Source organism: Novosphingobium sp. (assembly GCF_036803765.1).
Classification (GTDB): Bacteria; Pseudomonadota; Alphaproteobacteria; order Sphingomonadales; family Sphingomonadaceae; genus Novosphingobium.
On the sequence record NZ_DAIRTS010000026.1, the window covers coordinates 1 to 42,481 of the forward strand.

46 protein-coding genes are annotated in these 42,481 nt (G+C 65.6%); 32 read left to right on the plus strand and 14 right to left on the minus strand.

Features of this window, described 5'->3' with window-relative positions:
• The 7 genes from V7Q48_RS15115 to V7Q48_RS15145 form a co-directional block, all read left to right on the plus strand.
• A partial coding sequence (locus V7Q48_RS15115) for a phage tail assembly protein (RefSeq protein ID WP_333839155.1) occupies positions 1 to 293 on the plus strand: 293 nt, incomplete at its 5' end.
• A 23-nt stretch (positions 294 to 316) separates the two neighbouring features.
• Entirely contained in the window at positions 317 to 409 is a 93-nt protein-coding gene (locus V7Q48_RS15120) for a GpE family phage tail protein (protein ID WP_442947150.1), read from the plus strand.
• A gap of 28 nt (positions 410 to 437) precedes the next feature.
• Positions 438 to 2,573 carry a phage tail tape measure protein gene (locus V7Q48_RS15125; RefSeq protein WP_333839158.1) on the plus strand — a complete coding sequence of 712 codons (2,136 nt, stop codon included), beginning with the start codon at positions 438 to 440 and terminating at the stop codon, positions 2,571 to 2,573.
• A 13-nt stretch (positions 2,574 to 2,586) separates the two neighbouring features.
• Positions 2,587 to 2,964 carry a phage tail protein gene (locus V7Q48_RS15130; protein ID WP_333839161.1) on the plus strand — a complete coding sequence of 126 codons (378 nt, stop codon included), beginning with the start codon at positions 2,587 to 2,589 and terminating at the stop codon, positions 2,962 to 2,964.
• The gene (locus V7Q48_RS15135; RefSeq protein ID WP_333839163.1) at positions 2,961 to 3,992 is read left to right on the plus strand and encodes a contractile injection system protein, VgrG/Pvc8 family; all 1,032 of its coding nucleotides are present in this window, start codon (positions 2,961 to 2,963) and stop codon (positions 3,990 to 3,992) included. Before V7Q48_RS15130 ends, V7Q48_RS15135 begins: the two co-directional genes overlap by 4 nt.
• A 209-nt stretch (positions 3,993 to 4,201) precedes the next feature.
• Positions 4,202 to 5,044, plus strand: a complete 843-nt coding sequence (locus tag V7Q48_RS15140; RefSeq protein WP_333839166.1) for a hypothetical protein — start codon at positions 4,202 to 4,204, stop codon at positions 5,042 to 5,044.
• A 40-nt stretch (positions 5,045 to 5,084) separates the two neighbouring features.
• Positions 5,085 to 5,447 carry a hypothetical protein gene (locus V7Q48_RS15145; RefSeq protein WP_333839168.1) on the plus strand — a complete coding sequence of 121 codons (363 nt, stop codon included), beginning with the start codon at positions 5,085 to 5,087 and terminating at the stop codon, positions 5,445 to 5,447.
• Between the two features lie 40 nt (positions 5,448 to 5,487).
• Here V7Q48_RS15145 and V7Q48_RS15150 read toward each other — a convergent pair whose 3' ends face one another.
• Both V7Q48_RS15150 and V7Q48_RS15155 read right to left on the minus strand, forming a co-directional pair.
• Positions 5,488 to 6,432, minus strand: coding sequence for a hypothetical protein (locus V7Q48_RS15150; RefSeq protein WP_333839171.1), 945 nt, complete (start codon positions 6,430 to 6,432; stop codon positions 5,488 to 5,490).
• A 30-nt stretch (positions 6,433 to 6,462) separates the two neighbouring features.
• The gene (locus V7Q48_RS15155; protein WP_333839173.1) at positions 6,463 to 7,092 is read right to left on the minus strand and encodes an XRE family transcriptional regulator; all 630 of its coding nucleotides are present in this window, start codon (positions 7,090 to 7,092) and stop codon (positions 6,463 to 6,465) included.
• Between the two features lie 115 nt (positions 7,093 to 7,207).
• On the opposite strand from V7Q48_RS15155, the gene V7Q48_RS15160 reads away from it, so the two are divergent.
• The 9 genes from V7Q48_RS15160 (at position 7,208) to V7Q48_RS15200 (ending at position 9,846) form a co-directional block, all read left to right on the plus strand.
• Entirely contained in the window at positions 7,208 to 7,516 is a 309-nt protein-coding gene (locus V7Q48_RS15160) for a transcriptional regulator (protein WP_333839176.1), read from the plus strand.
• Complete coding sequence (locus V7Q48_RS15165) at positions 7,513 to 7,965, plus strand: hypothetical protein (RefSeq protein WP_333839179.1); 453 nt, start codon at positions 7,513 to 7,515, stop codon at positions 7,963 to 7,965. Before V7Q48_RS15160 ends, V7Q48_RS15165 begins: the two co-directional genes overlap by 4 nt.
• A 2-nt stretch (positions 7,966 to 7,967) precedes the next feature.
• Positions 7,968 to 8,315 (plus strand): ogr/Delta-like zinc finger family protein, encoded by a 348-nt coding sequence (locus V7Q48_RS15170; RefSeq protein ID WP_333839181.1) that lies wholly within the window; start codon positions 7,968 to 7,970, stop codon positions 8,313 to 8,315.
• Between the two features lie 92 nt (positions 8,316 to 8,407).
• Complete coding sequence (locus tag V7Q48_RS15175; protein WP_333839184.1) at positions 8,408 to 8,596, plus strand: hypothetical protein; 189 nt, start codon at positions 8,408 to 8,410, stop codon at positions 8,594 to 8,596.
• Positions 8,596 to 8,856, plus strand: a complete 261-nt coding sequence (locus tag V7Q48_RS15180; RefSeq protein WP_333839187.1) for a hypothetical protein — start codon at positions 8,596 to 8,598, stop codon at positions 8,854 to 8,856. The genes V7Q48_RS15175 and V7Q48_RS15180 overlap by 1 nt, the downstream gene beginning before the upstream one ends.
• Complete coding sequence (locus V7Q48_RS15185) at positions 8,846 to 9,052, plus strand: hypothetical protein (RefSeq protein WP_333839189.1); 207 nt, start codon at positions 8,846 to 8,848, stop codon at positions 9,050 to 9,052. Before V7Q48_RS15180 ends, V7Q48_RS15185 begins: the two co-directional genes overlap by 11 nt.
• Positions 9,053 to 9,056: 4 nt before the next feature.
• On the plus strand, positions 9,057 to 9,266 hold the full coding sequence (locus tag V7Q48_RS15190) for a hypothetical protein (protein ID WP_333839192.1): 210 nt from the start codon (positions 9,057 to 9,059) through the stop codon (positions 9,264 to 9,266).
• A complete protein-coding gene (locus V7Q48_RS15195; RefSeq protein WP_333839194.1) occupies positions 9,263 to 9,550 on the plus strand; it encodes a DUF2312 domain-containing protein in 288 nt (95 codons plus the stop codon). Before V7Q48_RS15190 ends, V7Q48_RS15195 begins: the two co-directional genes overlap by 4 nt.
• Positions 9,551 to 9,585: 35 nt before the next feature.
• Positions 9,586 to 9,846 (plus strand): helix-turn-helix transcriptional regulator, encoded by a 261-nt coding sequence (locus V7Q48_RS15200; protein ID WP_333839197.1) that lies wholly within the window; start codon positions 9,586 to 9,588, stop codon positions 9,844 to 9,846.
• Positions 9,847 to 9,965: 119 nt separating this feature from the next.
• On the opposite strand, the gene V7Q48_RS15205 is transcribed toward V7Q48_RS15200, so the two are convergent.
• Positions 9,966 to 10,340, minus strand: a complete 375-nt coding sequence (locus V7Q48_RS15205; protein WP_333839199.1) for a winged helix-turn-helix transcriptional regulator — start codon at positions 10,338 to 10,340, stop codon at positions 9,966 to 9,968.
• A 96-nt stretch (positions 10,341 to 10,436) separates the two neighbouring features.
• Between V7Q48_RS15205 and V7Q48_RS15210 the strand changes: the two genes are divergently transcribed.
• The 5 genes from V7Q48_RS15210 (at position 10,437) to V7Q48_RS15230 (ending at position 16,265) form a co-directional block, all read left to right on the plus strand.
• Positions 10,437 to 11,162, plus strand: coding sequence for an SDR family NAD(P)-dependent oxidoreductase (locus tag V7Q48_RS15210; RefSeq protein ID WP_333839202.1), 726 nt, complete (start codon positions 10,437 to 10,439; stop codon positions 11,160 to 11,162).
• 177 nt (positions 11,163 to 11,339) lie between these two features.
• The gene (locus tag V7Q48_RS15215) at positions 11,340 to 13,022 is read left to right on the plus strand and encodes an ABC transporter transmembrane domain-containing protein (RefSeq protein ID WP_333839205.1); all 1,683 of its coding nucleotides are present in this window, start codon (positions 11,340 to 11,342) and stop codon (positions 13,020 to 13,022) included.
• Positions 13,019 to 14,092: an efflux RND transporter periplasmic adaptor subunit gene (locus V7Q48_RS15220; RefSeq protein ID WP_333839207.1), complete on the plus strand. Its 1,074-nt coding sequence runs from the start codon at positions 13,019 to 13,021 to the stop codon at positions 14,090 to 14,092. Before V7Q48_RS15215 ends, V7Q48_RS15220 begins: the two co-directional genes overlap by 4 nt.
• Before the next feature lie 62 nt (positions 14,093 to 14,154).
• Positions 14,155 to 15,573, plus strand: a complete 1,419-nt coding sequence (locus V7Q48_RS15225) for a TolC family protein (protein ID WP_333839278.1) — start codon at positions 14,155 to 14,157, stop codon at positions 15,571 to 15,573.
• 128 nt (positions 15,574 to 15,701) lie between these two features.
• Entirely contained in the window at positions 15,702 to 16,265 is a 564-nt protein-coding gene (locus tag V7Q48_RS15230; RefSeq protein WP_333839212.1) for a carboxymuconolactone decarboxylase family protein, read from the plus strand.
• Between the two features lie 24 nt (positions 16,266 to 16,289).
• Here the strand turns inward: V7Q48_RS15230 and V7Q48_RS15235 are convergent, their stop codons facing one another.
• Both V7Q48_RS15235 and V7Q48_RS15240 read right to left on the minus strand, forming a co-directional pair.
• Positions 16,290 to 16,961: a response regulator transcription factor gene (locus tag V7Q48_RS15235; protein ID WP_333839214.1), complete on the minus strand. Its 672-nt coding sequence runs from the start codon at positions 16,959 to 16,961 to the stop codon at positions 16,290 to 16,292.
• A gap of 116 nt (positions 16,962 to 17,077) precedes the next feature.
• A complete protein-coding gene (locus tag V7Q48_RS15240) occupies positions 17,078 to 18,184 on the minus strand; it encodes an NADH:flavin oxidoreductase/NADH oxidase (protein WP_333839217.1) in 1,107 nt (368 codons plus the stop codon).
• A gap of 192 nt (positions 18,185 to 18,376) precedes the next feature.
• Here V7Q48_RS15240 and V7Q48_RS15245 point away from each other — a divergent pair, with 192 nt between their 5' ends.
• Together V7Q48_RS15245 and folD are read left to right on the plus strand one after the other, a co-directional pair.
• Complete coding sequence (locus V7Q48_RS15245) at positions 18,377 to 20,011, plus strand: NAD(P)/FAD-dependent oxidoreductase (RefSeq protein WP_333839234.1); 1,635 nt, start codon at positions 18,377 to 18,379, stop codon at positions 20,009 to 20,011.
• A gap of 557 nt (positions 20,012 to 20,568) precedes the next feature.
• Positions 20,569 to 21,435, plus strand: a complete 867-nt coding sequence (folD, locus tag V7Q48_RS15250; protein WP_333839236.1) for a bifunctional methylenetetrahydrofolate dehydrogenase/methenyltetrahydrofolate cyclohydrolase FolD — start codon at positions 20,569 to 20,571, stop codon at positions 21,433 to 21,435.
• 81 nt (positions 21,436 to 21,516) lie between these two features.
• Here folD and V7Q48_RS15255 read toward each other — a convergent pair whose 3' ends face one another.
• Positions 21,517 to 22,803 carry an MFS transporter gene (locus V7Q48_RS15255; RefSeq protein ID WP_333839280.1) on the minus strand — a complete coding sequence of 429 codons (1,287 nt, stop codon included), beginning with the start codon at positions 22,801 to 22,803 and terminating at the stop codon, positions 21,517 to 21,519.
• Positions 22,804 to 23,006: 203 nt separating this feature from the next.
• On the opposite strand from V7Q48_RS15255, the gene cyoA reads away from it, so the two are divergent.
• The 8 genes from cyoA (at position 23,007) to putA (ending at position 33,773) form a co-directional block, all read left to right on the plus strand.
• Positions 23,007 to 24,209, plus strand: a complete 1,203-nt coding sequence (gene cyoA, locus V7Q48_RS15260; RefSeq protein ID WP_333839238.1) for a ubiquinol oxidase subunit II — start codon at positions 23,007 to 23,009, stop codon at positions 24,207 to 24,209.
• Between the two features lie 74 nt (positions 24,210 to 24,283).
• A complete protein-coding gene (gene cyoB / locus V7Q48_RS15265) occupies positions 24,284 to 26,329 on the plus strand; it encodes a cytochrome o ubiquinol oxidase subunit I (RefSeq protein WP_333839240.1) in 2,046 nt (681 codons plus the stop codon).
• The gene (gene cyoC / locus V7Q48_RS15270; protein WP_333839242.1) at positions 26,326 to 26,979 is read left to right on the plus strand and encodes a cytochrome o ubiquinol oxidase subunit III; all 654 of its coding nucleotides are present in this window, start codon (positions 26,326 to 26,328) and stop codon (positions 26,977 to 26,979) included. Before cyoB ends, cyoC begins: the two co-directional genes overlap by 4 nt.
• Positions 26,976 to 27,386 carry a cytochrome o ubiquinol oxidase subunit IV gene (gene cyoD, locus V7Q48_RS15275; protein WP_333839244.1) on the plus strand — a complete coding sequence of 137 codons (411 nt, stop codon included), beginning with the start codon at positions 26,976 to 26,978 and terminating at the stop codon, positions 27,384 to 27,386. Before cyoC ends, cyoD begins: the two co-directional genes overlap by 4 nt.
• A 3-nt stretch (positions 27,387 to 27,389) precedes the next feature.
• On the plus strand, positions 27,390 to 28,130 hold the full coding sequence (locus V7Q48_RS15280; protein ID WP_333839246.1) for an SURF1 family protein: 741 nt from the start codon (positions 27,390 to 27,392) through the stop codon (positions 28,128 to 28,130).
• Positions 28,127 to 29,485, plus strand: coding sequence for an ATP-binding protein (locus V7Q48_RS15285; RefSeq protein WP_333839248.1), 1,359 nt, complete (start codon positions 28,127 to 28,129; stop codon positions 29,483 to 29,485). Before V7Q48_RS15280 ends, V7Q48_RS15285 begins: the two co-directional genes overlap by 4 nt.
• Positions 29,475 to 30,044, plus strand: a complete 570-nt coding sequence (locus V7Q48_RS15290) for a response regulator transcription factor (RefSeq protein WP_333839250.1) — start codon at positions 29,475 to 29,477, stop codon at positions 30,042 to 30,044. The genes V7Q48_RS15285 and V7Q48_RS15290 overlap by 11 nt, the downstream gene beginning before the upstream one ends.
• A gap of 99 nt (positions 30,045 to 30,143) precedes the next feature.
• Entirely contained in the window at positions 30,144 to 33,773 is a 3,630-nt protein-coding gene (gene putA, locus V7Q48_RS15295) for a bifunctional proline dehydrogenase/L-glutamate gamma-semialdehyde dehydrogenase PutA (RefSeq protein WP_333839252.1), read from the plus strand.
• Between the two features lie 9 nt (positions 33,774 to 33,782).
• Here the strand turns inward: putA and V7Q48_RS15300 are convergent, their stop codons facing one another.
• Together V7Q48_RS15300 and V7Q48_RS15305 are read right to left on the minus strand one after the other, a co-directional pair.
• Positions 33,783 to 34,280 (minus strand): hypothetical protein, encoded by a 498-nt coding sequence (locus tag V7Q48_RS15300; RefSeq protein ID WP_333839254.1) that lies wholly within the window; start codon positions 34,278 to 34,280, stop codon positions 33,783 to 33,785.
• A 157-nt stretch (positions 34,281 to 34,437) separates the two neighbouring features.
• Entirely contained in the window at positions 34,438 to 35,550 is a 1,113-nt protein-coding gene (locus tag V7Q48_RS15305) for an S-(hydroxymethyl)glutathione dehydrogenase/class III alcohol dehydrogenase (protein ID WP_333839256.1), read from the minus strand.
• Between the two features lie 98 nt (positions 35,551 to 35,648).
• Here V7Q48_RS15305 and V7Q48_RS15310 point away from each other — a divergent pair, with 98 nt between their 5' ends.
• Entirely contained in the window at positions 35,649 to 36,569 is a 921-nt protein-coding gene (locus V7Q48_RS15310) for a LysR family transcriptional regulator (RefSeq protein WP_333839258.1), read from the plus strand.
• Here V7Q48_RS15310 and V7Q48_RS15315 read toward each other — a convergent pair.
• The 6 genes from V7Q48_RS15315 to V7Q48_RS15340 all read right to left on the minus strand — a co-directional run.
• Positions 36,532 to 37,806, minus strand: coding sequence for an MFS transporter (locus V7Q48_RS15315; RefSeq protein WP_333839261.1), 1,275 nt, complete (start codon positions 37,804 to 37,806; stop codon positions 36,532 to 36,534). The genes V7Q48_RS15310 and V7Q48_RS15315 overlap by 38 nt on opposite strands.
• Entirely contained in the window at positions 37,803 to 38,870 is a 1,068-nt protein-coding gene (locus tag V7Q48_RS15320) for a ThuA domain-containing protein (protein WP_333839263.1), read from the minus strand. Before V7Q48_RS15320 ends, V7Q48_RS15315 begins: the two co-directional genes overlap by 4 nt.
• Before the next feature lie 157 nt (positions 38,871 to 39,027).
• A complete protein-coding gene (locus tag V7Q48_RS15325) occupies positions 39,028 to 40,035 on the minus strand; it encodes an alcohol dehydrogenase catalytic domain-containing protein (RefSeq protein ID WP_333839265.1) in 1,008 nt (335 codons plus the stop codon).
• Positions 40,035 to 40,874, minus strand: coding sequence for an SDR family NAD(P)-dependent oxidoreductase (locus tag V7Q48_RS15330; protein WP_333839267.1), 840 nt, complete (start codon positions 40,872 to 40,874; stop codon positions 40,035 to 40,037). The genes V7Q48_RS15325 and V7Q48_RS15330 overlap by 1 nt, the downstream gene beginning before the upstream one ends.
• Before the next feature lie 27 nt (positions 40,875 to 40,901).
• A complete protein-coding gene (locus tag V7Q48_RS15335; RefSeq protein ID WP_333839270.1) occupies positions 40,902 to 41,975 on the minus strand; it encodes an aromatic ring-hydroxylating dioxygenase subunit alpha in 1,074 nt (357 codons plus the stop codon).
• A 4-nt stretch (positions 41,976 to 41,979) separates the two neighbouring features.
• Positions 41,980 to 42,481: 2,4'-dihydroxyacetophenone dioxygenase family protein (locus V7Q48_RS15340; RefSeq protein ID WP_333839273.1), on the minus strand; the 502-nt coding region annotated here is incomplete at its 5' end.

The following is a 42,481-nucleotide window of genomic DNA, read 5'->3' on the forward strand; positions in this document are numbered from 1 at the left end:
CCGTTACCGTGGCCTTCAGCGCCCCCATCCAGCGCGATGGCGGCCCGATCGACAGCGTCACCGTGCGCAAGCCCAAGGGCGGGGACCTGCGCGGCACCAAACTGACCGAATTGATGGCCGCCGATGTCGATGCCGTCGCGAAGCTGATCCCGCGCATCACCAGCCCTTCGATCCAGCATCACGAGTTCTTCGGCCTCGATGCCGATGACCTCGCCGAGCTGATCGGCACGGTGGTCGGTTTTTTTCTGAACCGGGCGCAGCGCGAGGTGCTGCAGACGATGACCGGCACCTGACCGTCGAGGCGCTGATCGCGGACATCGCCGCCGTCTTCCACTGGCCGCTGTCCGATCTCTCCAAAATGGATCTTTCCGAGCTGATCGACTGGCGCCGCCGCGCGGTCACCGCGTAGAACCGCATGCACAACCCGGAGTGAGCCCGTGGCCGACAACAAGCTGTCCCTGATCGTGTCGTTTATCGGCAACGACAAGCTGTCGGGGGCGCTCCGCAACATCATTGGCCTCGGCAAAAGCGGCGACCAGGCGCTCAAGGGCCTGGGCCGTAAGGCGGGCCGGCTGCGCGGGGCGATGAAGGACGTCGAGCGCGAACTGGCCTCCGCCACCGGCAACGTCACGCCGCTGATCGACCGCCAGCGCGATCTCGCTGCCGAGCTCGATCGCGTGAATGCCCGCATCGCCGAGCAGCGCCGGCTCAATGAACGCAGCGCGCGCACCGCCGCCATCGCCGGGCGCGGGCGCGAGCTGCGCAGCGCCGGCGCCGAGAACGTCGTCGGCGGTGTCGCCATGGCCGCGCCGCTGGTGCTGGCCGCCAAGTCCGCGATGGATTTCTCCTCGGGCATGGTCGACATCGCCCAGAAGGCCAACCTCACTGCGGCGCAGACCGACGCCATGGCACAAGGGATCCTGCGCGCGGCCGACGCTGCGCACCAGATGCCCGAGGCCATGCGCTCGGGCGTCGATGCGCTCTCGGGCTTCGGCATCGATCCGCGCGACGCCATTAAAATGATCGGCCCGATCGGCCAGCTCGGCACCGCGATGAAGGTAGACATCGCCGATGGCGCTGCCGCCGCCTCGGCCAATCTGCAGAACCTCAAGGTGGGCCTCTCAGACACCGGCAAGGCGCTCGACATCATGGCCGCCGGCGGCAACGTCGGCGCCTTCGAGGTCAAGGACATGGCCCGCTACTTCCCCAGCCTCACAGCGCAAGCGCAGGCGCTCGGGCAGTCGGGCCTCGGCGCCGTGGCGGACCTCACCGCCGCGCTCGAGATCGCGCGCCGCGGCGCGGGTACCAGCGAGGAGGCCGCGACCAACGTCGCCAACCTCCTCGCCAAGGTCAATTCGCCCACCGTGCAGAACGCCTTCAAGAAGAACTTCGGCGTCGACCTCCCCGCCGCACTCAAGGCCGCCTATGCCAAGGGCAAGACGCCGATGGAGGCGCTGGCCGAGATCACGCAGAAGGCCACCGGTGGCGACCTGTCGAAGCTGGGCCTCGTGGTCGAGGACATGCAGGCGCAATCGGCGCTGCGCACGCTGATCCTCAACATGGAGGACTATCGCAAGATCCGCAGTGATCTCGGCAAATCGAGCGGCACGGTCGAGGCCGCATTCCGCCAGCGCGAGGCGCAGGACGCGTCGATCGCATGGGAAAGCTTCAAGGGCACCGCCAGCTCGCTCGCCATCACGCTGGGCGCCACGCTTCTGCCGGCCGTCAGCCAGGTGCTGGGTCAGATCGGCGCGGGCGTCTCCGCCGTCTCGCGCTGGGCGCAGGCAAACCCGGAGTTGGCCAAGGGCATCATGACGCTGGTTACCGGCTTCATCGCCGGCAAGATCGCCTTGGGCGCGCTGCAATATGGCTTCGGCTCGATCCTCTCGACCATCGCCGGGGTGCGCAACGCCTTTGCCATGGTGCAGACCGCTTTCGCCGTGGTTGGCCCGGTGATCGCCGCGATCGGGCTGTGGCCCATCGTCATCGGCGCCGCGCTCGCTGCCATGGCTTACCTCGTCTACACCAACTGGGACCGCATCAAGGGCTGGTTCACGGCCGGGTGGCAGGCGATCCAGACCCTGCTCGGCGCCGCGCCGGGCTGGCTCAAGTCGCTGGGCGGCATGATGATGGAGGGGCTGCTCGCCATGCTCGATCCCTCGCGCCTGGTCGTGCGGCTGCTGCAGGTCGCGCGCGCCGGCGTGACCGCGTTCAAGAACTACTTCGGGATCAAGAGCCCTTCGCGCCTGATGATGGAGATGGGCGGCCACATCGCCACCGGCCTGGGGCATGGCATCGACGGCAGCGCCGCCCGCCCCATGCGCGCGATGGATCGCATGGCCGCGCGCGTCGCCGGCGCGGGCGCCCTGTCGCTCGCCAGCCCCAGCTTCGCCCCCGCCGGCGGCGCCTCGCGAACCGGCGCCGGTGGCGCGCAAGCTGCCGCCGCAGCCGCGCCCATCACCATCCATATCCACCAGCAACCCGGCGAGAGCGCCGAGGCGCTGGCCGATCGCGTCATGCGCCTGCTCGAACGGCGCGACGATCGCCGCGCCAGCTACGCCGACGACTTCTGAAGGCCCCTCCCCCATGCTCTTTGCCCTCGGCATGTTTGTGTTCGACAGCCAGACCATGCTGCCCGACCGGATCGAGCGCGACCGCGCCTGGCGCCATGCGCGCGACGATCGCTTCCTCGCCCCCGCCGCCTCGCAATACGTCGGCCCCGGCGACGACAAGGTCACGATCTCTGGCGTGCTGGTCCCAGAGCTGGCCGGCAGCGCCTCGGCGATCGAGACGCTGGCCGAGATGGCCAACGAGGGCGAGGCCTACCAGCTGATGGACGGTACCGGCACCCTGCTCGGCTGCTACACCATCGAGCGCGTCGCCAACGGCGGCTCGAACCTCCTCGACACAGGCCAGGCCCGCAAGATCGACTTCGTGCTCGAGCTGATGCGGGTGGCGCCATGATCGATCCCGCCGGCACCGCGCCTTACGTCCAGCCCCGCGCCGCCTGGCGCGTCACCCTCGATGGCGAGGATCTGACCGCCACCCTCGCCCCGCGGCTGATCTCCCTGCGCCTCAGCGAGAAGCTGGGCGAGGAAGCCGACACGCTCGAGATCGTCGTCCACGACACCGACGGCCTATTCGAGCCGCCCCGCCAGGGCGCGCGCATCGCCGTCCAGCTGGGCTGGGAGCGCGGCACCGGCGTCCCGCTCGGACTGGTCGACAAGGGCAGCTTCGTGGTCGACGAACTGACCTGGAGCGGCCCGCCCGACCGCGCAACGATCACCGCGCACAGCGCCGACTTCAAGGGCAGCTACCGCACCCGCAAGACCCGCGACTGGCACGGGCAGACGCTGGGGGCGATCATAGCGCAGATCGCGGCCGGCAACGGCTTGCGGCCCGCCTGCCATCCCGATCTGGCTGGGCTTGCCGTGGCCGCCGCCGAGCAGCACAACAAGAGCGACATGCAGCTGGTGCGTGATCTGGGCCGGCACTTCGATGCGACGGCGACGGTCAAGGGCGGCACGCTGATCTTCGCGCCGCGCGGGGCTGCCACGACCGCCGGCGGCAAGGCCATGTCCAGCGTGACCATCACGCGGCAGCAGGTCAGCAGCGTGACCTGGCGCCGCGCAGCGCGCGAGAAGGCCCCGAACGGTGTCGAGGCGCAGTGGCATGATCAGGATGAGGGTAAGCGCAAGACGGTGACGGCCGGCGGCAGCAATCGGCGCCGGCTCAAGCGTGTCTATCCCGACGAGGCATCAGCTCGCGCAGCGGCAGAAGCGGAGACTGGTCGCCTCGGTAGAGCGTCTGCGACCCTGGAGCTTTCGCTGCCCTATGGTGATGCGCGCATGGTACCCGGCATGCGGGTCGAAGTCTCGGGGTTTCGGGAACACATTGACAAGGCGGATTGGCGGTCGACTGCCGTCGACCACGAGCACGGTGCGATCGGGTTTGCATGCCGCATCAGGCTAGATGCAGAAGGCGGACAGTAGCGCGGCGCTAGAGAGTGCTGGAAAATTACGCCAAAATGGGGGAATTAGTAAAACACCCCAGATAACCCAAAGATCTTTACCTTTCCGATCAGGACAGGTTCGCGCTCTGTCCTCGACCGTTGACCTAAACCGTTGATTCCGCCTAGTCGTTAACCGACTCGGGGGGGCAGGTAATGACCAGTCGCGCGTTTACGCTATTTCACTTCAGCATGATCCCGATTGTGCAGGGGACGTTGACCATGCGCCGGGATTTGGATCGGCAGGAATGGCTCCGTTACGCTCTCCAGGATGTGTTTGAATTTGAACATCGTGGGGGGTCAACGTTGCATTGGGTTCCGCAAGGAGCAGCCGATGAGTGCATGCTCGGCCTTATCCAAAAAACAAAGATACACCAGTTACATGAGCCGCCAGAAAAGGGTGGCCAAGAAATCACAAGGGAAGAGTGGCAGGGCGCCTATGTAATGATCGACCCAACACACCATGACGAGGGCCAACGTATCGCCGTTGAAAATGACGTGGTGGGTAAGCCCAATGCTCTATTAAAGTCACTTGCTCAACACCTAAACCTTCGTGAAGATGCTCCGTACCAAATCGAAATCGAGCCTATCTGGGATGCTTCACGGTTCTGGGCTTTTTCGAATGCTCATAACAACATGATGCAAAAAATTGAGTTTGACTTCGTCGTTCCCAACATGTGGTCGACTGAAACCGATCTGGATCACGATCTGCGCGACACCGGCGAGAAAACCGGAGCAGAGCGAGTGAGTGTCGCGTTCCGTTCGCAACACGGTGTATCCACTAATAATTCTAAGGTTCGTCAAGGTGTTAAGTACGCTGAACGTGGTGCCGGAACATTGTCCGCACGAGCGATGGATGGAACTCCTTTCCGCTCGACAAAGACGATGCTTATTTCTAAGATTCCTGCGGTGAAAGCCGGGGCCGAGGCCATGGCAGCCTACTTCGCCGGGTTGAAAAGGACCATTTTGCAACGTGGCAAAGGCTCTGCCCTGGACGATCCTGGCAGCGATTTTGGCGAGCCTGATAACGGTTAGCTATTTATGCCCGGACATTCTCGATGATCACAATAAATTCTTGGCTGATTTCGTCGGGAGTGACCTTCTCAGCGTCCTAGGATTTATCGTGGCTGTGACGTTAGCGTCGGCTGCAAGTGTACATTTTGAATTAAATAGGCTGGAGGATGCAACCGGCCTCCCTTTCAAAAGAACGCGCAAATCTTTGAAATATTCAGCTTATTCGTTAATTATAATATTCGCGATAGCTACATTAATTGTTATAGCAAAACCTGCCATGCAACAGAGTTCGTTTAATGAAGCAGCTTTTAATTCCATTGCAATATGCACTATTTTATTTAATCTGTCAGTGATGATGGATTTAACTAGAACAATATTTAAAATTCCTTCGTTGCGGAAAATTAATAACCAAACTGATGAGTAGAATATTGTTCTGACATCAGCCGCGCCAATAATGCACGAGTTCAAAGTAACTTGGGATAAAGCTTCTTCAGCAAATTAGCCGCGCGCGCATCTATTCCGGGTTCTATTCCATATGCCTTGCATACTGAATGCAATTCGCTAATCGCCTGCTCTTTCTGCGAATTGGACAATGCGCTATCGAGATCTACCCTAACAACGTCCAAATCACTCCCTAGGCTCATAATTTGTACATCTTTTACAAACCAGATTGACTTTATAGTATTGATAAAAGATTTTTCGACATTTTCTAGGGTAAAGAAAAAACTATCGTCTTTGAATATATCCCAATTCGAAATATCTAAATCATCCCGACTTCGATAGAACGACCTTGCCGGCATTCTATTTCTCTTATACAAATTCGACACCTTATCATCAATTTCGTTTAGACGATCTAAAACAGCCTTGTCGAACGACACCTCTCGAACCTCTGGTTGAATAACATCGACAACCACCGCGCCGAGAAATGGCTTATAATTCCCTTCCTGCGCATGCTGATAAATTTCAACCAACTCCGATTCAATGATGGAAAAGAAATTTTCCATGTCGATTATATTTAAGTCGTCGGGATATTTGCGAACTTCAAAATCCCTAATATCAAACGGGATAATCGAATTTTCATTCGCCACAACGATTGTTGGCTTTTTAGTGGCCAAGCGGAGCCCTAGTTCCAACATAACGTTTGGATTCAAATCGGAAATGTCGGCTATGACCATTTCCATATTAAAAATATTTGAGATTATTCTTTCTGAAATGCGGTCTTGGGACGAGTTCTTCCACACATCTGCTGGTATAAAACCCGCTTGCCTTACCACCCGATGAAGCAAATCTCGTACTCGACGCCAATATGCTTCAGAATGATTTGTAGTTTGTGAAATTGGCATGATTATGCCGCATTTGGCAGTTGCTATTCCAGATGTTTCAACATCTTGCGTCTGACTATTAGCCATCTCACTGATCTCTCGAATGATTGATGTAATCTACGCTTTGCGGAAAAAGGCTACAACGCGGCCGAGGACGTGCAATTCGCCATCGTATGCCGTGATCGGTGTGATGGCGGGATTGTCGGAGAGCAGCAGCCAGCCGCCGTCGTTGGTGGGGCGCAGGCGCTTTACCGAGCCGAACCCGCAATAGCTGACGGCCCAGATCTGGTCGGTCAGGCGTGGGGCGTTCTGGGTTGTGTCGATGAGCAGGAGGTCGTTGTCGTGTAGGGTCGGCGTCATGCTGTCGCCGGAGCCTTTGGCGATCAGCAGCTGCTCGGCGGGCGCGCGGGTATATAGGTCGAGCCATTCGCGGGGGAACAGGCGCTGGACCTCACCGACGGGCTGATCGAGGTACGAGGCGCCCATACCGATTGCCAGGTCGACCTCCCTGACGGCGACCATTCCCATTTCTTCGGCGACCACAGAAGCGGACGGCACTACCACCTGGCGCTGATCCATTTCGCTGGACTCGCCAACCAGATACTCGGGGGCCACGCCCAGCGCACGGGATAGCTCGAAGATATGAGCGGATTGGCGGGCTTCACCCCGCACCAGTTTGCCGATCATTGAAGAGCTTAAGCCAGCCCGGCGAGCCAGCTCGGATTGGCTCACGCTGGCAGCTGTCATTGCAGCGCGAAGTCGGTCAGGCTGTATCACTAGACCAACCTACAACTAAGGTTGCAACTCGCGAAGGTTCAATATGGTGGTTGACTGCCACCATAGTAGCGAGCATATGGCAACCATGGTTGCAAAGCTGACACCCTTCGAAGCATTGGAGGCTGCTATCGCAGCGGCAGGCTCTCAGTCTGAGCTGGCTCGGCGCTGTGGCGTATCGACCACGGCTGTATGGAAGTGGGCGCAGTCTTCGAAACGCCTTCCCGCCGAGCATGTCCTCACCGTTGAAGCAGCCACCGGCATTCCCCGTCACGTCCTGCGCCCCGACATCTACCCGGCAGACCTCGGCCCTTCGCCGCTCTGGACGGGTGTAGATCGCGGCGCGCATCGCGTCTCTTTCAATGGGTGCAGCACTTTGCAGGGGCGCGCAGCATGACCAAACGTCGCGATCCTCTCACCTTCCACCGCGCGCTCACGGTCATTGCCGGGCGCATCGGGTGGGACAAGTGCGCCATGATCGTCGGGCGCAGCGAGCGCCTGGTGCGCATGTGGTCCGATCCCGAGGCCGACAGCGAGATCTCGATCATCGACGCGCTGCGGCTCGACCAGGCGTTCATGGCCGCCGGCGGCGATCATGGCCCGCTACACCGCGTCTATAGCTTCCAGATCGAGCTGGAGGCGAACACCACCGATGTCGACATGACCCGCGCCGCCGCGGTCGCCGCCAAGGAAAGCGGCGAGGCCGTCGCCGCGCTGATCGATGCCGCGCTCAACCCCGGCAACCCGGAGGCTCTGCGCCGCGCGCGGCAGGAAGGCGAGGAGGCGCTGGCCGCGCTCACTGATGGTCTGGCCGCGCTCGGCCGCGTCGAGAGCGAGGCGCGTTGACCGTGGCCTCAGCCCCTGTCCCCTTCCCCGATTTTGACGACAAGATCGAGCGCGCCGGGCGCCTGCGTTGCCCGCACTGTAATTCGGTCGCGCGCTGTCGCACGAGCCGGCTCATCATGCCGACGCACCGCGACATCTACTACCGCTGCATCAACCTGTTCTGCGGCCACACCTGGAAGGCCGTGGAAAGCTACGAATACGGCATCGTGCCCAGCGCCATCCCCAACCCGCGCGTGACGCTGCCGCTGCGCACCGTCACGCGGCAGGACGCGATGGAGATCATGCGCCCGCGCGATGCCGCCCAGCCCGAACTGTTCGACGGCGCCAGCCCGCCCGAACTGCCCGGCTGAGCCGACCCTTCCAGACCGCCGCCCATTCCTGACTTCCCCGCCGCCGGGCCCGTTTCCGGCGACGGGTGCCCTTTGCCCGAAAGGATCGCCCGATGCGTCTTTCCGCCCCTGTCACCCTCGTCTGCGAATGCAGCACCGAGTTTCGTTCGGCCGATGGCCACATTCCCGCAGGCTGGACCACGCGCCACGGCAAATGCTGGTGCGCCGACTGCACCAGGGCCGGCATCCCCGTGCGCCAGCTGCTCCACGGCGGCACGCGCCAGCGCCGGAGGGCCGCCTGATGCCCCCGCGCCCCGCCCCTGCCCACTTCCCTTATGCCCATGGCTCGCTCGCGCAGAACGACACCCGCGACCCGCGCGCCTGGCACCTCGCCAACAAGGCCAAGTTCGATGCGTTGTACCCGATCCCGGACGAGCGCACCGGCCGCTGCGTCCACCCCAAGGACCGCGCCGCCGGCCTCGCCGCCGCGCGCCAGTGGCGCATCGACAACAAGGCGCGCTTCGATGCGCTTTACGGTCCGGAGAGCCGCGATGATGCGTGACCGCTCGACCGCCACGCAGAAGTGGCTGCTCGCCGCCGGCGCCGCCGTCGCCAACCTGCTGGTGTTCCGCGTGATCGCCCCGCCACTGGTCATGGCCCCGTCGGACGGCGTCCAGCTCGTCGGCGTGCTGCTCATGGTGGCCACCGCCGCGATGAACGCGATCGTGCTGACCACCCTCTTCGACGAACGGAGCTGACGCCATGCCCCTGCGCTCCAACCGCGCCGCGCGCCGCATGGCCCGCGAGCACATCCGCTACCAGCACGCCACGCGCCGCCTCGCGCAGCACGCCGACACCGCAGCCGATCTGGCCGACACCTCCGGCAAGGCGGGCCTGGTCATTGCGCTGCTCGGCTTCGCCTGGATGATCGCCCGCTGCGCGCCCACCCTCCTGCCGGGACTGTTCCCATGAGCGCCGCTGCCAGCGACCAATACTTCATCCCCGTCGACCTGCCCGAAGCGCACCGCGACGCCGACGATCGCCTGCGCCTCCTGATCGAGCGCATCGAATGCCTCGAGGAAGAGAAGAAGGGCATCAGCGACGACATCCGCGACGTCTACGGCGAGATGAAGGCCGCAGGCTACGACGCCAAGTGCGTCCGCCAGATCGTGCGCCTGCGCCGCATGAAGCCCGACGATCGCCGCGAGATGGAAGCCATCCTCGACGTCTACAAGAATGCGCTGGGGATCGATTGACCCGCGCTTGACCTCGCCCACAAAGGAACTGCCCCATGGTCCGCCGCGCCGCGAACCCGATCCCGCTTGAAGCCTTCGACATCCACGTTATCGCGCGCCCCGAACGACAGCTTCGCCGTGCCGAAGTCGAAATGATCACCGGCCTGTCAGCCAGCTCGATCTATCGCCTGCTCGATGCTGGACGGTTCCCCCGCCCGCTCCGAATCACCCCGCGCTGCGTACGCTGGCTCGAATCGGAAATCGCCGAATGGCAGGCGTCACAAGTCCGAACCGGGGTATCCAGCCTGGGGAATTGAGTGGGGTATCCCCCGCATTCATCCGCACAAAAACCGCAGAAAACTAGGATTAAACATGCGCTGTCCGACAGTCACCCCTTCCGCCACCCGATCCCAGCAGATCCTGCTGCACCGGGCCATCAGTCCATCATCTTTGCCGCGTCATAGCGCATCTGCGCCTGGTGCATCGCCGGCCCATGCGTCAGCGACCACGTGTAAAGTGCCGCGAACGGCTCTCGCAGCGAGGCGCCGAGGGCGGTGATGGCATATTCGACGCCGATGGGCTGGGTGGGCAGGACTTCGCGGCTGATCAGCCCGTTCCGCTCCAACCGTTTGAGCGCATCAGCGAGTGCCTTGTGCGTGATGCCATCGAGCCGTCGCCGCAAATCGTTGAATCGTGCGGGTTGCGTGCAGAGCACGCTCAGGATCAGCACAGACCACTTGTTGGCGATTTGCTCGAGGATCGGACGCGTCGCTGCGACATCAAGCGGCAGATCGAGGGCGGCGGCGGCCATGGGTATAGAACTCCATATCTACGCTCTATCAGGTGCGTTCTTGTGACCAGATATAAACAATATACTCAAGCGTCATCATTCATGATGTGAGGACGCATGAACAGGTTCACAGGAAAAATCGTGGTCGTTATCGGCGGGTATGATGGCATCGGAGGCGCGATTGCGGAGCGCTTTGCGGTCGAAGGCGGGACTGTCTTTACGACGAGCCGCCGGGCGGTCGAAGAAGACCGAACCCATGGGGCCGGTCAATTGCGGGCACGACGCGTCGATGCGTTGGACATTACCGCCATTCAAGGCTTTTTTGAAACGGTTCAGCATGAGGCGGGACGGATCGACGGTCTCGTGATCAGCGCGGGTCTGGCAGACTACGCCACGCTTGACATGGTCGATGCAGATCACTTCGATCGGGCGTTCGGCCTCAATGTGCGTGCGCTCGTCTTCGCCGCGAAGGCCGCGAGCGCGATGATGCCGGAAGGTGGCTCGGTCGTGCTGGTCGGTTCGATTGCTGGAGAGATCGGTACCAAGGGCTACGGCGTCTATGGAGCGACCAAGGCGGCGGTGCGCGCTCTCGCCCGTACATGGGCCAACGAACTCGCTCCGCGTGGCATCCGCGTCAACGTCGTGGCGCCGGGGCCGACGGATACGGCGATGATGTCGGCCGCATCCGAAGACATCCGGGCATCTTTGCAGCAAGTCATCCCGCTCAGCCGCCTGGGACGCCCGGAGGAAATTGCGGCGGCCGCGCTATTCCTGGCGAGCGAAGACGCGAGCTTCATCACCGGGGTGGAATTGCCGGTCGACGGGGGTATGGCCCAGGTCTGAAAGACTGACGTCGAGGGCAAGGCGAAGGGATGTATGCCCCTCTCCTTGCCTTCGGCGGTAAAGACGTCATGGTTTCATGACCGCCATGTAAGTAAATGTTGCAATGCAACGCCGCCGTCTTGAAGCTGTCCGAGGCGTCCCGTATCTGCGGGCACCACGGTACAGCGAGGACTTCCATTGGCAGGCGAGCGTTTCGGTCTGCGGCATGCGGCCGCTTGGCTTGGCGAGATAGTCGGGCCCGACAAGGGCTACGTCAACGTCGGCATCGTCTATACGTTGGCGATCACGCTGCTTTCGCTGGCAACGCCGATCTCGGTGCAGCTGCTGATCAACTCGGTGGCGCGAACGGCACTGGCGGCGCCGCTGTGGATCCTCTCGGGGGTGTTGCTGGTCCTGCTGCTGCTGGTCGCGTGCCTCAGCGCGCTGCGGCTCTACCTGCTGACCATGTTCGAGCGCCGCATCTTTGCGCGCGTGGTGGCCGAGGTTACGGTTCGCGCGGTTCATGCCCAGAACCCGTTCTTCGCCGACGAGAGCCGGGGCAGCCTGTTCAACCGCTTCTTTGACATGGTCATCGTCCAGAAGTCGGTGCCGAGCCTGGTGATCGGCGCGTTCACGATCATCCTGCAGGGCGCGGTCGGCCTGGTGGTGACGAGTTTCTATCACCCGTTCTTCCTCGCCTTCAACATCGTGCTGGTCGTGGTCTGCCTGATGATCTGGATGATCTGGCGGCATGGTGCGATCACCGGCGCGATCGGCGTGTCGCATGCCAAGCATGAGGCCGCGCACTGGCTCGAAAGCGTCGGCGCCTCCAACGGCTTCTACAAGTCGGCGCGGCATCTCGATTTCGCGATGGACCGGTCCGAGGCGGTCACCGCGAACTACATCCGCGCGCATCGCCGTTTCTTCCGCTACAGCTTCGCGCAGGCCCTCGCCTATTTCCTGGTCTATGCCCTGGCGGCTGCGGCGCTGCTCGCACTTGGCGGCAATCTCATCCTCGCCGGCGAGCTGTCGATCGGGCAACTGGTCGCAGCCGAGCTGATCCTGTCAGGCGTGTTCTACGGCATTGCCCAGCTCGGCTGGTATCTCGACACCTTCTACGATCTCGTCGCAAGCTCCGAGGAACTCTCGCAAATCTTCGCGATCCCGCAGGAACAGGCGGGCCGCAACGGACAGGCCCCGCCCGACGGCGCCTTGCGCTTCCGCCAGGTCGAGCTGGATGGTGCGCGCTTCGATTTCGCGGTGAGCAGCGGCGAGCAGGCCGTCGTCGTGGCCGAGCCCGGGATCGAGAACCAGATCGCTCTGCTGCTCAAGCGGCACGTGCATCCCGATCGCGGGCTCCTGACCATCGGTGGCAGCGATCTTGGCAGCTTCGACATGTATTTGCTGCGCTCGGCGGTCATGGTGCTCAACCGGCCGACGATCGTCGATGTCACCATTCGCGAATACCTGACCATGGCCGCCGGCAGTGATGGCGACGGCAGCATGATCCTCAAAGTGCTCGACACCGTCGGACTGGCCAACCGTATCGCCAGCCTGCCCAAGGGCATCGACACGACGCTGGCGAGCTCGGGCTCGCCGCTGTCGATCCTTGAGGTCATGCAGCTCAAGCTCGCCAGTGCCCTGATCAGCCGGCCCAAGGTGCTGCTGCTTTCGCAACTCTATGACATGATGCCCACCGGGCCGCTCTATGCCACGCTGCGCATGTTGCGCGGACATGGTACCACCGTGTTGCTGTTCACCGGCCGCCCCGAGGCGCTCGATGGCGACAGCTACGTGTGGCTGGGCATGGATGATCAGCACCGCTTCGCCGACCAGGCGGCGCTGGCCCGGTTCCTGGGTGAGACGGAGGCCCGGTCGTGACCATCAACGCCAGCCAATTGACCCATTTCCGCTCGCTCGCCAGCCTGAACCCGCCGCGCGTGGTGATCGTCATGGCCTGGCTGATCGTCGTGGGCATCGGCGTCGCCATCGCGATCCTCTTCGTACCCTGGCGCCAGACCGCGCAGGGCGGCGGACAGGTCATCTCGCTCTCGCCCAACGACAGGCCGCAGCAGATATCCTCGCTCGTCGATGGCCGGGTGGAGCAGTTCTTCGTCCAGGACGGGCAATTCGTGAAGGCCGGCGATCCGATCGCCAAGATCGTCGACGTCGACCCAAACTTTCTCGAGCGGCTGGCCGCGGAGAAGGCCGAGGTACAGGCGCAGATCGCCGCGATCGAGCAGGCACGGGCCGTTGCCTCGATCGACGTGGGGCGGACCGGGCAGCTGTTCTCCGAAGGGCTGGCAGCACGCCGCGACTACGAGCAGACGCAGATCAAGGTCGCCGACGCCAATGCCAAGCTGGCCGAAGCGCGGGCCAAGCTCAAGCAGATCGAGACGAAGCAGGTCCGGCAATCGGCGCAGACCGTGACCTCCCCCCGCGATGGCCGGATCCAGACGCTCAACGCGGCCGCCGGCGGCGCGCTGATTTCCGCAGGCACGGTTCTGGCGACCGTGGCGCCCGAGCAGATCGAGCGGGCGGTGGAGCTTTATGTCGATGGCCGGGATATCCCGCTCGTCGACAAGGGCAGGCCCGTGCGTCTCGAGTTCGAGGGCTTCCCCGCCTTCCAGTTCAGCGGCTGGCCGGCCTTCGCGGTCGGGATCTACGACGGGCAGGTGCGCTCGGTCGATCCCACGCCGCGCACCGATGGCTTGTTCCGTGTACTGGTCGAGCCAAGGCCCGGCACCCCGGCCTGGCCCGAGCGGCGTTTCGTTCGCCAGGGCGGCAAGGTGCTCGGCTGGATCCAGGGCGACAACGTGACCGTAGGGTATGAACTCTGGCGCCAGCTGAACGATTTCCCGCTCAACTTCGGGCAGGACGCCGTCGCGCAGAAGACGCAGGAGAAGGCCGACAAGGCCGACAAAAGCTCAATCGAGAAGAAGAAGAAGTGACAATCGGGCCGGTCATGCGAGGGATGGTTGCGCTGACGGCGATGGCGCTCGGCATCGCGTCGATGTCGGCGCCGGCATTGGCGCAGGGCGTTACTGCGGTGTCGGACCCGGCCCGGCCCGTTCCCGCAGGGCCGCTGACCTTGCGCGAAGTCCTGGAATCTTCCGCCCGTTCAGGTCCGGACATCATCGCCGCGCTTGCGCGCAATCGGCAGGCAGAGGCCCGCGCGGTGACGGCGCAAGGGGCGTTCGACACGGTCTTCGCCGTGGAGGCCCGCAGCCGGGTTCTGGGGTACTACGACGGCACCGAGATCAGCGGCAAGGCCGAGCAGCCGCTGACCGACAACGGCGGCTATCTCTACGGCCAGTATCGCGCCTCGCGCGGCAATTTCCCGATCTACGAGGACAAGGCCTATACCAACGAGCTTGGCGAGCTGAAGGTCGGCGCGCTCTATTCGCTGCTGCGCGATCGCCTGATCGATGCCCGACGCTCCGAATTCCGCATGGCCGCGAACGACATCGATATTGCGCGTTTCGAGGCCAAGGCGACGCGCATCGGCGTCCAGGCGCGTGCGGTTGAGGCTTACCAGAAGTGGGTCGCGGCCGGATTGAAGCTCAAGGCTTACGCCGATCTCTTCGCGCTGGCAGGCGGTCGGACCAGCGGCATCGAGCGGCAGGTCAAGCTCGGCGCGAAGCCCCACATCCTGTTGACCGAGAACGAGGCCAACCTCGTCAAGCGGCAGGCCTATCTGGTCGAGGCGCGGCAGGACTTTCGCGCAGCTGCGGTCAAGCTGTCGCTCTATTATCGCGACGCGGCGGGGCAGCCTGTCGTGGTCGACGAAGCGCGGCTTCCCGCCGATGCGGGGGCGCTCGACGGCATCAGGACCGACACGGCCTTCAATCTGGAAGGCCGGCCCGACTTTGCGATCACGCTCGAGGAAATCGACAAGGCGACGATCAAGCTCGCGCTGGCGCGCAACGACCTGCGCCCTCGCCTCGACCTCGGCGGCGAACTGGCCAAGGATTTCGGCCCGATCGGCCCGGGCGGGCGCAGCCGCACGCCACTCGAGGCGATCGTCGGCCTGAGGTTCAAGGTCCCGCTGCAGAACCGCAAGGCCAAGGGCAAGCTTGCCGAGACGGAAGCCAAGATCGACGAACTGACGATCAAGCAACGCTTCCTCGCCGAAAAGATCCGTGCCGAAGTGACCGGCATCGGGATTGAGGTCGAGACGGCCCGCCAGCTCGTGGCAACCACCGAGCGCGAGCGCGTGCTGGCGCAGCGGCTGGCCACTGCCGAGCGCCGCCGCTTTGAGCTGGGTTCGAGCGACTTCTTCCTCGTCAACCAGCGCGAAGAGAGCGCCACGAGTGCCGAGGTCAAGCTGATCGAGGCGCGCGCGCGTGTCGCGGCAGCACGGGCCGAACTCGCCGCCGCGACGGCCGATGAGGACGCCTTCGGGCTGACCGGGTTCGCCATACCCGACTGATCCCGACGAGGTGCGGGATTTGAACAGAGCTTGCAAAAAAGCGCCGTGCGGGGCGGCATCGGCAGGGAAGGCTGCGCAAGGCGCGGAAAGCATGATTAAAGCAGGGACGACAATCTGCGGAGAATTGCATGCGCCTCGAACCCATCGCGCCCGATAGCCTGAACGACGAGCAACGTCCGCTGTACGAAAGCATGCGCGAAGGCGTTGCGGCCAAGTATCAGACCTTTGTCACCGCGCGCCCGGATGGTGCCCTCCTGGGGCCGTGGAACGCCTGGCTCCACGATCCCGCGATCGGCGAGGGCATGTGGCATCTGTCGCAGACCATGACTCGCGAGCGGCGCATTCCCGACCATGCCCGGCAGGTCGCGATCCTGGTGACCGGCGGTCGCTTCGGTGCCGGTTACGAGATCTACGCCCATGGTGCGGTCGCGATCGCGGCTCACGGCATGACCCAGGCGCGGGTCGACATGATTGCCGCCGGAACTAAGCCCGACGACCTCGACGAAGCGGAAAGCACGGCCTTCGACGTGGCCAAGGCCTTGAGCGGCGGCGGCGTGCTCGACACCGCATTGCACGACCGCGCGATCCGCGTTTTCGGTCGCGAGGGAGCGGCCGAGCTGTTTTACCTCGTGGGCTATTACTGCCTCGTCGCCGTCACCCTCAACGCGTTCGACATTCCCGTCCCCGAATGACGGCGCGCAGGTGCCCGTCGCACCTCAGGCGGCAATCGCGCGAACCAGCCTCGCCTGCGGCACTGGCACCTGCGGCCCGATACGGTCCACCGCGCGGACGAGATCGGGCACCGTGCGCATCTGCATCTTGCGCATCAGGCTGGCGCGGTGGAGTTTGACGGTGATCTCGCTGATTCCCATGTCGAAGGCGATCTGCTTGTTGAGCAAGCCACGCACCACGCCGGCCATGACCTGGCATTCGCGCGGGGTCAGCGTGGCAAAGCGATTGCGTAGGACGCAGGCCTCCTCGGCAGCGGCCCGCCGCTCTGCTGCCGTCGCCAGCGCGGCATGGACGGCCTCAAGCATGTCCTGTTCGCGATAGGGCTTGGCCAGGAAATCGACGGCACCGGTTTTCATCGCCTCGACGGCCATGCCGATGTCGCCGTGCCCGGTCACGAAGATGGTCGGAATATCGTTGCCGCGGGCGAGGAGCTGGCGATGGCATTCGAACCCGCCCATGTGCGGCATCCGCACATCGAGGACGAGGCAGGTCGGTGCGTCGGGCAGCGCGGCGTCGAGCAGGGCGCGGGCGGAATCGAAGGGCAGGACGTCGATCCCGACCGATGCCAGCAGGGCATCGAGCGCAAGGCGCTGGAGCTCGTCGTCGTCCACCACGAGGACGATCGGCCTGCTGCATCCCGCGTCTGTCTTGGTCATCGCCGCCGCTCCTTTCACCCGCGCAAGGAGACGACGTTTGCGACGAACCTTCAAGCCCCATGCGGGGTTACGCAAATGCCCCGATCAGGGGGCTTGCCTTGCGCAACGCCGCGGGTTCAGCCGTGGTCGACGCGGAACAGGTCGGGATAGAGCCGTGGCTGGGAGCGCAGGTACTGATCAGGTGCCCTCACCCGCCCGCCGAGGGCGGCGGCCGCATGCCACGGCCAATGCGGATCATAGAGGATGCCCCGTGCCAGCGCGATGAGGTCGGCATCGCCGGCGGCAAGGATCGTTTCGGCCTGGGCCGGCTCGGTGATGAGGCCAACGGCGATGACGGGGACCGACACCGCCCGCTTCACCGCCCGGGCGAACGCAACCTGGTATCCCGGGCCCACCGGAATGCGCTGCGCGGGATGGAGGCCCCCGGTCGACACGTGGATCGCGGTGCAGCCGCGCTCGGCGGCCGCCGCGGCAAAGGCGACGGTGTCCTCGATCGTCACGCCGCCTGCGACCCAATCGGTGGCGGACACGCGCAGCACGAGCGGCTTGTCTTCCGGCAGTTCGGCACGGACGGCCTCGATGACCTGCAGCGGGAAGCGGAAGCGGTTCTCACGGCTGCCGCCGAAGGCGTCGCTCCGCCGGTTCGACAGCGGCGAGAGGAACTGGTGCAGCAGATAGCCGTGAGCTGCGTGGATCTCGATCCCGTCGAGGCCGATCGCGAGGGCCCGCCGCGTCGATGCAACGAACGCGTCGCGGATGCGATCCATGCCTTCCTGCGTCAGTTCCACCGGCGCGGCATCCCCCTCGTGGAACGCGATCGCAGAGGGTGCGACGGTCTGCCAGCCTCGCGGCTGGTCGGGCGCGATCTGCGCCCCGCCCGCCCACGGCACGTCGACCGAGGCCTTGCGTCCCGCGTGCGAGAGCTGGACCAGCATCGGCACGCCGGCCAGCGCTTTGACGCGGCGCAGCACGTCGGCGGCCGCCGCTTGCGTGGCGTCGTCCCACAAACCGACGTCGCGGTCGGAAATGCGCCCCTCGGGAAGCACGGCCGTGGCCTCGATCGTGACATAGGCGGCGCCGGACAGCGCGAGCCGCGACAGATGCGCGAAATGCCAGTCCCCCATCTGTCCATCCGTGGCGGAATACTGGCACATCGGGGCGACGACGATCCGATTGGGCAGGCGCAGCGGCCCCAGATTGAACGGCTCGAACAGCATGGCCATGGGATTTGCCTCCAGGGGTCGCGGCGGGGGGAAACGGAGCAGTTACCGCGTTCGTGGCAGCGCTGCCTTCGATGGACGGTGCCGTCAACACTGTCGGCGACGAGTCACCCTTTTGGGGGGCCGATCGTTGCCTCTGCGAACGACCCAATGCCCGGCTTCCCCTCCCCGGCGCCACGGGCTAGAGCCGCCTTCATGCTACGCGTTACCGAAATCAAGCTGCCTCTCGAGCACGAACCCGATGCCATGCTGCCAGCACTTGCGGCGCGGCTGGGCGTCGATCCCGCCACGATCCTGCGCTATGCCGTCGCCAAGCGCGGCAATGACGCGCGGCGCAAGAACGCGATCCAGCTGGTCTATGCCGTCGACGTGACGCTGGCGCCCGACGTTGAACAGGATGCGCTGGCCCGTCTTGCCGGCGACGCGCACGTGCGCCCTTCCCCCGACACGAGCTATCGCTTCCCGGTCTTGGCGCCCGCCGGCTGGTCTCCGGCCGAGGGCGACCGCCCCGTCGTGATCGGCGCGGGCCCCTGCGGCCTGCTCGCAGCCCTGATCCTCGCGCAGATGGGCCTGAGGCCGATCATCGTCGAGCGTGGCAAGGCGGTGCGCGAACGGACCAAGGATACCTGGGCGCTATGGCGCAAGTCTGTCCTGACGCCGGAATCCAACGTCCAGTTCGGCGAAGGCGGCGCCGGGACCTTTTCCGATGGCAAGCTCTACAGCCGCATCAAGGACCCGCGTCATCTCGGCCGCAAGGTGCTGGTCGAATTCGTCAAGGCCGGTGCTCCCGACGACATCCTGACCGAGGCCCATCCGCATATCGGTACGTTCCGCCTCGTCACCATGGTCATGTCGATGCGCGAGACGATCGAGAAGCTTGGCGGCGAATACCGCTTCGGCACGCGGGTCGACGACTTCGAGATCGCGACGGCCGCGGACGGGGAGCGCCGCCTTGCGGCCCTGCACCTTTCCGATGGCACGCGCCTGCCGGCGCGCCACGTCATCATGGCCGTCGGTCACTCGGCGCGCGACACGTTCGAGGTGCTGTACGATCGCGGCGTGCACATCGAGGCCAAGCCCTTCGCCATAGGGGTGCGGATCGAGCATCCCCAGAACCTCATCGACGTCGCGCGCTATGGCGCCTGCGCCAAGCACCCGGCGCTCGGCCCGGCGGCCTACTCGCTGGCACACCAGTGCAGCAACGGCCGCGCGGTCTACAGCTTCTGCATGTGCCCGGGCGGCCGCGTTGTCGCGGCAGCCAGCGAACCCGGCCGCGTCGTGACCAACGGCATGAGCCAGTATTCACGCGCCGAGTTCAACGCCAATTCCGGCCTCGTGGTCGACATCACGCCCGAGCGCGATTTTCCCGGACATCCGCTGGCGGGCGTTGCCCTGCAGCGGCATTGGGAGGAGCGCGCCTTCATTGCCGGCGGATCGACCTACCAGGCGCCGGGCCAGACAGTGGGCGACTTCCTCGCCGGACGGCCGAGCACTGCGCTGGGCGCAATCACGCCATCCTATCAGCCCGGCGTCATGCCGACGAGCCTGGACGAATGTCTTCCGGACTTCGTCATTGCCGCCCTGCGCGAGGCCCTGCCCGTGTTCGGCCGCCAGATGGCCGGGTACGATCACCCCGATGTCGTGATGACCGGCGTGGAGACGCGGACGTCATCGCCGGTGCGGATCACGCGCGGCAAGGACTTCCAGAGCCTCAACACGCGGGGCCTCTACCCGGCGGGCGAAGGCGCGGGCTATGCGGGCGGCATTCTCTCGGCAGCGGTCGACGGGATCCGCGTGGCAGAGGCGCTCGCGGCAGAACTGCTGGGCTGAGAACCACCCGACTCGGAAGTGCCGTGATTCGCCGTTAACGCGTCGGTAAACGTCGGTTGCACCGCATTTCTGCGAGATTGCGATCACACACGCGGATCATGCATACCTTTGCGCAGTTCATCGCTGGTTGTGATTTAGGCCGATCACTGGCCGGCAGGATGGTTGCGCTATCATGAAACTGAAGTGATGTCGGGCACTTGCTCATTCCGGTGTCAACGGAAACCGGTTGACGAAAATTTGCGGTTGAGGTTTTTGCATCTGGAGCGGCGTGAAACGCATTTGCCGGTCGTGCCGCAGTGCGTCATTCCGAACAGGCCTTTCAGGCATCCTCTCCCAAACTTCAAAAGGGCCGACCGGTTAATTCCGCTCGGCCCCTTTTTTTCGTCTTCGCTGACCAAGGCGATGCGGGATTTTGTATGCAACACATACGATTTCCCCTATGGACCGTGATGCGTTGACAGTGCCAAACGGTACACGACGCTGCGGCATGGGACGAGCATCGCCCGCCGTGATCGCCCGACCGGGATGAAAGGGAGAGAGATGACAAAGGATCTGTCATGGCCGCGCTGATCGATGGAAAGGCAATCGCCGGCGCTTTGTCGGAGCGGACTGCCGCCACGGTGGCCGAGATCGTATCGGCCGGCGGACGCCAGCCCGGGCTCGCCGTGGTGCTGGTCGGCAACGACCCCGCCAGCGAGGTCTATGTCGGCCGCAAGATCAGCCAGTGCGCCAGGGTGGGCATCCGCTCGGTCGAGCATCGGCTGGCCGCCGATACCGCCGAGGACGTGGTTCTTGCCCTGATCGCCACGCTGAACGCTGACCCGACGATCGATGGCATCCTCGTGCAGTTGCCCCTTCCCGCACAGATCGATGCCGGCAAGGTGCTCGATGCGATCGACCCGGGCAAGGACGTCGACGGCTTTCACCCGGTCAACGTCGGCCGTCTGTCCACCGGGACCGGCGGGCTGGTGCCCTGTACCCCGCTCGGTTGCATGCTCCTGCTCGATACCGTGATCGACAGCTATCGTGGCCTCGACGCGGTCGTGATCGGCAAGTCCAACATCGTCGGCAAGCCGGTGGCCATGCTGCTGCTCGAACGTGAATGCACCGTGACGGTCACGCATATCGCCACGCAGGGCCTGCCGGACATCGTGCGCAAGGCTGACATCGTCGTGGCGGCAGCCGGTGCGCCGGAGCTGGTACGCGGCGACTGGGTCAAGCCTGGCGCGGTGGTCATCGACGTCGGGATCACACGCGTCACCGCGCCGGACGGCACGACCCGGCTGGTGGGCGATTGCGCATCGCAGGAAATGGCCCATGCGCGCGCGGTGACGCCGGTTCCGGGCGGCGTCGGACCGATGACGATCGCCTGCCTGCTGAGCAACACGGTGCAGGCGGCGCAATCGCGGAGCGCGGCGGACTGATCGAGCCGTTCGGTCGAGATACAAAAAACGGCCCGGGAGCGCTCCCGGGCCGTTTTTCGTTCAGGCGCCGATGCGCTTGCGTCAGCGCGTGGCGGCGGTGCGGTTTGCCCAGAGCGCGACGATCGTGCCGATCGCACCCGAGAGCAGGTAGGCACCCGATGCCAGCAGGCCGTAATTGGCCGAGAGCCACAGCGCGGCATAAGGCGCAAAGCCAGCGCCGAGCAGCCAGGCAAGGTCGCTGGTCAGCGCCGAGCCGGTGTAGCGGTGACGCGTCCCGAAGGCATCGGCGACCGCGCCCGAGGATTGGCCGAACGCCAGGCCGAGCAGCATGAAGCCCGTGAGCATGAACGAGATCTCGCCGGCGATGCCGATGCCGAGCAGCTGGGGCGCGAAGCCCGAGAACGCGGCGATGGCGGCGGCCGAGAAGCCGAGCAGCGTGCGGCGACCGACGCGGTCGGCCACGAGGCCCGAGATCACGATCGCGCCCACGCCGACGGCAGCAGCGACGGCCTCGATGGTGAGGAAGCGGGTCGGTTCTTCCGAGGTGAAAATGAACACCCACGACAGCGGGAAAACGGTGACCATGTGGAACAGTGCGAAGCTGGCGAGCGGCGCGAAAGCACCGATCACGATGGTCTTCCACTGTTCGCGGATCGTGACGATGGGGCGTTCGGCGACGAGGTCACGCGATTCGAACAGGCGCTGGAATTCCGGGGTCACCACGATGCGCAAGCGCGAGAACAATGCCACGACGTTGATCGCGAAGGCCACGAAGAACGGGAAGCGCCAGCCCCACGACAGGAAGTCGTCCGCGGGCAGCGATTCGGTGAAGAACGCGAAGAGCAGGCTGGCGACGATGAGGCCGAGCGGCGCACCCAGCTGCGGGATCATGGCGTACCAGCCACGCTTGCCCTCGGGCGCATTCAGCGCGAGCAGCGAGGCGAGGCCGTCCCAGGTGCCGCCCAGCGCGAAGCCCTGGCCAAGGCGCAGCAGCGCGAGAAGCAGGACCGCATCGCGGCCCATGTCGGCATAGCCCGGAAGGAAGGCGATGGCCGCCGTCGAGCCGCCGAGCCCGAACAGGGCCACGGTCAGCTTGAACCCGCGACCGTAGGCACGGTCGAGCCACATGAAGAACAGCGAGCCCAGTGGCCGGGCGATGAACGCCAGCGGGAACACCGCGAACGAGGCCAGCGTGCCGTTGAGCGGGTCGAGATAGGGGAAGAACACCTTCGGGAATACAATCACCGAGGCGATCGCATAGACGAAGAAGTCGAAGAACTCGGACGTGCGGCCGATGATGACGCCGATGGCTATTTCGCCCGGCGAGATCGCGCCATGTCCGGTGCCATCGTGGGAATCAGGGCCCATCCCTGCGTTATAGTCGACTCCGGCGGCAGTCATGATTGACGCAAACTCCTTGGATTTCGGGCGCATTCCAGCAAACGCGCCGAAGGGCCGGCCGCCATGGCGGACGACCTGTCAATAGCGCCCTATTGTCTTTGTGCGACCGCGAAGGGGATTGGACAAAATGTCCTATCGTTTGCACCCCCTGCCGCATCTAGGTGCGCAGCATGCGTGCGAAACTCCTGAATCGGGCGCGCCTGCTGCGCTGCGCCATCGTCTCGTCCCTGGCCCTGCCGCTTGCCGGCTGCGACTGGGTGGTTCTCAACCCCGCCGGCGACGTGGCGCGCCAGCAGGCCGATCTTGTCGTGATCGCGACCGTGCTGATGCTGCTGATCGTCATTCCGGTCATGGCGGCCGTCGTCATCTTTGCCTGGCGCTATCGCGCCACCAATACCGAGGCGAAGTACGATCCGGAATGGAACCACTCGACCCAGCTCGAGCTGATGATCTGGGCTGCCCCGCTGCTCATCATCATTGCACTTGGTGCGGTGACCTGGGTGGGCACGCACCTGCTCGATCCCTACCGCACTATCGGCCGGATCGACGCCAAGACGCCCGTGGCCGCAACCGCTGCGCCGCTCGACGTCGAGGTGGTGTCGATGGACTGGAAGTGGCTGTTCATCTACCCCGAGCAGAACATCGCCACGGTCAACGAACTGGTCGTGCCGGCCAACCGGCCGCTGCGCTTCCGGCTGACTTCGTCGACGGTGATGAACACGTTCTATGTGCCTGCGCTTGCCGGCATGATCTATACAATGCCCGGCATGGAGACGAAGCTGCACGCCGTCTTCAACCAGGAAGGCACGTTCAAGGGCCTGTCCGCGCACTATAGTGGCGCCGGCTTCTCCAAGATGCACTTCGTCACCCGCGCTGTCTCGGACCAGGGCTTTGCCCAGTGGGTCGCCGGCGTGAAGGCCGACAAGGCCGCCACCGTACTCGACCGCCCAGGCTACATCGCGCTCGATCGCCCGAGCATCGGCGAGCCGGTCCATCATTACGCCAGCGTCACCCCGGACCTGTTCAACGCGGTGGTCGACCTCTGCGTCCAGCCCGGCAAGATCTGCTCCAGCCAGATGGCCATGCTCGATGCCAAGGGCGGCGTGCCCAAGGAGGCGGCCATGCTCAACGTCGCGGCGCTGACGTACGACAAGAACGGCCGCGTCACCGAGACCCCGGTGCTGCCCGGCAGCGTCGTCGCCCAGACCGATCGCTTCGTGAAGGCCTACTGCAGCGACAACCGGCCGATGTCGGCGGCGCCCAGCGACCTGGCTGCCCCGCGTTCGCTCGACCGTCTGCGCGGCGCCGGGATCAACCAGGCCAGTGGCCCGCACGTCAGCCTCGCCGCACCGCTGATGGCGCCTGCCTCTTGATGCAGGTTGCCGGCGGCCGACAGGCCACCCCAAATTTCGATACGTTCCTGTTTTTCTGACCGATGGACACCGCGATGACCGCAGTTCCCCTTCCTGCCACCGCTGCACCGCAGTGGTCACCGCTTCTGGGGCGGATATCCCTGGACCAGTTGCCATTCCTGCACGAGCCGATCGTGGCCGCGACCTTCGTGGGCGTCGTCCTCGGCGGCATCGGCCTGCTCGGCATCCTCACGTACTTCCGCCTCTGGGGGTACCTGTGGAAGGAATGGTTCACCAGCGTCGACCACAAGAAGATCGGGATCATGTACATGGTCCTCGGCCTCATCATGTTCATGCGCGGCTTTGCCGACGCGATCATGATGCGCCTGCAGCAGGCCATGGCCTTCAACGGCAGCGACGGGTACCTCAACGCCCATCACTACGACCAGGTCTTCACGGCGCACGGCGTCATCATGATCTTCTTCGCGGCGATGCCCTTCGTCACGGGTCTGATGAACTACGTCGTGCCGCTGCAGATCGGCGCGCGCGACGTGTCGTTCCCGTTCCTCAACAACTTCAGCTTCTGGATGACCACCGGCGGCGCCGTGCTGGTCATGGCCTCGCTGTTCCTGGGTGAATTTGCGCAGACCGGCTGGCTGGCGTTTCCGCCGCTGTCGGGCCTCGCCTACAGCCCCGGTGTCGGCGTCGACTACTACATCTGGTCGCTGCAGGTGGCGGGTGTCGGTACCACGCTGTCGGGCATCAACCTCATCGCCACAATCATCAAGATGCGCGCGCCGGGCATGACCATGATGCGCATGCCGGTCTTCACTTGGACCGCGCTGTGCACCAACGTCCTGATCGTCGCCTCCTTCCCGGTGCTGACCGCCGTTCTCGTGCTGCTCTCGCTCGACCGTTACGTGGGGACCAACTTCTTCACCAACGACTTCGGCGGCAGCCCGATGATGTATGTCAACCTCATCTGGATCTGGGGTCACCCCGAGGTCTACATCCTGGTCCTGCCGATCTTCGGCGTGTTCTCGGAAATCACCTCGACGTTCTCGGGCAAGCGCCTGTTCGGCTACACCTCGATGGTCTACGCGACCGTCGTCATCACCATCCTGTCGTATCTCGTGTGGCTCCACCACTTCTTCACGATGGGTTCGGGCGCCAGCGTCAACAGCTTCTTCGGGATCACCACCATGGTCATCTCGATCCCCACGGGCGCCAAGCTGTTCAACTGGCTGTTCACGATGTACCGCGGCCGCATCCGCTTCGACCTGCCGATGATGTGGACCGTGGCGTTCATGCTCACCTTCACCATCGGCGGCATGACCGGCGTTCTGCTTGCCGTGCCCCCGGCCGACTTCGTTCTGCACAACTCGCTGTTCCTGATCGCGCACTTCCACAACGTGATCATCGGCGGCGTCGTGTTCGGCACGTTCGCGGCGATCAACTACTGGTGGCCCAAGGCCTTCGGCTTCAAGCTCAACGCGTTCTGGGGCAAGGTCTCGTTCTGGTGCTGGGTGCCGGGCTTCTGGCTCGCCTTTACCCCGCTCTACATCATGGGCCTGATGGGCGTGACCCGCCGGACCCGCGTGTTCGACGATCCCAGCCTGCAGCCCTACTTCATCGCCGCGCTGCTCGGCGCCCTGCTGATCGCCGCCGGCATCGGTGCGATGATCGTGCAGTACGGCGTGTCGATCTGGAAGCGCGAAGAGCTCAAGGATGAGACCGGGGACCCGTGGCATGGCCGCACCCTCGAATGGGCGACCAGCTCGCCGCCGCCGGCCTACAACTTCGCGTTCACGCCGCTGGTCAACGACATCGACGCGTGGGACGACATGAAGCGTGCCAACGTCGGTCGTCCGCTCGAAGGTTTCCGTCCGATCCACATGCCCAGCAACACCGGCGCGGGCGTGGTCATCGCCGGCATCAGCACCGTGCTGGGCTTCGCCATGATCTGGCACATCTGGTGGATGGCGGGCATCAGCCTTGTCGGCCTCTTGGTTGCTGCGATCGGCCATACCTTCAACTACAAGCGGGACTTCCACATCCCGGCCGATGAAGTTGCCGCCACCGAGGCGAAGCGCACGGCCCAGCTGGAACGCCTTGCCCACACCCAGGGAGCCTCGGCATGAGCGAGACCCATCACCACCCGGCGTCGGCGGCCCTGCCCGCCTCGCTGACCAAGCTCGGCAAGTATTGGGATCTCGACGAGCACGACCATCCCGAGGGTCACAGCACCATGCTGGGCTTCTGGATCTACCTGATGAGCGACTGCCTCATCTTCGCGATCCTGTTCGCCGCGTTCGGCGTGCTCGGCGGCAACTATGCCGCCGGCCCCGGCCCGCGCGAGCTGTTCGAGCTGCCGCTGGTCGCGGTCAACACCTCGATGCTGCTGTTCTCGTCGATCACCTACGGCTTCGCCATGCTGGCGATGCAGCGTGGGTCGGTCGGCCAGACCCAGCTCTGGCTGCTGGTCACTGCCGTGTTCGGCGCGGCCTTCCTGTCGATCGAGCTTTACGAGTTCGCCAACCTCATCCACGAGGGCGCCACGCCGCAGCGCAGCGCGTTCCTGTCGGCGTTCTTCACGCTGGTCGGCACACACGGCCTCCACGTCACGTTCGGCCTGATCTGGCTGTTCACGCTGGTCGTGCAGGTGTCGCGCAAGGGTCTGATCCAGGCCAACCAGCGCCGCCTCATGTGCCTGTCGCTGTTCTGGCACTTCCTCGACGTCGTGTGGATCGGCGTCTTCACCTTCGTCTATTTGATCGGGATGGTGCGATGAGCGCGAAGAACTACAACGACCTGGCGCACCAGCACGCGCACGGCGAAGCCAATCCCCACTCGATCGGCCATCACGAGCACGAAGCCCACGGGTCGATGCGCGATTACGTGATCGGCTTCGTCCTCTCGGTCATCCTGACGGCGATCCCCTTCTGGCTGGTCATGGGCGGTGTCATCGCCGACAAGAGCACGACGGTGCTGGTCGTCGCTGCCTTCGCCGCCGTGCAGGTGGTCGTCCACATGATCTTCTTCCTGCACATGAACGGCAAGGCCGAGGGCGGGTGGAACCTGCTCGCGCTGATCTTCACCGGCGTCGTCGTGCTGGTCGTGCTGTCGGGCACGCTGTGGGTCATGTACCACATGAACCACAACATGATGCCGATGCAGCACATGGAACAGATGGACTGAACCATGCAGACGGGCAGCACTGTGCGCGGCTCCGCCACGGGTCGAGCCACACGGCGCGTGCTGCCCGTCCTGCTCCTGCTGGTGTTCGCAGCCGGCTTTGCCGCGCTCGGCATCTGGCAGGTCCAGCGCCTTGCCTGGAAAGAAGCGCTGATTGCCGACGTGGCGCGCGCCCTTCGCGCCGCCCCGGTGCCTCCCGAAGCGCTCCCACGCGGCGACCTTGCCGCCCTCACCTATCATCGTGTCGTCGTGAACGGAGTGTTCGACCCTCGCGGCGTCGTCCTCGCCACCGCGACCAGTCCGCTCGGTAACGGCTATTGGGTCATGGTGCCCGTGAGCCGCGGCGCGGCACCCGCGATCTGGGTCAACCGCGGGTTCGTGCCGCTGGGCACGCGGCTCGAGGCGGCGCGCGCCGCAGTGCCGACCGGGCCGGTTCGCGTGGTCGGCCTCGTTCGCCAGACCGAACCGCGCGGCACGCTGCTGCGCGCCAATCGCCCCGAACAGGAGCGCTGGTACGCGCGTGACCTGTCCGCCATGACCATCGCCCGCCGCCTGCCGCCCGGCGAGACGCGCTATTTTCTCGATGCGCAGACCGAAACGCCGGCGCGCACGCTTGCACCCGTCCCGGTGCCGGGCCTGACCGTGGTCCAGTTTCCGAACAACCACCTGGCCTATGCGCTGACCTGGTTTGCCCTTGCAGGCCTCTCGCTTGCGGCGATATTCGTGGTAGTGCGCAAGGCGCGATGAGCGCCACGACACCCCATCCCGCCTCGGCACTATCCGACCCGCAAGCCGAGGCGCAGTCCCGGCCGACCTATCCTGCCGGCAGCGCGCGCAACATGGCGCTCCTGGTGCAACTGCGCTGGCTTGCGGCCGCCGGCCAGCTCGTCGCGATCTGGGTGAGTGTGCATCTGCTCGGCGTGCGTCTCGACATCGCGCCGCTGATCGCCGTGCCTGCGCTGCTGATCGTCATCAACGGTCTGACGCTGCTGCTCGACCGCGGGCGCGCGGGCTATACCTATGTCGAACTTCTCGGCGCGCTGACGCTCGATATGCTCGCCCTGGCCTGGCAGCTCTATTTCAGTGGCGGCACGTCCAACCCCTTCACGTTCCTGTTCCTGATGCAGATCGTGATCGCCGCCATTTTGCTGCCGCCGAACTGGAGCGTGATCGTGGCAGCAATGGCCGGGGTGATCGTGGCACGACTGGCCTTTGCGCACCGGCCCCTCGACTTGCCCGGCGGGATGTTCGACGGGGCGATCGAACTGTTCCAGCTGGGTAATCTCGTCTGCTTCGTGCTGGTGGCGGCGCTGCTGGTCTTCTTCGTGATCCGCATGGACCGCAATCGGCGGCAGAGCGAGGAGGCGCTGGCCGTGCTGCGGCAACAGGCCGCCGAAGAGCAGCACATCGTGCGCCTGGGTCTGCTCGCGTCGGGCGCGGCGCATGAACTGGGCACACCGATGGCGACGATGTCGGTGATCCTTGGCGATTGGCAGCGTCACCCCGCGATTCAGACCGACCCTGACCTGCGCGACGAAGTGCAGGACATGGCGTCCGAGCTGCGTCGCTGCAAATCGATCCTCTCGGGCATCCTGATGAGCGCCGGCGAGGCACGCGGGGACAATCCCCGGATCACGACGCTGGGCGAGTTCCTCGAGACCATCGCCGCGGAATGGAACGAGCGCGCCGGAGGCGTCGTTCGGCTGCATGATACCGTACGCAGCGACCGCCCGATCGTCGCCGATCCGGCGCTGCGCCAGATCATCGGCAACGTGATCGACAACGCGCTCGAGGTGTCGCCCGAATTCGTCGAACTGCGTGCCGAACTCAACGGCGGGGACATCGTCCTCACCGTGCTCGACCTCGGCCCCGGTTTCGCGCCGGCCATGCTGGAAACCTTTGGCCGGCCCTACAACTCGACCAAGGGGCGCGACGGCGGGGGGCTCGGGTTGTTCCTTGTGGTCAACGTGGTGCGCAAGCTCGGTGGCCGGGTCGAGGTGGAGAACCGGTCGGCTCGCGGCGCACTCGTACGATTGACGATCCCGATGGCGTCGCTGGCCTATCGCGCCGGTACAGACGCAGGAGAAGACCATGCCGCCTGACGCGGACGCGACGACCGATTCCACGGCGACCGATTTGCCTCGCCTGGTGATCGTGGAAGACGATCCGGCTTTCGCGCGCACGCTTCGGCGCTCGTTCGAACGGCGGGGCTATGCGGTCGATCATGCCGCCAGCCCCGAGGATCTCGAGACACTGCTCGACGACAACGATTTCCAGTTTGCCGTGGTCGATCTGAAACTCGGCAGCGGCTCGGGGCTGACCTGCGTCCACATGCTGGCCGATCGCGATCCCGATACCCGGATCGTCGTGCTGACGGGCTTCGCCTCGATCTCCACCGCGGTGGAGGCGATCAAGCTCGGCGCCTCGCACTACCTCGCCAAGCCGGCCAACACGGACGACATCGAGGAGGCGTTCGGCCGGGTCGCGGGTGACCCGACGGTGCCGCTCGATACGCGCAAGAGCTCGATCAAGACGGTGGAATGGGAATACATCCATTCGACGCTGGTCGAATGCGATTTCAACATTTCCGAAGCGGCGCGGCGGCTCGGCATGCATCGGCGAACGCTGGCCAGAAAACTGGAAAAGCGACCACTGCGCTAGGCTGATTGTACTGTTGGGGGCTTGCCAGGCAATGCGCTGCGCCTTTCGTTGCCCCATCTATGGGCAAATTGCCTGTTCCAAGCGTGATATGATGCGCGCATGGAACAGACCGCGCCCTTCGCCCGCTTCGTCACGCCGCTCGCCGGCCAGTCGCCGCTCCGTCAGGCGATCACCGCGGCGACTCGGCGGGACGAGCGCGCCTGCGTGACCTCGCTCCTGCCCGCCGCGACCCTGCCCGCCGACTTGGTCGAGCCGGTTCGTGCCACGGCGGAATTGCTCATCACCCGGCTACGGGCGAGCGCCAAGCCGGGGGCGGTGCAATCGCTCGTACAGGAATATGCGCTCAGCAGCCCCGAGGGCGTGGCGCTGATGTGCCTGGCCGAGGCGCTGCTGCGCATACCCGACACGGCGACCCGCGATGCGCTGATCCGCGATAAGATCGCGCAGGGTGACTGGCGCGGCCACCTCGGCAAGGATCGCCCGGTCTTCGTCAACGCCGCCTCGTGGGGCCTGCTGCTCACCGGCAAACTGGTCGGCGCCGAAGACGAGGCCGGCCTCGGCGCGAGCCTCACCCGTCTCATCGCGCGGATGGGCGAGCCGGTCATCCGCCGCGCGGTCGATGCCGCGATGCGCATGATGGGCGAGCAGTTCGTCACGGGCGAGACCATCGACGAGGCCTTGAAGCGCGCCGCCCCGCGCGAGGCCAAGGGCTTTGCCTTCTCGTACGACATGTTGGGCGAGGCCGCGATGACCGCCGCCGACGCCGACCGCTACAATGCGGCCTATGTCGAGGCGATCGAGGCCATCGGCCGCGCCTCGGCCGGCCGTGGCATTCACGCGGGGCCTGGCATCTCGATCAAGCTGTCGGCTCTGCATCCGCGCTACGTGCGCGCGCAGGCCGGGCGCGTGAAGGCGGAACTGCTGCCGCGCGTCAAGGCGCTGTGCGTGCTCGCGCGCGGGTACGACATCGGTCTCAACATCGATGCCGAGGAAGCCGACCGCCTCGAACTCTCGCTCGACCTGCTCGAGGCGCTGGCCACCGATCCCGATCTCGCCGGGTGGAATGGGCTGGGGTTCGTGGTGCAGGCATACCAGAAGCGCTGCCCCTTCGTGATCGACTGGATCGTCGATCTGGCCCGCCGCAGCGGCCGCCGCATCATGGTCCGCCTGGTCAAGGGCGCGTATTGGGATGCGGAGATCAAGCGCGCGCAGGTCGATGGGCTGGCGGACTTCCCGGTCTATACCCAGAAGGTCCACACCGACCTCGCTTACGTCGCCTGCGCGCGCAAGCTGCTCGACGCACGCGACGTGGTGTTCCCGCAGTTCGCCACGCACAACGCGCAATCGCTGGCCTCGGTGCTGCATCTCGCCGGACCGGACTTCAAGCTGGGCGACTACGAGTTCCAGTGCCTGCACGGCATGGGCGAAGGCCTTTACGACCAGGTCGTGGGCGCCGACAAGCTCGACCGGCCCTGCCGGGTCTATGCACCCGTCGGCACACACGAGACCCTGCTCGCCTACCTCGTCCGCCGGCTGCTCGAGAACGGGGCGAACTCCTCGTTCGTCAACCGCATCAACGATCCCGAGGTGAGCATTTCAGAACTGGTCACCGACCCGTCGGCGATCGTGACGGCAAGCAACGATCTGGGTGCGCCGCATCCGGCCGTGGCCTTGCCGGGCAAGCTCTTTGCCGAGCGCCGCAACTCTGCGGGTCTCGACCTTGCCGACGAGACCGTGCTCGGCGCACTGCCGGCCGTTTTGCAGGCCTCGGTCGGTGCTACCTGGCAGGCTGGCGTGGTCCAGCCCGATGCCGCGCCGGGCGATGCGGTGCGCAACCCGGCGGACCACCGCGACGTCGTCGGCCATGTCTGGCCGGCAAGCGCGGCAGAGGCGCGTGCCGCCGTGTCGCGCGCGCTCGATGCTCTCGCTGCCTGGGCGCAGACGCCGGTGGCCGCGCGCGCGGCGATGCTTGAGCGAGCCGCGACTTTGCTCGAACGCCAGACGATGCCGCTGATGGGCCTGATCATGCGCGAGGCGGGCAAGACTGCAGCCAATGCGGTGGGGGAAGTGCGCGAAGCCGTCGATTTCCTGCGCTATTACGCGGTCGAGGCGCGGGCCACGCTGGCCCATACGCGCCCGCTCGGGCCGGTCGTTTGCATCTCGCCCTGGAACTTCCCGCTGGCGATCTTCACCGGGCAGATTGCCGCCGCCCTCGTCGCGGGCAACCCCGTGCTGGCCAAGCCGGCGGAGGAAACCCCGCTTGTGGCCGCCCGCATGGTCGCGATCTTCCACGAGGCGGGCATCCCCGCCGAGGCCCTGCAGATCCTCGTCGGCGATGGCGCGATCGGCGCGGCGCTCGTCGAGGCGGACGGTGTCGCCGGGGTCATGTTCACCGGCTCGACCGAAGTGGCGCGGATCATCCAGCGCACGCTTGCGGCGCGCACCGATGCCGAAGGCCGTTCGATCCCGCTGATCGCCGAGACGGGCGGGCAGAACGCGATGATCGTCGACTCCTCGGCATTGGCCGAGCAGGTGGTGGCCGACGTCGTCGCCTCCGCCTTCGACAGCGCCGGCCAGCGTTGCTCGGCGCTGCGCGTGCTGTTCCTGCAGAACGACGTGGCGGACCGGACGCTGGCCATGCTGCGCGGGGCACTGGCCGAACTGGTGCCGGGCAATCCCGACCGCCTGTCGACCGACATCGGCCCGGTGATTTCCGCAGAGGCGCGCGATACGATCGAAGCACACGTCGCCGCGATGCAGGCGCGAGGCTTCCCGGTCCACCGGCTGCCCCTCCCCGTCGATTGCGCCGAAGGCACGTTCGTCGCGCCGACGATCATCGAATTGCCCGGCATCGAGGCGCTGGGCCGCGAGGTTTTCGGACCGGTGCTACACGTCGTCCGCTATCAGGCAAGCGATCTGGAAGCCGTGATCGCCGGCATCAACCGTACGGGCTATGGCTTGACCTTCGGCCTCCATACCCGGCTCGACGAGACTGTGGCGCGGGTCACGGCGGCGGTCGAGGCCGGCAATCTCTACGTCAACCGCAACACGATCGGCGCAGTCGTCGGCGTCCAGCCGTTCGGCGGACGCGGCTTGTCCGGCACCGGACCCAAGGCGGGTGGGCCGCTCTACCTGTCGCGCCTCGTGCGCGGCCAGCCTGCGCCTTCGCCCACCTTTGCCGGCCTTGCGGGTCGGACCGATCCGGCTGCGGTCCTCTTCGCCGATTGGCTCGAAAGCAAGGGCGACGGTGAGGCCGCACGCCTCGTCCGCGCCGACATCGCCGCCTCGCGTTTGGGTGTAGCGACGAATCTCGCTGGGCCGGTGGGCGAGACCAACCGCTACTGCCTCGAACCGAGGGGAACCGTCGGCCTCTACGCCGCGACCGAGGGCGGTCTGTGGCGCCAGATCGGCGCGGCCCTGGCGACCGGCAACGATGCCGCCATCGTCCACGCCCGCATCGAGACGCTTCCGGCCGATTGGCCAGCGGCGGTTGCCAGGCGGGTCAGTGCACTGGGTGCGGGTCGCCCCATCTGCGTCGCGCTGGTCGAGCAGCGCGGGGAAGCCCTCGGTGCCATCGCGCGCAGCCTGGCTGATGCCGAGGGCATGATCGTGCCGGTCCATGCGGCCGAAGCGGGTGCCTACCCGCTCGACCTGCTGCTCGAGGAAACCAGCGTCTCGATCAACACCACCGCGGCGGGCGGCAATGCCAGTCTGATGGCGATGGTCTGAACGGCGAGCTCAGGCCGGCACTTCCGCCAGAGTGGCGCGCAGCGCCAACGGCGTGACCGTGCCGGCCAAAGCCGCAGCGAAGACCAGCTTTGCTGCCAGCGCGAGCGCCCAGGGCAACAGCGTAGCGCCCGTAGCGCCAAGAATGGCGGCCGCAGCGGCCGTGCCGATGGCAGCGCCAATCAGCCCGAGCAGAACGGCCCGCATGACCAGAAGGCTGGGCAACCATGGGCGACCGGGGCCCTCAATTCCGACAAGCTTCCCCTGTCGCATGGCCTTTCTCGTCAGCAGGGAAGGCACGAGCGTGCCCATGAACGCGACCATGAAGCCCTGCGGCAGAAAGTCGAACACGTAGGCTCCCACGCCCCAGACCGGCACCACCGGCGCCATGCCGAAGACGAGCAGGAAAAAGACCAGGGTCAAAATGCAGTTGATCCCGGCGCTGATCGCGGTTTCGCGGCGCAGATAGGCAGCAGTTTTTGCGGAATACGGCGTTCGCGTGTTGACCATGACCCCATGGCTACCGTGCCTCCGTCCCTTGCGTCAACGGCAGGAGCTCGGCATGTTACGGCCGTAGATGTGATGGGGGCGGCCCCGCCTGATCGCGGGGCCGCCCCTTGTCACGCATCGCGCCAAGCGCGCGCTGCTATGTGCGATCCTATGCCGATTAGAACACGATCACGCTGCGGATCGACTTGCCCTCGTGCATCAGGTCGAACGCGGTGTTGATCTCCTCGAGACCCATGACGTGCGTGATCATGGGGTCGATCTCGATCTTGCCCTGCATGTACCAGTCGACGATCTTGGGCACGTCGGTCCGGCCCTTGGCGCCGCCGAAGGCCGTGCCGCGCCAGTTGCGGCCGGTCACGAGCTGGAACGGGCGGGTTGCGATCTCCTTGCCCGCCTCGGCCACGCCGATGATGATCGAGGTGCCCCAGCCACGATGGCAGGCCTCGAGCGCGGTGCGCATCACTTCGGTGTTGCCGGTGGCGTCGAAGGTGTAATCCGCGCCGCCATCGGTGATCTCGACGACCTTGGCGACGGTTTCCTCGCGGCTCAGGCCCTTGGAATTGAGGAAGTCGGTCATGCCGAAGCGGCGGCCCCACTCCTCGCGGTCGGGGTTGATGTCGACGCCGACGATCTTGCCGGCACCGGCGAGCCGCGCGCCCTGGATCACGTTGAGGCCGATGCCGCCGAGGCCGAAGACCACGACGTTGTCACCGACCTGGACCTTGGCGGTGTTGACCACCGCGCCCACGCCCGTCGTCACGCCGCAACCGATGTAGCAGCTGGTCTGGAACGGCGCGTCTTCACGGATCTTGGCGACCGCGATTTCGGGCAGGACGGTGAAGTTGGAGAAGGTCGAGCAGCCCATGTAATGGTAGATCGGCTGTCCCTTGTAGGAGAAGCGCGTGGTCCCGTCGGGCATCAGGCCCTTGCCCTGCGTGGCGCGGATCGCGGTGCACAGGTTGGTCTTGCCCGAGAGGCACGATTTGCACTGGCGGCATTCGGGCGTGTAGAGCGGAATGACATGGTCGCCCGGCTTGACCGAGGTGACGCCCGGGCCGACCTCACGCACGATGCCGGCGCCTTCGTGGCCGAGCACCGAGGGGAAGATGCCTTCGCTGTCGAACCCGTCGAGCGTGTAGGCATCGGTGTGGCACACGCCGGTCGCCATGATCTCGACGAGGACTTCGCCCGCCTTGGGCCCTTCGAGGTCCAGTTCGACGATTTCCAGCGGTTTCTTCGCCTCGAAAGCGACAGCGGCACGGGTCTTCATGCGGGGTTCTCCTCTTGGTTCGGCGTGCCTACAGCATTGCATGGCGGGCACAAAGCGCGCATTTACGCAAAAGTTTATTGCATGCTCGGGATAATGAAATGTCGGACTGGAACGGTCTGGAGGAGCTTGTCGCGATCGCCGAGAACGGCAGTTTCGCCGCAGCGGCCCGCAAGCTGCGTCGCTCCACCTCGCATGTCAGCCGCGCCATCGCCAGCCTCGAGCATCGCACCGGGGCGACGCTGCTCCATCGCACCACGCGCCTCGTGGCGCTGACCGCTGCGGGCAAGGAATTGGCCGAGCGCGGGCGTCGCATCATCGACGAGCGCGATGCGGCCCTCGCCGTGGCCAGCGGCGACCCCGGCCTTCGCGGCAGCCTGCGCATCACCTGCCCGGCGGCCTTGGGCGAATACTTCATCGCCCCGCTGGCGCTGCGCCATGCGCTGGCGCATCCCTCGCTCGCCGTATCGCTCGATTTCAGCAACCGCGTGGTCGACATCGTCGCGGAAGGCTTCGACCTCGCCATCCGTACCGGCCCGCAGACCGACCTGCGCCTGGCTGCCCATCGTCTGGGGGAGCGGAACGTGGTGACCTGTGCCGCCCCGTCCTATCTGGCGGAACGAGGCCGGCCCGAGCGGATCGAGGATCTCGATCGCCACGCCTGCCTGATCGGGTCGGCGCCGGTCTGGCACTTCCGCCGTGATCAGGCCGAGACGACGTACCAGCCCGAAGCGCATTGGCGATGCAACAACGGCCCTGCCGTGACCGCTGCGGCGATCGCCGGGCTTGGCGTGTGCCAGGTGCCCGATTTCTATGCGGCACGGCCATTGGCGCTGGGCCAGGTCGACGTTGTTCTCGACGATGTCCGCGCCACGGCCGAGCCGATCTGGGCGATGCACCCGCGCCGTCGCCTGGTGCCGCGCAAGGTTGCCGATTTCGTCGCGCTGCTGGTGGCCGAATTGCCGGCCGCCATGGCCCGCGGGTTCACCCCGCCAGAGGATCGACACGCCGCGTATCGCTGAGCATCAGGCCCGCCACCAGCGCGACCGCAGCCAGCGCCGTCACATACCAGTAGAAGCCGCTCTCCAGCCCCGCGCTCTTGAAGGCCAGCGCGACGTTCTCGGCCGTGCCACCGAACAGCGCATTGCCGATGCCATAGGCGAGTCCGACGCCCAGCGCGCGGACATGGACCGGGAACAGCTCGGCTTTGAATACGCCGCTGACCGAGGTGTAGAAGCTGTTGACCACCAGCCCCGCCATGACCAGCGCGCCCGCGACCCAGAACGAGTGCGCCTGCGCCAGCCAAGTAAAGATCGGCACGGTCAGCGCCATCGCCAGGGCGGCGAAGATCAGGATGTTGGCCCGCCGCCCGATGCGGTCGGACAGCGCGCCCATCGCGGGCTGGATCACCATGAACAGCACCAGCACCCCGGTCATCAGCAGCGTGGCGTCGGGCTTGGTCATGCCGACCGTCAGCACCAGGTATTTCTGCATATAGGTGGTGAAGGTGTAGAATGAGAGGCTGCCGCCCGCCGTCAATGCGACGACGATGAGGAACGGCCGCAAGTGCTCCCCGAGGAGGCTGCGCAGCGATCCTGCCGCGTCCGTCTTGGCCCCGCCCGTCTCGTGCATGTGCCGTCGCAGCAGGAGGATGAGGCCGGCCCCTGCCGCGCCGATTGCGAAACCGATGCGCCAGCCATAGGCTTTCATCGCCCCCTCGCCCAGCAGGTGCTGCAGCGCGAGGATGACCAGGGTTGCCAGCAACTGCCCGCCGATCAGCGTGACATACTGGAACGAGGACCAGAACCCGCGCCGCCCGCGCCCGGCAATCTCGCTGAGGTACGTAGCGGCAGTCCCGTATTGACCGCCGGTCGAAAATCCCTGGAGCATCCGGCCAAGCAGCAAGAGCACGGGCGCGCCGACACCGATCTGGCCGTAGGGCGGCAGCACGGCGATCAGCGCCGAGCCGATCCCCATCATCAATACCGAGGCGACCATGGCGCGCTGGCGGCCGTGCCGATCGGCGAACCGGCCGAAGTACCATCCGCCGATCGGGCGCAGCAGGAATCCGACCGCGAAGATCCCGCTCGTCGCCATGACCTGCACCAGCGGATTGCTTTCGGGAAAGAACTCCGACGAAAAATAGAGCGCCGTGAAGGCGTAGATGTAGAAGTCATACCATTCGATGAGGTTGCCTGCCGATCCCGCAAGGATTGCGCGCAGGCGGGCCCCATCGCTCAGCGCCGCGTCAGCCTTCATCGCGCGGCGGCACCGCTGCAGGCGTTACGCGCGATTGCCCAGTCGAGCGCGTTGCCGAGCATCGTGCGATAACGTGTGTCTGCGTAGCCTTCGGGCCGGTGGCCGATGGCCGAATAGAACATGCGGCCGCGGCCGATGCAGCGGGTCCAGGCGATCGGATGGTCACCCATCGCCAGGCTTTCGCCAGTCATGCCCTTCGGCGAATAGGTCTTCTCGTCCAATGTCGCGACCACTTGGGCGCCCGTGCGCCGCGGCGAGGCTGCGAACGAATACCATTCGTCCTGCCAGGTCCACTCCCTGGGCAAATCCGCCGAAAGCGTGGGGTCGCGGGTCTCCATCACGATCCGCGCATCCTGGAACTGCGGGTTCATCGGATGACCGACGAACGTCGCGCCGACCAGCGTGTCGCGATACCACGGCCAGAACGTCGCCGGATCGCCCGAGGCGCTGTGTACGCCGACATAGGCGCCGCCCCGCTCGATCCAGGCTCGAAACGCTGCGCGCTGGGACAGCGTGAGCAGGTCGCCCGAATTGTTGTTCCAGATGACCAGGTCGAAGCCGCGCAGGGTGGCCGGTGTGAAGGCGCCGGCATGCTCGGTCGTCACGACATCCCACCCGCGCGCGTCGGCCAGCGCGACGAAGGCACGGTGTGCAGCCTCGATCGCGGGGGCATCGCGGAAGCCGACATTCTTCTCGAACAGCAGGACATGGCGGCGTCCGTTGGCCGGGGGTGCGGCGACCGGTTCGCCATCGTAGCGGGCGCAGCGCGCGATCCGGTCCTGCGCGGTCACCGGCAGGGTCTTGAACGCCGCGCCGATGCGGGCGAGTTGCGCGGGCTTGATCCCGAGTGCGGGCGCAATGCCTTCCAGCGTCACGATCGCGGACATGCTCGGCGCCGCAGGCTTGAGCATGCCGCCGAACGGATGACCCGAAAAGTCACCGGCCTCGCGCCTGACGATCGCGCTGGCGCGCGGGCTGAGTAGCACGTCCATCAGCGGCGACTGTAGCGAAAAGGGCCGGTCGCGCAGCGGGCAATCGCGCACCGGGCTTGCGAACGCAGGCACGGCCTGAAGTGCTGCCGCAAGGGCGATGCAAAATGCGGCCGCTCGCGTCATCGGCCCTCTACTGCGCTTCATCGTTCCTGCTCCCCGGCGTCGGTGGACGCGTGTCAGCGTGCTTATCGCGGGGCCGTCCGAACGAGAAGGTCTAATCGCCCCGCGCTTAATTCATGGGATCGATCAGCACCTTGCACTGGTGGGTGCGCTTGCGCAGGCTTTCGAAGACATCCGGGGTGTCGCCCAAGCGGATGGTATCGGTCACCAACATCCGGGGCTCTGCCGCCCCGCGATCGAGCGCGTCGAGCGCGGCCTCGTATTCGTGCGTGGTGAAGAAGGCGGAGGTGACCAGCCGGACTTCCTTCGACAGCATCGCAAACGTGTTCAGCGTATCGGGCCGGGTGCAGAGCCCGAGCAGGACGATGGTGCCGCGATTGCGCACCTGCTGCACGGCTTGTGCGATGAGGCCGGGCGCCCCGACGCATTCGAAGACCAGGTCCGCCGGGCCACCCAGGGCCCGGACAGCGGCTTCGACGGGTTCGGCCGGTGCCACCACGAAGTCATGCGCCCCCATGGCCAGCGCACGCTCGCGCTGCCATTCGGCGATGTCCTGCACCACGACGCGGCCTGCGCCGTGCTGTCTCGCCCAGAAGGCGACCGCTAGGCCGATCGGCCCCGCCCCAAGCACCAGTACCTTGTCGCCGCGGCGCAGGCCCGACAGGCCGATGCCATGAAGCGCCACGGCCAGTGGCTCGATGATCGCGCCATCGGCCAGGCTTGCGGTGGCGGGCAGGCGGACGCACTGGTTGGGCCGCGTCACGGCATATTCGGCATAGCCCCCGCCCTGCAGGCCGAAGGCGCTGCACCACTGGACCTCGCCCGCGTGGCAGGCCGGGCAGTGACCGCAGCTCTTGAGCGGGCTGACTGCCACGCGGTCGCCCAGGCGCCACCCCTCGACGCCCTTGCCCAGCGCAACGACTTCCCCGGCGAACTCGTGCCCCAGGATCGAGCCGGCGCCCTGGCCATAGGCCTCGTCCTCGGTCATGTGCAGGTCGGACCCGCAAATGCCGCAGCGGCCAACCCTGACGACGAGGTCGCCCTCGCCCGGCGTCGGATCGGGCACGGTTTCCAGTGCGAGGGGCCGGTGCAGCCCCTGCATGACGACGGCGCGCATTACTTGTACTTGCCCAGCATCATCCCGCCATCGATCACGACATGGCTGCCGGTCATGTAGTCGGACGCGTCGGACGCCAGCAGCAGCGCCAGCGGCTTGATCTGGTCCGTTTCCGCCAGCTTGCCGAGCGGCACGATTGCATCCCAGGCTGCGCGGGCGACAGGGTCCTTCTTGAGCCAGCCGCCGCCGATGTTGGTGACAAACGGCCCCGGCGCGATCGCGTTGACGCGGATGCGGAACTCGGCAAGCTCGAGGCCCAGCGCGTGCACCATGTGCAGCACCCCGGCCTTGGCGGGCATGTAGGGCAGGCCGACGATCGGCTCGGTCACCAGCCCGGCATTGGACGCCGTGCAGATGATCGAACCGCCGGTACGGCCATTGGCGCGCCCGTCCTGCTTCATGATCCGCACGGCGTTCGAGATCGTGTGGAAGACGCCGTTGAGGTTGACGTTGATCGACTTGGCCCACCGCGCCGGGTCGTAGGTATCGACCTGTCCGTCGGGATTGCGATGTCCGGCGGGGTTCCAGAATCCAGCGCCCGCGTCGATCCCGGCATTGGCGAAGCAGATATCGAGCCCGCCATAGGCCTCGGCATGCGCGTCGAAGGCTGTGGCCACCGCGTCGAAGTCCGACACGTCGCAGTGCGCGGCACGGGCGGTATGGCCTGCGGCGGTGAGCCGCGCCGCCTCACGCTCGGCCCCTTCCAGGTCGATGTCGGCCAGCGTCACCGCGGCGCCGGCTTCGGCCATGGCTTCGGCATAGGCAAGGCCGATGCCGCTGGCCGCGCCAGTGACCAGTGCGCTGCGCCCCGCAATGCTGAAGCGGTCGAGAATGGACATCGTATCGTCTCCCATGATGGTGGCCGCTCAGGCGGCGCTGTCTTGGTCCTGCCCGCGTTCACGGGCGATCAGGCGCTGCAGCATGCGACGCGCACGGATGCCGCCACCATCGCCGTTCAGCACCCACGGCTTGAGGTCCCAGAAATCGTGCCCGCGCATCAGGCGGTGGCTATCGCGGATGATCGGCATGTCCTCGCGCTCGAACGCATGCTCGAGCGCGCCACGCATCGCCTCGGAAAAGCCGGCATCGCCCAGCGCGAAGTCGCGGCCCGTGGCCCAGACGTAATGCGTGGTGTCCGGCGTCTCGGGCGTGAAGGCGTGAAGCGAGGGCAGCAGCGTGCAAGCCTCGCGCGGGGTGCCCGGCGGCCCGGCGATGAAGTCGAAGCGCAAGACGGCCGGGGCGTGCCAGGTTACTTCGCCATAGAAATCCTGCAGCTCGCCCACGCGACCGAGCATCGCGCCGATGCCTTGTGACAACGGAGCGCCCATCTGCACATATTCTGCGTGAACGGTGTCGCCGTCCTGCCAGAAGCGCCGCTCGCCTTCGGTGAAGGCACTGGCAACGAGTGCGGGATGGACGAAGTTGGCGTGGCTGAGGTCGAGAATATTATCGCTGTAAAGCTCATAGTGCCCCTCGGCACGCGTCGCGCCGCGCACCACGTCCCACGCCGGATCGGCAAGCCAGCCGAAATCGGGAATGGCCGCCGGGTCGGCGTGGGCGGCATCGCCCATCCATATCCACAGCAGGCCATGGCGCTCAACCAGCGGGTAGACCGGCAAGCGCGCGGCCGGCAATTGCCCGCCGGGATGGGGATTGAACACGCAGGCGCCCGTCCCATCGAAGCGCAGCCCGTGATAAGGACAGGCCAGGGTGCCCTCAACCACCCTGCCCTGCCCGAGCGGCGCGAACCGGTGCGGGCAACGCCCACCCACGGCATGCGCCACGCCCTGTTCATCGCGAAACAGCGCGACCGGCTCTTCGAGGAAGACCCGGTCTTGCGGCTCGTTGCCCAGCCTGTCGGCCCAGCCGGCAACGTACCAGCACGCCTTGAGGTAGGCCTCGCGCGGGGCCGGGCCCAGCCTGGGAACGCCCTCGCGCATCGGATCAGAGATACAGCTGCTTGTTGATCGCGATGCCGTTTTCGCGACAATAGGTCTCGTAGTGGTTCATGAACCACCACACATCGAGCGTCTCGACGTGATTGCCCTCGGCGTCGAAGAACTCGTTGGCGCCCTGCATGTGGAACAGCGCCTTCATCCCGTTGGGGTCGTCGGTCACCAGCGTATGTGCGGTGCCCGGCGTCTCGGTGATGAACTCGCCCGGCTTGCACACCCAGTCGTATTCGAGGTAGCGGAACGAGCCCTCGAGCCCGATCGCCCAGACCCGGCCGCGATGCTTGTGCGTGCCGATAACGCCCGGCCCCTTGATCCACAGGATGTTGACATAGACGTTCTCGCGCACGTCGAACGCCAGATGGCGGATCGCCGCATTGTCACCGAAGGGCACCCACGGGCTTTCCGCTTCGCCGGCGCCGACATAGGTGCCTTCGACGCCGCGCGCGCGGATGAGATCGCCGTAGAGTTCGGGAACCTGGACGATCTCGTAT

Excerpts from the sequence above, each read along its gene's own strand:
- V7Q48_RS15130 (WP_333839161.1), top strand. The coding sequence starts at position 2,587 with ATGCTCTTTGCCCTCGGCATGTTTGTGTTCGACAGCCAGACCATGCTG.
- V7Q48_RS15135 (WP_333839163.1), top strand. The coding sequence starts at position 2,961 with ATGATCGATCCCGCCGGCACCGCGCCTTACGTCCAGCCCCGCGCCGCC.
- V7Q48_RS15140 (WP_333839166.1), top strand. The coding sequence starts at position 4,202 with ATGATCCCGATTGTGCAGGGGACGTTGACCATGCGCCGGGATTTGGAT.
- V7Q48_RS15150 (WP_333839171.1), bottom strand. The coding sequence starts at position 6,432 with ATGGCTAATAGTCAGACGCAAGATGTTGAAACATCTGGAATAGCAACT.
- V7Q48_RS15155 (WP_333839173.1), bottom strand. The coding sequence starts at position 7,092 with ATGACAGCTGCCAGCGTGAGCCAATCCGAGCTGGCTCGCCGGGCTGGC.
- V7Q48_RS15160 (WP_333839176.1), top strand. The coding sequence starts at position 7,208 with ATGGTTGCAAAGCTGACACCCTTCGAAGCATTGGAGGCTGCTATCGCA.
- V7Q48_RS15165 (WP_333839179.1), top strand. The coding sequence starts at position 7,513 with ATGACCAAACGTCGCGATCCTCTCACCTTCCACCGCGCGCTCACGGTC.
- V7Q48_RS15175 (WP_333839184.1), top strand. The coding sequence starts at position 8,408 with ATGCGTCTTTCCGCCCCTGTCACCCTCGTCTGCGAATGCAGCACCGAG.
- V7Q48_RS15180 (WP_333839187.1), top strand. The coding sequence starts at position 8,596 with ATGCCCCCGCGCCCCGCCCCTGCCCACTTCCCTTATGCCCATGGCTCG.
- V7Q48_RS15185 (WP_333839189.1), top strand. The coding sequence starts at position 8,846 with ATGATGCGTGACCGCTCGACCGCCACGCAGAAGTGGCTGCTCGCCGCC.
- V7Q48_RS15190 (WP_333839192.1), top strand. The coding sequence starts at position 9,057 with ATGCCCCTGCGCTCCAACCGCGCCGCGCGCCGCATGGCCCGCGAGCAC.
- V7Q48_RS15195 (WP_333839194.1), top strand. The coding sequence starts at position 9,263 with ATGAGCGCCGCTGCCAGCGACCAATACTTCATCCCCGTCGACCTGCCC.
- V7Q48_RS15200 (WP_333839197.1), top strand. The coding sequence starts at position 9,586 with ATGGTCCGCCGCGCCGCGAACCCGATCCCGCTTGAAGCCTTCGACATC.
- V7Q48_RS15205 (WP_333839199.1), bottom strand. The coding sequence starts at position 10,340 with ATGGCCGCCGCCGCCCTCGATCTGCCGCTTGATGTCGCAGCGACGCGT.
- V7Q48_RS15210 (WP_333839202.1), top strand. The coding sequence starts at position 10,437 with ATGAACAGGTTCACAGGAAAAATCGTGGTCGTTATCGGCGGGTATGAT.
- V7Q48_RS15225 (WP_333839278.1), top strand. The coding sequence starts at position 14,155 with ATGTCGGCGCCGGCATTGGCGCAGGGCGTTACTGCGGTGTCGGACCCG.
- V7Q48_RS15230 (WP_333839212.1), top strand. The coding sequence starts at position 15,702 with ATGCGCCTCGAACCCATCGCGCCCGATAGCCTGAACGACGAGCAACGT.
- V7Q48_RS15235 (WP_333839214.1), bottom strand. The coding sequence starts at position 16,961 with ATGACCAAGACAGACGCGGGATGCAGCAGGCCGATCGTCCTCGTGGTG.
- V7Q48_RS15240 (WP_333839217.1), bottom strand. The coding sequence starts at position 18,184 with ATGGCCATGCTGTTCGAGCCGTTCAATCTGGGGCCGCTGCGCCTGCCC.
- V7Q48_RS15245 (WP_333839234.1), top strand. The coding sequence starts at position 18,377 with ATGCTACGCGTTACCGAAATCAAGCTGCCTCTCGAGCACGAACCCGAT.
- folD (WP_333839236.1), top strand. The coding sequence starts at position 20,569 with ATGGCCGCGCTGATCGATGGAAAGGCAATCGCCGGCGCTTTGTCGGAG.
- V7Q48_RS15255 (WP_333839280.1), bottom strand. The coding sequence starts at position 22,803 with ATGGGCCCTGATTCCCACGATGGCACCGGACATGGCGCGATCTCGCCG.
- cyoA (WP_333839238.1), top strand. The coding sequence starts at position 23,007 with ATGCGTGCGAAACTCCTGAATCGGGCGCGCCTGCTGCGCTGCGCCATC.
- cyoB (WP_333839240.1), top strand. The coding sequence starts at position 24,284 with ATGACCGCAGTTCCCCTTCCTGCCACCGCTGCACCGCAGTGGTCACCG.
- cyoC (WP_333839242.1), top strand. The coding sequence starts at position 26,326 with ATGAGCGAGACCCATCACCACCCGGCGTCGGCGGCCCTGCCCGCCTCG.
- cyoD (WP_333839244.1), top strand. The coding sequence starts at position 26,976 with ATGAGCGCGAAGAACTACAACGACCTGGCGCACCAGCACGCGCACGGC.
- V7Q48_RS15280 (WP_333839246.1), top strand. The coding sequence starts at position 27,390 with ATGCAGACGGGCAGCACTGTGCGCGGCTCCGCCACGGGTCGAGCCACA.
- V7Q48_RS15285 (WP_333839248.1), top strand. The coding sequence starts at position 28,127 with ATGAGCGCCACGACACCCCATCCCGCCTCGGCACTATCCGACCCGCAA.
- V7Q48_RS15290 (WP_333839250.1), top strand. The coding sequence starts at position 29,475 with ATGCCGCCTGACGCGGACGCGACGACCGATTCCACGGCGACCGATTTG.
- putA (WP_333839252.1), top strand. The coding sequence starts at position 30,144 with ATGGAACAGACCGCGCCCTTCGCCCGCTTCGTCACGCCGCTCGCCGGC.
- V7Q48_RS15300 (WP_333839254.1), bottom strand. The coding sequence starts at position 34,280 with ATGGTCAACACGCGAACGCCGTATTCCGCAAAAACTGCTGCCTATCTG.
- V7Q48_RS15305 (WP_333839256.1), bottom strand. The coding sequence starts at position 35,550 with ATGAAGACCCGTGCCGCTGTCGCTTTCGAGGCGAAGAAACCGCTGGAA.
- V7Q48_RS15310 (WP_333839258.1), top strand. The coding sequence starts at position 35,649 with ATGTCGGACTGGAACGGTCTGGAGGAGCTTGTCGCGATCGCCGAGAAC.
- V7Q48_RS15315 (WP_333839261.1), bottom strand. The coding sequence starts at position 37,806 with ATGAAGGCTGACGCGGCGCTGAGCGATGGGGCCCGCCTGCGCGCAATC.
- V7Q48_RS15325 (WP_333839265.1), bottom strand. The coding sequence starts at position 40,035 with ATGCGCGCCGTCGTCATGCAGGGGCTGCACCGGCCCCTCGCACTGGAA.
- V7Q48_RS15330 (WP_333839267.1), bottom strand. The coding sequence starts at position 40,874 with ATGTCCATTCTCGACCGCTTCAGCATTGCGGGGCGCAGCGCACTGGTC.
- V7Q48_RS15335 (WP_333839270.1), bottom strand. The coding sequence starts at position 41,975 with ATGCGCGAGGGCGTTCCCAGGCTGGGCCCGGCCCCGCGCGAGGCCTAC.